Raw genomic sequence first — 56,674 nt, 5'->3', positions numbered from 1 at the left:
GCGTGGCTGCCGCGCGCGTAGGCGTCCTCGGCGTAGTCGTACGCCTCCTCGGCCGCGTGGCGGACGCCGCGCTCGGCGCGGGCGTACTGGTCCTGCGCGGCGCCCTGGGCGCGGCGGGCGCGGGCCTCGACGTCGTCGGCCCCGAGATCGTCGACGGCGTCGCGGACCCGACCACCGAGGTCGCGGGCCGCGTCGGCCACGTGGTCGGCCGCGTCGCGCACGGTGTCCTTGGCCTGGCCGTAGAGGCTCTCGGCCTGTCCGGCGGCCGCGCGGGCGCGGCCCTCGACCGAGTCCCGCCGCGAGCCGGTCAGGTCGCCGAACGCGCCCTGCACCTTGCCGCCGAGTTCCCGGGCCGCGCCCGTGATCCGATCGGTATCGACCATGTCGTTCTCCTCTCGTGTCGGCGACCGCCTCCGCGATCGCGCTCGTGGTGGGGACGCCTCACCGTGAGGCGCCGGGTGACGTCCGTCAGCGCGGGCGGGAGCCCGCGGGCCCGGAGCCGGCCTTCGATCCGGGCGCGTCGCGCTTCTGGCGCCGGCCCTCGGTCTCCGTCCGGGCATCGCCGGTCAGCTTGCCGATGGCCTCCTTCACCGAGCCCTTGAGGTGCTCGGCGGACGGTGTCTTCCTGTCTTCGGTCATGGGCGCCTCGTCATGCGTGAGAAAACCCTTGCCGAGCGGAAGATGTACGCCGGGCGCGCCGGATCAATGGTTTGGTTGTACCAGTATGGCAGTATTCATCCGTCAGAGATGTTCAGGGGAAAGCCGTTCTCGCGCCCCCAGACGACTGCCTCGCTGCGCTTGTGGATGCCGATCTTGCGGTACAGTGCGGCGCCGTGATTGCGCACCGTGTTGCGCGACAGCCCGAGCTTGCGCGCGATTGCGTCGTCGCTGAGCCCCGAGCAGATCAGGTTGAGGATCTGGCGCTCGCGCACGGTCAGGTTCGGCGCCGCCGCGTCACCCGCCTCGCGACCCGGCCGGCGCAGGTTGGCGAGCTTCTCGATCAGGCCGCGGCTGAACCACGACGTGTCGGCCATCACGGTCTCGATCGCGTCGAACAGCTCCCGCTCGGTGTGCTTGCGCTCGGTGATGTCCTGCAGCACCAGCAGCACGAAGGCCGCCTCGTTGATCTCGACCAGCTCGGCCGAGACCAAGCAGTCGAGGTGCGCGCCGCTCTCGTGGCGCAGGCAGACCTCGACGCCGAGCACGTAGCCCTGCCGCTCGAGCGCGGCCTCGACCTGCAGGCGCTGCTTGTCGGCGACCCACAGCCCGGCCTCCGCCAGCGAGCGGCCGACGACGCGGTCCTCGCCCAGGCCGAAGACCCGGCTGAACGCCGCGTTCACGCCCGTGACCTGGAGATCCTGCGCCCGCGCCAGCACGGTCGGCACCGGCGTCATCCGGAACGCCTTGGCGAAGCGCTCCTCGCTCTGGCGCAGCGCGGCCTCGGCCTTCCGGCGCAGCTCCAGGTCCGCGAAGGTGAACAACATGCACGGCTCGTCGCCCATCGCGATCGGCTGCCCGGCGACGATCACGCAGCGGCTTCCGCCGTCGGGCAGGTCGAGGCAGGCCTCCATCTGGGGGATCGTGGCGCCGGCGTTGAGCCGGGCGACGGCGAGGTCGCGGTTGCGGGCGCCGGCCAGGACGTCGAGCTCGTAGACGCTGCGGCCGATCACGGCGTCGCGGYTGTGRCCGGTCATCTCCAGGAAGCCGGCATTGACCTTGACGTGGCGCAGGTCGGACAGGCGCGTGATCACGGCCGGGGCCGGGTTGGCGTTGAAGGTGCGCTCGAAGCGCTCCTCGGCCTCGAACTGGTCGGAGACGTCCTTGAGGATCAGCGCGAGGCAGCTCGGGTTGCCGTCGCGGTCGGTGGCCACGAGGCTGCGCAGCGAGTGGACGAAGTCGAGCTCGGGCCTGTCGGCGCGGCGCACCTCGACCACGACGTCGTGGAAGCGCTCGCCGGCGANGGATCGTGGCGCCGGCGTTGAGCCGGGCGACGGCGAGGTCGCGGTTGCGGGCGCCGGCCAGGACGTCGAGCTCGTAGACGCTGCGGCCGATCACGGCGTCGCGGGTGTGCCCGGTCATCTCCAGGAAGCCGGCATTGACCTTGACGTGGCGCAGGTCGGACAGGCGCGTGATCACGGCCGGGGCCGGGTTGGCGTTGAAGGTGCGCTCGAACCGCTCCTCGGCCTCGAACTGGTCGGAGACGTCCTTGAGGATCAGCGCGAGGCAGCTCGGGTTGCCGTCGCGGTCGGTGGCCACGAGGCTGCGCAGCGAGTGGACGAAGTCGAGCTCGGGCCTGTCGGCGCGGCGCACCTCGACCACGACGTCGTGGAAGCGCTCGCCGGCGATCACGCGCTCGATCGGGTACTGGTTGGGCGTGACGTGGTTGCGGTAGCGCAGGCAGAAGCGGTCGCGGTAGGCCTCGACGGTGGGTCCGAGCTCGTCGAGGCTCTCGGCGCCGTGCATCGCGAGCGCGGCCGCGTTGGCGTACGCGATGGTCTGGTCGGGCTCGACCAGGATCACGCCCTCGCTGAGGCCGGCGATGATCTGCCGGAGCTCGTGCCTGTCGACGCCCGCCGTCACAGCTTCCACACCCCGTCCCGCACGCGCTGCCCGAGCGGCAGCGGGGCACAAACGGGTTGCGCACAAGCCGGTTCCCACACGTAAGTTATTTTCCTGGTATACGCGCACCATCGACGCCGTTGAGATCAACCAGAGATAAGTCTGGAGCCCTGCTGCGAGACGTCTTGTCCGTGCCGACGACGTCTCCAGCCCATCGCCCCCAGCGCTTCACCGTGAAGCCCGCCGACGAAGTGCGCGACCCGGCCGGCGCGCCCGAGTCCGTCACTTCGCATGTCCACGCGCAGCGCGGTCACCGGTTGCGGCAATACTATTCAGAAGTTGAACCGATGGAGATCGGCTCCCGGCTCGTGGGTGCCCTCGACCGCCTGGTCGCGGCCCTGGATGCCGCCGAGGTCGGGCATCGGATTCCGGGCGCCTTCAAGGATGATCTGATCGCCCCGGTGCCGCGCCTGCGCCGCTACGCCCTGTCGCCGACATTCGACGGCCTCGCGGACGACGATCTCGTGCAGCTCACGCTGCTCGAGGCGTGGGAGCACCGCCAGCGCTTCCAGCCCGGCACGAGCCTCGTCGCCTGGCTGTTCACGATCCTGCGCAACGGGTTCATCAACGGGCGGCGCAAGCGACGGCTCGAGGTCTCGGATCTCGACGGCCTGCACGCCGCCACGCTCTCGGAACCGACCGCGCAGGAACACGGCATGGGCCTGAAGGAGGTTCAGGCCGCGACCGACCGCCTCGAACCGGCCTACCGCGAGGCTCGGATCCTCGTGGCCGTCGACGGCCTTCCCCGCGAGGCCGCCGCCGCCTCCGCGATCGGGTGACCGGCGGGAACGGTGAAGAGCCGGGTCAGCCGGGCCCGGGACCGGCTGAGTCAGGACCTGGGTGAGCGCCGATCCGGGCGCCAGGCTGACATCCGGGCCTCGGTGCTCGGACGGGATGCCGGGACGAGACCGGGGGCCAGCCGATCATGCGGACCGGCGATCGGACCGCGCCTGCACGGGCGTCCGCTCGATGGGCAGACGCGCGACCGAGGCTCCCCTGGCGTCGCGCACGACCAGCACCCAGTCCTCCGCGTATCCTTCGTCGGCAAGATCCTCAACCATGTCGCGGATCACGCTGCGGGCATCGTCCAGAGCCTGATCGAGGCTCGTGGCCTCGATGCCGACCTCATCCTTGATGATTTCGTGACCGTGCTCGATATCGAAGTAGAGGCGCCTCGGCACGAGGCGAAGGTCGCGCCGGCCGCCGCTCGTGAGACCGGCGATGCCGAAGATCCGCGCCGGATCCTGGGCGGTTCGCGATGCGCCGACCTTCAAGAGCGCGAGCCCACCGCCAACCAGAACGGCGGTCCCGCTGGCCACACAGGACGCCAATATTACAGTGTATACACCGAACGTTTGCCATCCGAACGCGAGCACAATCGATCCGCCGCACAGGGCAGCCAAGATGACAACAATCGGCATCCCCCGAGCCCTCGATCGCGCGCCGGCTATTCCTCACGGGGTATACGGCAACATTCCACTCCGCAAGGACGGATAGAGAACAGGGACCGATTCCTTCGGCAGGGCCGGCAGCAACGTATCTCGCTTAACTTGAGGTTATAGATTCTCATTAATCCGCGATACCCCGTGAGCAAATATCCCCGTGCGCCCTCAACGATGAATGGTCGGTCAATCGGCACAATGCAAACCGAATGCGACAACCCGTACAGAGCTCAAAATCGGAGATTTTTTACTTTTCGACGGCGCATAATGACTTTAGAGTTCGTGGGAACGACGAGCCATGCCTTCTGACCGGTGGCGGATCCCCTCCCCCACACGGTAGCCACCCAGTCGCCGCCGGGCGCGATGACGCCGTCTCGCTCGATCGCGCCGAGAGAACAGTATCCGCTCCGAACACTGACCGGGTGTCGGGGATGCAGACCGAGAGCCGCCTCGAGAACGCGCTTCCGCTGCGGCGACAAAGGCGGAAGGCTGCACAAGCCCGTGGCCGGCCGCCGCAAAGATCGATCGTGCATTCACAATGTCTTGAGCCTCCGCAGAAGGGCACATCCTCTAACTGCAGGTTGTGTGGGCAGCTGTCGCAATATCCGTGATCGTCGATCGGACACGAACTTCTGAGCGAAACTTTCAAACTCAGCAGAGAGTCGTCCACAGACTGCGCGAACCGAGCCCTCGCGAAGTTTCATGTTTGCCGCGTTCGGTTTACTATCGCTTCGAACATTGGAACGGTGTGACCACGCCAGTCGGCCCGATGGGCTCCGGACCGGCAACGGAGTGAGTAAGTGGACAGCAGCGACGCGGCCCATGCGACGGCACTCGAGCAGGCAGATAACGACCCGCTGATCCGTTTCGCGGCCCTCGAAGCGAAGCTCGACGATCTGGTCGACCGGATCTCGGCGCTGCAAACGCACGTCTACTACGATTCGATAAACTGGAATACCTTCAAATCCCGCTTCGATCGATTTGTTCTCGAATGCGAAGACCGCCAGAGAGATATTCTGGAGGCCTTGATCCGAAAAAGCGAGGTCAAGCCTGCCAACGTACGTGTCGTGACGACGAACGCGCTGGCCGATGATACACCCGATCATCTCTTCCCGAGGGGAACGGCCGCGGACAATACCCGCTCGCCACGCTTCGTCGCGGCCTGCGAAGTCCAGTTCGGCACCCCCCTGCGTCATCTCGATATCGGTTCGGCCGGCGGAGGTCTTGTCTGGGATTTCACGCAGCGCGGGCATTTCTCGATCGGCATCGAAGGCTCCGACTGGTCGCGAAAGGAGCAGCGCGCTGAGTGGCGTACCATTCCGGACCGGCTTTTCACTGCCGATGTCCGCTTCCCGTTCCGCGTTGAGGACGATACCGGCGAGTGTCAGCAGTTTGATCTGGTGACGGCCTGGGAGTTGTTCGAGCACATACCGGAAGCGGACTTGCCCACTCTGCTGCATTCGATTGTCGATCATCTGAGACCCGGCGGGGTCATCGTGGCCTCGATAGCGACCTTCGCTGATCGCGACGAGGCGGGGCACGAGTTCCACGCGACGATCCGCGACCGCGCGTGGTGGGAGAACGTCTTCACGGCGGCGGGACTGATCCCGATCGAAAGTCCGTTCCAGGTCCGGGATTTCCCGCGCGGCTCCGGCAATCCGCGCGCCTGCGACTGGGACGCACATGCCAATCCGGAACTCGGCTTTCATATCGTGGCGAGATGTGGTGCGTCGGGATGATCGAGGGCGGGCGGACATGTCTGGCCTCGCCGCGCGGTCGCGTTGACGCAAGACGAACAGGATACGCGAACGCATATCGCACGAGCACAGCGAGATCGTGCTCGTACTGAGCGCGCATGAGGCGAGCTGCAACGTCCGAAGCGCTCAGACGGTTACCGGATCGCGCCCCGCGGGAGCCACCGACGCGCGAAGCCCTCCGAGTCGGACGGGAGGCGCCGAGCCCCGCGTCGCTCACGGACCGCCTCAGCGGCCGTGCGGAGACCTGCGAAACACCTGGCCCGGCCGGATCGATGCCACCTCGGAATGCGGGGCGGGCTTGCGGCGTCGCTCGCAATGGTAGACCGAGCACGGGCCCTGACGTGCTCGGATTGCCCATGAAGTTCCGACTGCCAATCTCGCCCATCCAGCGCCGCCCGCTGTTTGGCAACCCGCTTCCAGGCTTCGATCCAGCCTACTACCTGGATCGGAACCCCGACGTCCGGGAGGCCGGTCTGGATCCGCTCCAGCACTTCCTCGAGCATGGTTGGAAGGAGGGTCGTGACCCGAGCGCAGGTTTCAGCATCACGGGTTATCTAGCCGCGAACCCGGACGTTGCCGCCTCGGAACAGAACCCGCTTCTTCACTTCCTGCAGAACGGTCTTGCCGAAGGACGGAGCGGCTATACCCGCGGCAAGGCCCCCCTGTTGTTGACGAGACAGGGTCTTCACCAGCCTATGCGGCGCCGCCCTCGCCGGAGCCGCACGATTCCGTACCGCTGCAGGGCTTCATCGACGCGGCCGACCACGCCCGGATCCGCGGCTGGGCGTTCACGCCATCCTCTCCGCATTCACCGACCGTCATCGCCATCGTCGTCAACCAGTCACCCGTCAATACGGTCATCGCCGGCAAATTCCGTCCGGATCTACGCGAGGCTAATATCGGAAACGCGCATCACGGCTTCACATACGCATTCTTTCCGCCGCTGAGGACAGACGTGGAACAGACGATCGTGCTTCGCCGCAGCGTGGATGGTCAGGAAGTGGCCCGAACTGTCCTGCCTCCGAAGAGCCAGATCTGATCGACAAATCCTCGCGGCGCGCGAGGAAGCCGAATTTGGCCGGCCCCGTCACCGCGATCATCGGGACCCGGCATCGGCGTCAATCCTTGCATTCCAGATCGCCGGTAAGCAGAGGCTGGGCGTTGGCGCTCGGCGGCACAGTTCCGTCCATGCTGTAGATGTAGACTGTCGGATCGGCGAAACCGATCCGGCCTTGTACGGATCGGCCAGTCGCCCTGTCGAAGCCTGTCAAGACCGTATCCTTGAACGGCCGGCACGGCAGCGACGCCGTGATGTAGCCCGAACCGCCGGCGACTTTGATATCCAGACGAATGCCGAGGATCTCTCGACCGAACCGGCGGTAGTCGGCGGTGGCCGTGACCCTGGCGGCGGCCGAATCGCTGCGTGCGACGACGGGCGTGTAGACCGTTCGTGCGAGGTTCGTCGTGAAGCCCGTGTTCCCGATGGGCTGGCCGTTGTCGTCGGTGATGTTGACGCCCGCACCGTCCTCCCATTTCGGCGGCGCCTCACCGCTCTCGGTGTTGTACTTGGCCACGACATTGCGGACGCTCGGTCGAGGGCCGCCGCGCGCGACCAAGCCTCCCGTCGCCGAGATCGTACCGAAGCGATTGGCCCGCGCGGCGGACGGGGAGGACCAAGCTCCGGCCTTCAGGTCGACTCCGATACCGGTACGTCCTTCGCGATCGGCGCGGATGAAGATGAACTCATTGGTATCGGCGTTGCCGATCTCGAACCCCGTTCCCTCCTGAGTCAGCGTCAGGACGTTGATCCACTGACTCGAGTTGGTATCGAGCCACGGCGACCCTGGGCCGATGCGCACGCCCTGCGCCCGCAGGCTCGCCCTGCCTTGCTGCGTCACGCGCAATTTCCACTCGTTCTGGGACGTATCGAGGAACGAAGACGCGGCGTTGCCGCAATTCGCGACCGTGATTGAAACGTCTCGCGTTCCGCCAATATCGGAAGGCCGGACGATCAGGACGTCCCCCAGCACGTAATCGGATCCCCCCTCCGTGACGACGATGGCGGATACGGAACCGTCCTTGACCGTGATCGTCGCTCGGGCTCCCTCTCCGGTGCCGCCGCGCGCATTGACCAGGGGAACTCCGGTGTAGGTCCCGCTCCGGCCGCCGGAACCTGGCGTGACCGCGGCCCAGACGGCTCCCGTGAGCGGCCCCTCGGCGAGCGGGCCGCGGGCCTCGTCGACATCGATATCGACGCCGGGACCAGTCGTATCCCGCACCATGACGTCGATCCTGGAATTCTTCAGCCCGCGCACGAACAGTCCGGTCCTCGCGCGCCCATTCCCGTTGAGCGTCAGGTCCGAAATGGCGACGGCGGTCACCGGCGAGTGGGGTGACGTGCTGCGCAGGTCGAGGATCGAAGCTCCAGGTTCACCGACCCATTTCAACTCTGTTCCCGAGATGGAGAAGGCGCCTGCTCCTTGGCCGATGATCTTGATGCGGGACATGTTGGGTGCGCGCAGCGGCGTCGCACAGCGGGCGACGCCGGGAGGCAGGACCAGGGTCCCGCCTCCGCGCGCATCGAGAAAGGCGTACGCGGCGTTGATGGCCGGACAGACATCCGCGGATTCCGTCCAAGCCTTGCCGTCGCCGCGGCCGGCGAAATCCTCGTATGTCGCCAGGATGGCCCTGAACTTGGACACGAGGGGGCTGCTGACCGGGTCCGCCAACTCGCTGAGATTGACGTCGCCGCCGCTCGGCAGCGTCACGGTCGAGGCCGCCTCGGATCGCGCCGCCGGTTCGCCGTGCCCGGTGCCATCCAAGGTCGACCGACGCAGTTCCGATCCGAGGAACGACGGCGCCGTTCCGGCATCAAGGGCCGACGCCTGTGCCGCGCTCAGAACAAAGGAGAGGGCAGCGAGGAGATCGCGGCGCATGGTCAATATCCCGTGTCCCCATCGTTGCCCGACGCCGCGCCGTGCGCGGCGTCGTGAGGTCTGCTCGTCCGACCACCGGCGTTTCCATGATACGATGGCATCGTCGCGCGTCGCGGCCGAGTCCGGATCGTGCTGGATCGAAGGCGACCGACCGGCGCCGCAAGGTCCGCAATCCTTGTCGGGCCAAGCCGCGGTGTGCGCAGAAGATCGCGACAGTCTCGGGCGGCTGCCGAAGCGGCAGGCAGTGCCGAGCACCCGGTGAGCTTCATGCGCCCTCGCGCGGAGGACCGGTGCGACCCGCTGACAGCACGTTGCGGCGCCCGGACGGCCCCGAATCGGCCGCGCCTCTACGGAAGGCCGGGTGCGTGCGTCTGCACATCTTCTCCTGCGCACGCACGAAGGAGGTCACCGTCAGGTGCTGAGCCGGGGAAGGAATGCCTGCCTGAGCAATGCGCTCCCGATCGGGTCGCGAGGGATGCCTGCGAAGGGTCTATGTGCTGACTTGCATGAAGGAGCGCTGGCGCTGATCGCGCGCGGCGCGGCGCGGCGGGACGACGGTCGGGACCAGCCGCGTCGGTCGCGATCTTCTACAGAAGGCCGCTGGAGGCGCCGCCATTGAGCGAACGGCTGGCCCGCGCAACCAGTTTCGCGAAGGCCAGGGCCGCCGCGGAGGCTTGTGTCCGGGAGGGATACGACCGATCCGACTCGGCCACCGTCATCTCGGTCTCGTCGAGCAGCACCCAGGTCCAGAGATGCTGCCCGGTCGCGTGGATCTTGAAGTGCATGGCGAGCTCGCAGGCTGATGCATCGTGCCATCATGCCCGGCAGAAAGCCTCGCCACGTTAAGGGGTTGCGTCGCGCAACATCCCATGACGGGGAGTCCGGGCCTCATCCCCGATATCCACGCTGGCCACAGGCTGCGCAGGCCGTGCGGCGGCGAACGATCGGCGACTGCGGTGCGCTCAGCCGGCAACGCGCTCGGCCTCAATGCATCTTTTGATGAGGACAGCGACGGCGGATGTTCGTCCTAAGGCGTGATTGTCGCCGACCGCATCCGTGGGGCCTGGAAGGCTCCGGGCGAGGAGCCCTCGTGCATGCGTTCGGCCGGAGATGCCGCCTGCCACGTTCATGGATCAGCTCGTTCCCGTCCGTCCCGCCCGCACCCGCACGAAGCCCCATCTGGCCCTTGTCGTCGCGTCGATCATCCTGGCTGCCGGGCTCTGGTTCGTCATCTACGCGTTGTCCGGCCGCATCATCTGGTTCTGGTAGGGCGGGACGTCGGCTCCGGTCACCCGGGACGCAGCCGCCCTGATGGGTGTGCGCAACACCCGGCCGGTCACCACCGAACCCGAGAGCCGCTCTCGGATCGCCGCGATCCGGCGGTAACGGCCTGACCAGGGTTCGTTGCCCCGGAAGTCATGCCGGGCTTCAGCGCGCTCGATGGAGCGGATGTCGAATTCGGAGATGCGAGAATCGTGGCGCCTCGCTTCGCTGGTGCGGAACGACAGCGCGATGACGCGGGGCCGTGCCCGGCCAGCCCGATACGAACTCGTGAGCGGAGACGACACGCGGCCAGCATTTGCTGGCGGCGCTGGCGCACCCTAGGGGACCGCACCGAGCCTGACGTATCAATGCCTCAGGCGGAAGTGGGACCCTCGACCTTATCGAGACGCTCCGCGCGAACACGCGCGCGGCCGAGGCTCTCAAGACCGACAAACCAGCCTGGAAGCGCAACATGATTCGGACTGCGATCCTGTTGACGCACCCGGTGAAGGGGTGAGCGCGCCGGATACTGATCGTGCTCGGGAAGCGAGGGGCCGACGTCTCATGGAGCGCTTGAGCGGTTTCGCTCAAGGCATCGGGATCAGCGGCACGGATGCCCCCCTATCATCGGCCGCGTTATCGCTTCCGATCCATCCGCCGGGGACGGTGACCTGATGGCCAAGGCGCGCACCTGGATGCTGATCGCACTCGGCTAGCGGATGCCAAAGGCCCGATCACCTGGACGCGCCCGGACGGACGTGGACACTCGCTTGAGTTTCCCAGCCGCGCTTGCCTCCGAGTTGTCGACCGCCCATCCAGCGCGGGGTGAGACTGTCTCAACTTCGGCAAATGTATTTTTTCATACATTGTCTTTGCTGGCGATGCCATATCGGACATCGTCCAATATGCGTTGAATGACAGAATTCACTTCATTGGCTAGCCCTAACATACATTATTTTTCACCCTTCCTTAGTTCCTGAATCGGACATTCGGGCAGCATTGAAGAGCGTTTGGGGGCAGCCATGCTGCGCAAGACCAGTGTTCTAATTAAATCAATCATCCCGATCCTGTTGATGGCAATTATGTCCGGAGGATTGATTGTCTATGCCATAGCCGACCTTAACGACATGGCCAAACAAACGCGCGACATCGTCGATGTTCAAGCTGTTCGACTCGAAAGAATTCTCACTGTTCGTGTATATGTGAACGAAGCTGCTGTCCAGGCGCGCAACATCATCTTAGAAACGCGGGAGCAGGAGCTGGCCAAGTTCAAGGATCGCTATTTGGATGCGACAAAAACGGCGTATGAGGCAGTAAAGACACTGATCGACTTGGCCGATACGCCCGATCGCAAGGCGACGAACCAGACGCTCCAAAAGATCTTGGATGAGTTTTTCGCCGCCTTAGACAAATCCAACAGCCTCGGTCTTAAGAACGACAACGAGGCCGCCGCTAAGGTTTTGCTCACGGATGGTGCGGTCGCTCGCCTCAAGCTGAGGGATTTCGTTCAGGGCCGAATCGATCGGCTGACGTCGGAACTGCGGCAGGCGCGAGACAACGCCGACCAGGCAGTGAGGGCGGCCATGACGATCCTGATCAGCGCTGCCGTGATCGGCATTCTTGGAACCATTGCTCTGTCCGCTCTGATCGTGGTCTTCGGTATCACGCGACCGCTGAATAGCCTCGTCGGGGTGCTGCAGCGGATGGCCCGCGGCGAGGTCGACGCCGAGATCCGGGAGGCCGCCCGCGGCGACGAGATCGGCGCCGTCGGCAAGGCGGTCGAGGGCATCAAGGCCATGGTCGCCCGCAAGGCCGCCGAGGAGGCCGAGGTCAAGCGCCGCGCCGACGAAGCCGCCGCCGCCGAGCGCCGCCGCACCATGGTCGAGCTCGCCGACCGCTTCGAGCGCGCGGTCGGCGGCATCGTCGGCCTGGTCTCGTCCTCGGCCACCGAGCTCCAGGCCACCGCCCAGCAGATGACCGCGACGGCCCAGGAGACCGCCGCGCAGTCAACCAGCGTGGCGGCCGCCGCCGAGGAGGCGGCCACCAACGTCAACACGGTCGCGGCCGCGGCCGAGGAGCTCGGCTCGTCGGTGCAGGAGATCGGCCGACAGGTGCAGGGCTCGGCCCAGCTCGCGCAGGCCGCGGTGGGCGAGGCCGGCCAGACCGCCCACCTCGTCCAGGCGCTCAGCCAGAACGCCGCCCGGATCGGCGACATGGTCGGGATGATCTCGGGCATCGCCGGCCAGACCAACCTCTTGGCGCTCAACGCCACGATCGAGGCGGCGCGCGCGGGTGCGGCCGGGCGGGGCTTCGCGGTCGTGGCGACCGAGGTGAAGGCGCTGGCCGAGCAGACCGCCAAGGCGACCGAGGAGATCGCGCGGCAGATCGGCGAGGTGCAGGGCGTGACCATGCAGGCGGTGACGGCGATCGGCGGGATCACCGGCCGGATCCGGGAGATCGACAGCGTGGCGACGTCGATCGCGGCGGCGGTCGAGGAGCAGGGCGCGGCGACCCAGGAGATCGTGCGCAACGTCGCGCAGGCCTCGGCAGGCACCAACGAGGTGACGGGCAACATTGCCGGCGTGGCGCAGGCCTCGGAGGAGACGGGGGCGGCGGCCGGGCAGGTCCTGTCGGCGGCCTCCGAGCTGTCGCGGCAATCCGAGCATCTCGGCGCCGAGGTCGCCCGCTTCCTCGCCACTGTGCGCGCCGCCTGAGGCGGCCATGGCCGAGATCCGCGTCCGCCCGGTCCGACCGCACGGTCCGGATCAATCTGCCCGCCTTCGTGCAGACCTCGCCACGGCGTATGAGCGCGGCACGGATCTCGGCCCCCGATCCGCCCATATCCGGGCTTGTGACGACCGCTTGCTCGGATTGAGCCGCGCCCTGGAACACGCGAACGCGGATCTCAACCTCTCGCTGATTGAGGTCGGTCTCTAGAATCGCGACAGACGTCAAGCTCCGCGCGGCTTCGTCATCGAGGCGGAGAGCCTCGCCAACACGGCACAAAGCTTCGCGAACACCGCGCGGGGCCTCGTCGACACGGCACAGCGGTTTCCTGCCGCCCTTTGACGGGGCCTGCGACTTCGGGCCGGACATAGAACCGGCCCATTATCTGACGGAGGCCGGCATGGGCAGGCTGCTGTTGATCACCGACGACCTGACCCGGACCGGACGCCTCGCGCGATCGCTCGGTCCGACCCGGCACTGCACTGTCCACGACCTTTATGACGACGCCGAGCCGTCGGACCAGCCGGACCTGATCGTCGGCGACGTCGCCCGGCTCTCCTCGGAGGCGACTCAGCGCCTGCGGCGAATGCTGGAGCCGCTGCGCGATGCCGGCGCCCCCTTCCTGTTCCTGACCCACGGCAACGCCGCTCGCGCCGAGTCGCAGGCGCGGCTCCTCGGCCCGACCGATATCCTCCCGGCCGTGTCCGTGCTCGAGCGGCTGCTGGACCGCATCGACCGGCTACAGGAAGTTGGTGGCTCCGTCGCTGCAGCCCGGATGGCGGACGAAGCCCGGCAGTTCTTCGACCTGACCTTCTTCTCCGGCCAGACGGTCACGCCCCAGTGTGCGAGCGTCGGAACGGGGCTCATCGCCCGAGCCGTGCAGCAATGCGGCGTTCGCCACTGGATCCGGGCCGTGCAGCGCTTCGATGAGGCGACGCATCGGCACTGCCTGCTGGTGACCGGCATCGCGGCCGCCTTCGCGACCAAGCTGGGCTTCGCCGATCTCGACGGCTACCGTCTGACCAAGGCCGCGCTGCTGCACGACGTCGGCAAGACCCGGATCTCACCCGCGATCCTGAACAAGCCCGGCCGGCTCACCGACGCGGAGATGAAGGTGATGCGCACGCATGCGGCGCTGGGCTACGACATGTTGGTCGACAGCGGCTTCTCGCGGGAGATGCTGCAGGTCGTGCGCTCACATCACGAGATGCTGGACGGCTCCGGGTACCCGGACGGCCTGCGGGCGCCCGAGATCCCCGATCTAGTCCGGTTGGTGACGATCTGCGACATCTACGGCGCGCTGATCGAGCAGCGTCCCTACCGACCGCCGCTGTCGGGCGGAGCGGCCTACAATATCCTGCGATTGATGGCCGGTCGCCTGGACACCGATCTGATCGACGCCTTCCATCCAGTGATGGTCGCCTTCGATCCGCCGCTGCCAGAGGTGGCTTAGGATCGATGTTCTCAACGATTGCTGGGCGAGCCACACATACGGCTTCGGCTGCATCCACAACGTCGTCGCGCGATGCGGGCCGGGTCAAGGATATTGGCCCGTGTGATCAGGCGGCACTCACCCGTGAGCCGCCAGAAGCAGCAGAGCAACTCGACAACATCCCGTCTGCCAAGATCAGCTCAGGGGACCGGCTGCCCTGGCATCGCGCAGCCACAGGTTATAGGTCCCATTCGCCTTAGGTTCGAAGGCCGTGTGCGGGCGCCGGATGGCCACGACATGCCGCTCGCAATCGTGTGGGAGGCCATCGATGATCCTCCCTCGTCGTCGCGGACACCTCCGATACGCTCATGTTGAGCGGGGAAGGTGTCGGTTGGCGAAAACGAGACGAGAGTTCACGCCCGAGTTCAAACGCGAAGCGGTCGCCCTGCTGGAGAGCAGCGGCCGGCTGTAGATGCAGGTCGCGGCCGAGCTTGGGATCCAGCGCTCGATGCTGAGGCAGTGGCGCGCCACGCTGAACGGGACCTGACCCGGCCCGCAATCTGCTGGATCGACGGGCGCCTCGCCACCAAGCCCAGTGGCGTCCGCGTCCGATCAGGCCGCCGAGATCGCCCGACAGCGGAGGGAGCTCGACCGCAGGCGCATGGAGCGCGACGTATTAAAAAGAAAGCCATCGGCATCTTCGCGGAGATGCTCAAGTGACCTTCGCCTTCGTCGAGCAGCATGCGCGGACCTGGCCGGTGCGTCTCATGTGCCGCGTGCTCGGAGTCTCACCCAGCGGCTTCGACAGTTGGCGGTCATGGCCTGAGAGCGACCGCTCGGCCTCCAATCGCCAACTCCTGGACGACGTCCGGCGCATTCATGCCGCTCACCACCGACGCTATGGTGCCCCACGCGTGCATGCCGCCTTGCGAGCTGAGGGCCGGTCCGTCAGCCGCGGGCGGGCGGCGCCGGCATGGCATCCGTGCGCTGGCGGGGCGTCGGTTCCGGCCCTGTACGACTGACAGCCGTCACGATCTCCCCATCGCGCCCACTCTCCTCGAGCAGGACTTCTCAGCCGCGCGACCCGACGCGGTCTGGCTGGCCGATATCACCGACCTGGCGACCGGCGAGGGCTGGCTGTACTTGGCCACCGTCCTCGATCTGGCCACGCGCAAGATCGTCGGTTGGTCGATGCGCGATCACATGCGCGCCGAGCTGAGCGTAGCGGCATTGATGATGGCCGCCCAGCGGCAGCGGCCGGCCGCCGGGCTCATCTGCCACTCGGATCGCGGCTGCCGGTACGCGGCCGAGGCCTACCGGAGACAGCTCGCCGGTATGGGGGCGGAGCCGTCGATGAGCCGCAGGGCTTGGGGCTCACGATAATGCCCCGCTGGAGAGCTTCTTCCACACGCTCAAGGTCGAGCTCGTCCATCAGCGACGATGGGCGACCCGAGATGGGGCGCGGCGCGATCTGTTCGCCTACATCGAGGGCTACTACGATCGGCAACGCATCCACTCGGCATTGGGCCATTTTACGCCCGAGCAAGCCGAGAGGACCGCGAAATGGTCTTCCTGTGTCCGCGACACCGAGGGAGGATCGCATGGCCGTGACGGGCCATAGGACGCTGGATTTGGTCGAGCGCTACACGCGAGAGGCGCAGCGCGCGGGGCTTGCCGACAGCGCCTGGATACGCTTCGCCGAGGGGCGGCGTGGTCCCACCGCGGAGGCGGGTTCGGGTTCCACTTCCGGTGAACCACTGGCAGATTTGAAGAAAAACGCGCCGGTGGCGCTCCCAAGGGGAATCGAACCCCTGTTTTCGCCGTGAGAGGGCGACGTCCTAGACCGCTAGACGATGGGAGCTTTCCGGCGGCGCGGGGCTGCTATAGCCAGCACCCGGCGGCGGAGCAAGTGCCTTCGTCAGGAAATTCGCCGCCGCGGGAAAATTCGGGAGCCGACAGGGATCGTGGTGGACAATGTGCAGGATGAGCGGGCCGGCATCGTGGCCGAGGGAGGCGTGCGGCTCGATCGGGCTCTGGTGGCGCTGTTCCCGGATCTGTCCCGGGCCCGGCTGCAGGACCTGATCCGCGCCGGGCAGGTTCAGCGGGACGGGAGCCCTGCCCTCGATCCGGCCAGCAAGGTCACCGCCGGCACGCACATCGTGCTCACAGTGCCCCCCGCGGCCGCGGCCGAGCCGGTTGCTGAGGCCGCGGAGCTGCCGATCGTCTACGAGGACGACGACCTGATCGTCATCGACAAGCCGGCCGGCCTGGTGGTCCATCCCGCCCCGGGCCACGAGAGCGGGACCCTGGTCAACGCGCTGATCGCCCATTGCGGCGCCAGCCTGTCGGGGATCGGCGGCGTCCGGCGCCCCGGCATCGTCCACCGCCTCGACAAGGATACAAGCGGCCTGATCGTCGTCGCGAAGAACGACGCGGCGCATCAGGGCCTCACCGCCCAGTTCGCCGATCACGGCCGGTCCGGACCGCTGGAACGCGCCTACGCCGCTGTGGCCTGGGGCCTGCCTCAGCCGCGGGCCGGCACGATCCAGGCCAACCTCGCCCGGTCGCGCTTCCATCGCGAGAAGATCGCGGTCGTCTCCGATGCGAGCGGGCGCCACGCGGTGACCCACTACGCCGTGGCCGAGGCGTATCGTGAGGCCGCGCTGGTGCGCTGTCGGCTGGAGACGGGCCGCACCCATCAGATCCGCGTGCATCTCGCCCACCGCGGACATCCCCTGCTGGGGGACGCAGTCTATGGCGGCGCCTTCCGGACCAAGGCGGCCCGCCTGACGCCTGAGGCCCGCACGGCTCTCGCGGCGCTCGGGCGACAGGCGCTCCACGCGGAGCTGCTCGGGTTCAGCCATCCGCGCACCGGCGCGACACTGCGATTCGAGAGCCCGCTCCCGCCCGACATCACCGCCCTGGTGCAGGCTCTCCGGGCGGAGGCGGACGGCGCGCCGCGCGCGTAACCGGGCCGCCGTGGCGTGCGAAAGGTCACCCCGTACCGCGTCACATCGTGACATGGTACGACCCAAATCGCCGGTGGCGCGTTGTTGACGACGTGGGTGTCATCGACCGCGACCGGCTCCCCGGCGACCCGTACGAGATGGGGGGCCGGCAGGGTCGGCTCAAGAGCGGCCCGAGTGGACGGCACTGTTGTCCGTCGCGTCCGCCCGACAGGGGGACATAAGTCCAGGAGAATGCCATGGCCGGTACGCTGCCCGTGCTCGCCAACGAAGGTGGCCTCTCGCGCTACCTCGACGAAATTCGCAAGTTCCCGATGCTGGAGCCGTCGGAGGAGTTCACGCTGGCGAAAGCCTGGCGGGACGCCGGCGACCGTGAGGCCGCGCATCGGCTCGTGACGTCGCACCTGCGCCTCGTGGCGAAGATCGCCATGGGCTATCGGGGCTACGGGCTGCCGATCGGCGAGGTCGTGTCGGAGGGCAATGTCGGCCTCATGCAGGCGGTCAAGCGCTTCGATCCCGACAAGGGCTTCCGTCTGGCCACCTACGCGATGTGGTGGATCAAGGCGGCGATCCAGGAATACATCCTGCGCTCCTGGTCGCTCGTGAAGATGGGCACGACCGCGAACCAGAAGAAGCTGTTCTTCAACCTGCGCAAGGCGAAGGGCCGGATCTCCGCCCTCGAAGAGGGCGATCTCAAGCCCGACCAAGTGAAGCAGATCGCGACCCGCCTCGGCGTGCCCGAGCAGGACGTGATCGACATGAACCGGCGCCTGTCCGGTGACACGTCGCTCAACGCGCCCCTGCGCGAGGAGGGCGAGGGCGAGTGGCAGGACTGGCTCGTCGACAACAGCCCGAGCCAGGAGACCGTGCTGGCGCGCGAGCAGGAGGGCCAGAACCGCCTCTCCGCGCTCAAGGATGCCCTCGGCGTGCTCAATCCGCGCGAGCGCCGCATCTTCGAGGCGCGGCGCCTCGCCGAGGACCCGATCACCCTGGAGGACCTCTCCGGCGAGTTCGGCGTCTCCCGCGAGCGCGTCCGGCAGATCGAGGTCCGCGCCTTCGAGAAGGTGCAGGAAGCGGTGAAGCGCAACATCGCGAGCCGCGAGCTGCCGCGGACCGGCATCGAGGCCCGCTAACGATACGCCCGGCGCGCGATCCGCGCCGGGTGTTCGCTGCGATCAGGCGCGGATCGCGGTGCCTCCGGCGGTTATTGCCAGGCGTCGAAGGCGCTCTGCATCACCTGAGCTCCCGCGGCGCCCTTCTCGAAGGTCAGCACCGCCCGGCGGCCCGACGTGTAGCGCAGCGCGATGTCGAACCAGTTCCGATGCAGGAGCAGGTCGGTGTTGCGCTCGACGTCGTTCTGCAGCGACGACAGACCGATCAGGAACAGGTTGTCGCGGACGCGGACCGGAAGCCCCGAGACGGGCGAACCGCGGGCGCTCTGCTCGTCCTTGGCCTGGAGCAATCCGACATCCTGAACGGTGCGGGACGCGCCGGTGCTGCCGCTCTGGCTGAAGGCCAAGCTCACCGTATGGGAGGCCGGCAGGGTCGCGTCGAGATTGCGCTGGATGGTCATCACCAGCGTCAGGCCGGCATCCGGAATGGTGACCGTCGCGACGACGGCGTTCTGAACCGGCTGCCCCTGATCGCCGTTCACGGTCTCGAGCCGCCACGTGACCCGCCCCGCGGTCACGGTCGGCTGACCGCCCTCGGCGCCCGACGCCTCCTCGACGAGCTCCGCCCTCTGCGCGACGGCCACGCCGGTCTCGGCGGGCGCGGCCGCATTCCGCGGCGGCGCGCCGCTCTCGACGCGGGTCGGAACCTTCGGCGCCGGCGCCGCGTCGCCGCCGACCCGGTCGCCGAACTTGGTGTCGCCCTCCGGCTGCTGCGCGTCGGCGGTCTCGGCGCCGCTCGACGGCAGGTTCTGCGGCCGGTCGCGGAGCAGGAAGGCCGCGACGGCGATGAGGCCGATCACCACGGCCAACACGCCGCCCACGAAGACGTTGCGCAGCACGCGGGACCGACCGGTCCGCGGCGGCACCACCTCGATCCGCGGACGCTGACGCCCGCCGGCACCGTCGGCGGCGGATTCGGCGTCCGCATCCTCGGCGGCCGGCGCCTCCGCGGCCGACGACTCGGCCACCGGCTGGATCGTGTCGGACGCGGGCGCCGGCGCCGTGCCCGGACGCGGCGGCCCGATCGCGATCGGCGCCTCGCGCGGCCCGGCGTCGGCCTCCGAACCGGTCTCGCGGGCCGCCACCGCGAAGGGCGGCTTCGCGGGCGGAAGGATGGGCGCCGGCATCGGTCCGGCTCCCGGCTCGGGAGGGGACGGTTCCGGGATCTCCGGCTCCGTGGCCGCCGGCACGATCGGCTCGGGTGCGACGGAATCCGGAACGGCCTGGACCGCCGCGGGCTGCTCGGGCGCCCGCACAGCATCGTTGGCGGGCGCCGGAAGGCCGCCGTGATCCACCTCGAGCCGCTCGATCGCGGCGTCGAGCGCCCGGCGCTCGAGATCGATGTCGGCCTCCGACAGCGGCGGGTCGAGGGAGCGCAGCTGGCTGATCAGCGCGTTGCGCGCGCGGTCGTAGACCGCCTTGCGCAGGGCGGGCGTTCGGTCCGGCAGCGCATCGAGCGCGCGGGCCAGAAGCGGGTAGTAATCGGCCATGATACTCTGGTCCGCCCCTTCGGCCGCCGTCCGGCGACGCCGGTCGGAGGCCGGGGACCGAGGTCCGCGCCCGCCCGACAGGTCCGGTCGCGGCCGTCGGCCGGTTTGTCGTATCCCGCCGCGCGAATCAGGGCCCGCGCGCCGGTTGCCTTCGAGACGGCGGGCGGATCGCGAGACGGACCGCCCGGCCACCAGCCCGTTCTAGATCAAGCCCGCGCGGACTGGATACAGGCAGGGCCGCCGAAAACACGCGTCGTCAACGGGATAGCGCGAAGCGTCAATCCTCGAAGGGGTTGTGCATGAGGATCGTGTCGTCCCGCTCGGGCGAGGTCGACAGCAGCGCCACCGGCGCCCCGATCAGCTCCTCGATCCGGCGGACGTACTTGATTGCCTGCGCGGGCAGGTCCGCCCAGGAGCGGGCACCCGCAGTCGTCTCCGACCAGCCCGGGATCACCTCGTAGACCGGCTCGACCCGGGCCTGCGCGGCCTGGCTCGCCGGCAGATGGTCGATCGGCTGGCCGTCCAGCATGTAGCCGGTGCAGACGCGGATCTCCTCGAACCCGTCGAGGATGTCGAGCTTGGTCAGCGCGATGCCGTGGATGCCGGAGGTCCGCACCGTCTGGCGCACCAGCACGGCGTCGAACCAGCCGCAGCGGCGCTTGCGCCCGGTGTTGACGCCGAACTCGCGCCCGCGGCTGCCGATGGTCTCGCCGATCTCGTCGAGCAGCTCGGTCGGGAACGGCCCCTCGCCGACCCGGGTCGTGTACGCCTTGGCGATGCCGAGCACGTAGCCGATCGCCCCCGGGCCGAGGCCCGACCCCGTCGCCGCCTGCGCGGCCACGATGTTGGACGAGGTCACGAACGGGTAGGTGCCGTGGTCGACGTCGAGCAGCGCGCCCTGCGCGCCCTCGAACAGGATGCGCTTGCCGGCCCGGCGCTCCTCGTCGAGCAGCGACCAGACGGTGTCGGCGAAGGGCAGGATCTTCGGCGCGATCGCCTTCAGCTCGGCCAGCAGCGCCTCGGCGTTCACCTCGTCGATCCCGAGGCCGCGCCGCAGAGCGTTGTGGTGGGTGAGCACGCGCTCGATCTTCGCGGGCAGCGCGTCGGGATCCGCGAGGTCGACGACCCGGATCGCCCGGCGGCCGACCTTGTCCTCGTAGGCCGGCCCGATGCCGCGCTTGGTCGTGCCGATCTTGAGGCCGGCATTGGCGGTCTCGCGGAAATGATCCAGCTCGCGGTGGAGCGGCAGGATCAGCGTCGCGTTGTCGGCGATCCTCAGGGAGGACGGCGACACGTCCACGCCCTGCGCCTTGATGCGCTCGATCTCGTCGATCAGGTGCCAGGGATCGACCACGACGCCGTTGCCGATGACCGAGAGCTTGCCGCCGCGGACCACGCCCGACGGCAGCAGCGCCAGCTTGTAGGTCACGCCGTCGATGACGAGCGTGTGGCCGGCATTATGACCGCCCTGGAAACGGACCACGATGTCGGCCTGCTCTGAGAGCCAGTCGACGATCTTGCCCTTGCCCTCGTCGCCCCACTGGGCGCCCACAACGACGACGTTGGCCATGCCTGCCTGCTTACCCGCGACGGAAACCGGGACGGCGCCGCCCACGGGTGCAGGCGGCGCACGTCGTGAGCCGTTTCCGCGATCCGGGCAGCGAAATCAAGCAAGGGGCCGCATGATCGGACCGCATGGCGGCCCGCCGGGCACCGTAGGAGGCGACCTACTTGGCCTCGGTGCCGGGGGCCCGCCCGGGCAGCTCGTGGGGCTTGATCACCGGCATGGTCCCGGACTGATCGGGCTTCACCACGGTGCCGGTCGTGCCGGAATCCGGCGGCTTGATCACCCCGTCGTTCTTCTGGAGCTTGTCGCTCAGCGACTGGTCCTGCGGCGGCGCGTCCGCGTTGGGGCGCACGCGCTCGGGCGGCGTCGGGGCCGGTCCGGTCGTCTGGGCGCGGGCGGGCACCGCCGCCAGCGTTGCCGCCAGGGTCGTCGCGCAGGCGGCGAGCAGGGTCTTGTTCGGCACGAGGGCCTCCCCGGTTCGAGACACGAATTCGGGGAGGAACAGTCGGAGACGGGATCCGTTCCTGTCGTCCTTCGGGGCCGCGGCTCCGTCCTGTGGACGGGAGCCGGCTGGCTCAACCCTGGCGAGCAGCCTCGATGTAGAGCTCGCGCAAGCGCCGGGTCAGGGCACCGGGCCGGCCGTCGCCGATCGCGCGGCCGTCGATCTCGACGACCGGCATCACGAAGGCCGAGGCGCTCGTGTAGAAGGCCTCCTGCGCGGCGTAGACCTCCTCCACCGGGATCAGTCGCTCCTCGATCCGCAGATCGGCTTCCTGGGCGAGGCGCAGCACCGAGGCCCGGGTGATGCCGGGCAGGAGCGCCGTGGAGAGCGGCCGGGTCACGAGCACGCGGTCGCGGCCGATGATGAACGCGGTCGAGGACGAGCCCTCGGTGACCGCGCCGTCCTCCACCATCCAGGCCTCGGCGACGCCGGCCTCGGCCGCCTGCTGCTTGGCGAGCACCTGCGCGAGCAGGGCCACCGACTTGATGTCCCGGCGCTTCCAGCGCAGGTCCTCGACGGTGATCACCCGGGCACCGCTCTCGGCGAGCGGGTTGGCGAGCACGGTCTTGGCCTGCGTGAACATCACCACGGTCGGCTCGGTGCCGGCCTTCGGGAAGGCGAAGTCGCGCTCCGCCACGCCCCGGGTGACCTGCATGTAGACGAGCCCCTCGACGACGCCGTTTCGGGCGACGAGCTCGGTCTGCAGCCGCTCCCAGCCCGCCGCGTCGTGCGGGTTGCGGATGCCGATCTCGCCCAGCGACCGGTCGAGGCGGGCGAGATGCGCGGCGTTGTCGACGAGCTTGCCGTCGATGATCGCCGAGACCTCGTAGATGCCGTCCGCGAACAGGAAGCCGCGATCCATGATCGGCACCCGTGCCTCCTCGTAGGGGAGGAACTGGCCGTTGAGGTAGACGATGCGGGGAGCGGTCACGGAGAGCTGTCCTGTGTTCGTCGCGGGCCCGAGGTCTCAGGCCCGCGCTCGCGGGCCCAAGCAGGAATCGTGCGGGATGCTCAGCGGTCGCCGAAGACCCGCCCGAAGATCGTGTCCACGTGCTTGAAGTGGTAGCCGAGATCGAAGCAGGCCTCGATCTGCTCGGCCGGGAGTGCCGCGGCGACCTCCGGATCCGCCTTGAGCAGCGCCAGGAAATCGCCCTCGCCGCGCCAGACCGGCATCGCGTTGCGCTGGACCAGCCGGTAGGAATCCTCCCGCGACACGCCCGCCTGGGTCAGCGCCAGCAACACGCGCTGCGAGTGGATCAGGCCGCCGAGCCGGTCGAGGTTCTTCTGCATGGTGGCCGGGTAGACCAGCAGCTTCTCCATCACCCCGGTCATGCGCGCGAGGGCGAAGTCGAGCGTGACGGTGGCGTCGGGGCCGATCATCCGCTCGACGGAGGAGTGGGAGATGTCGCGCTCGTGCCAGAGGGCGACGTTCTCCAGCGCCGGAGTGACGTAGCCGCGCACCATCCGGGCGAGGCCGGTGATGTTCTCGGTGAGCACCGGGTTGCGCTTGTGCGGCATGGCCGAAGAGCCCTTCTGGCCCTCGGAGAAGAACTCCTCCGCCTCCAGAACCTCGGTGCGCTGGAGGTGGCGGATCTCGATCGCCAGCCGCTCCAGGGACGAGGCGACGACGCCGAGGGTGGCGAAGAACATCGCGTGCCGGTCGCGCGGGATCACCTGGGTGGAGACCGGCTCGGCGGTCAGGCCCATCTTCTCGGCGACGTACTGCTCCACCCGCGGGTCGATGTTGGCGAAGGTGCCGACCGCGCCGGAGATCGCGCAGGTGGCGACCTCCTCGCGGGCCGCGACGAGGCGGCGGCGGTTGCGCTCGAACTCGGCATAGGCCTGGGCGAGCTTCAAGCCGAAGGTCACCGGCTCGGCGTGGATGCCGTGCGACCGGCCGATGGTGGGGGTGAGCTTGTGCTCGAAGGCCCGCGCCTTCAGGGCGGCGAGGAGCGAGTCGACGTCGGCGATCAGGATGTCGGCGGCGCGCACCAACTGCACGTTGAGGCAGGTGTCGAGCACGTCCGAGGAGGTCATGCCCTGGTGGACGAAGCGCGCCTCGGGGCCGACGATCTCGGCGAGGTGGGTCAGGAAGGCGATGACGTCGTGCTTGGTCACCGCCTCGATCGCGTCGATGCGGGCGACGTCGAAGACCGCGTCCTTGCCCTTGGCCCAGATCGTCTCGGCGGCCTCCTTCGGGACGACGCCGATCTCGGCGAGCGCCGTGGTGGCGTGGGCCTCGATCTCGAACCAGATCCGGAAGCGGCTCTCGGGCGACCAGATCGCCGTCATCGCGGGGCGGCTGTAGCGGGGGATCATGGGAGCCTCGACACGGTCCGGAATGCGTGCGAGGCCGGTAGCATGCGCCGGCCCGGCCGCTCAATGCGCATCGGCCATGTCAAGACGGCAACGGGTGTGGACGCGGGCCGGCCGCGGCTCAGTCGATCCGGACCCAGCCCTGGCCCATCAGGCGTTCCTGCGGGCGGAAGCGGGACTTGTAGTCCATCTTGCGCGAGCCCTCGACCCAGTAGCCGAGATAGAGATACGGCAGGCCGAGCCGGCGGGCCCGGCGGATGTGGTCGAGGATCATGAAGGTCCCGGGAGAGCGCGCGGCCTCCGCCGGATCGTAGAACGAGTAGACCATCGACAGCCCGTCGGAGAGGACGTCCGTCAGGCAGAAGGCGAGCGGCGGGCCGGAGCCGCGGCCGGTGATCGCCGTGTCCGGTCCGTGCCGCCGGTAGGACACGAGGTGCGTGTCGACGTGGCTGTCCTCGACCATCATGGCGTAGTCGAGCACGGTCATGTCGACCATGCCGCCGTCGCCGTGCCGGGCGTCGAGGTAACGGCGGAACAGGGCGTACTGCTCCGAGGCCGGCCGGTTCGGCTCGGGCGTGCCGACCCAGTCGGCGCCGCGCGCCAGGATCCGCCTCTGGCTCGCGCTCGGCTCGAACTCGTCGACCACGACGCGGACCGAGACGCAGGCCCGGCAGGTCTCGCAGGCCGGGCGGTACGCGATGGTCTGCGAGCGCCGGAACCCGCCCTGGGTCAGGATCTCGTTGAGGTCGCGGGCGCGACGACCGACCAGGTGGGTGAAGACCTTCCGCTCCTCCTGCCCCGGCAGATAGGGGCACGGCGACGGGGCGGTGAGGTAGAACTGCGGTGTGTCGCGCGGATGGCTGGTCACGCTTCTCACAGACCCTGCGCCGGGTTCATCCTCTCGGCGCCGGCATGCCAGTGTACAGGCGACCGGCCGAGGCTCAATGGCCCGACCGGTCGCAGCGTCAGATTTTCATCAGCGGAATCGTCGCTCAGCGCGCGTGGACGACGGCCAGGCCGAGGAGCAGGTCGTGCCCGAGGCGCCGGTCGGCGCGCATCAGCCCGAACGCGATGTCGACGCACCAGAGCAGGAAGGTCGAGATCGCCACGTAGAACAGCAGCGCGTGGACCGCGGCCGTGATGACGTCGACCCGCGCGCCGCTCTCGGGCGCGACGGTCCGCAGGCCCATCATCCGCTGACCGATCGTGCTCTGCTTCGACCCGCCGACGGTGATGGCGCTGTAGATGATCCCGCTCGCCGGCAGGACCGCGAACAGGGTCCAGCCGAGGCCGAACGTGACCACGCCGATGACGGTGATCAGCAGCGTCAGCAGGGCCGTGAAGCCGAAGATGAACAGGATATCGAGGAGATAGGCGACCGTCCGGCCGCCGAGGCTCGCCCGCACGAACGGGATCGGCAGCGAGGTGGCGTAGCCGGGCGCTTCGAAGCGCTGCGCGTATCCGGGTTGAGGGTTCTGCATGGTGTCGCGTCCTGCAAGCGAGGCTGCGGACGTGAAGGTGGGTGCGGGCCGCGAGCCCCGCAAGGGGATCCGGAGGCGCGGCCGCTCCTCAGCGCCCGGCCGGGTCACCGGCCGCGGCGTCGGGCGTGTCGAGATAGAAGCGCTTCAGCATGTAGAGCGCCGGGCCCGACAGGGTGCTCGCCTCGGTGGCGAGGGCGACCAGGGTCGTGCCGGCATCGAAACGGCAGGTCAGCCAGTGCTGCCGGTTCCCGTCGGCGTAGTCGACCCGCACCGAGTTCGCCCCCGGCCCCGGCGCCGCGCGCAGCAGCCGGATCCCGCCCTGCGGCGCCACCGCCGGCAGCGCCCGGCGGCAGGTGGCGACGCGATCCCGGCGCAGGGTATCCTGGCAGGCGGCGAGACCGCCGAAGAATCCGACCACGACCGCCGCCCCGAGGAGCCAGCGGTGCCCGCGCTTCACGGATGGCTGCGCAGGCGCTCCGCGACCCGCGGCGCGTGATAGGTGAGGACGCCGTCGGCCCCGGCGCGCTTGAACGCCAGGAGCGCCTCGATCATCGCCCGGTCGCCGTCGAGCCAGCCGTTGCGGGCGGCCGCCTCGATCATCGCGTACTCGCCGGACACCTGATACGCGAAGGTCGGGACCTGGAACTCGTCCCGCACCCGGCGGATGATGTCGAGATACGGCAGTCCCGGCTTCACCATCACCGAATCCGCGCCCTCGTCGAGGTCGAGCCGGACCTCGCGCAGGGCCTCGGCCGAGTTGCCCGGATCCATCTGGTAGGTGCGCTTGTCGCCGACGAGCGCCGCCTTGGTGCCGATCGCGTCGCGGAACGGCCCGTAGAAGGCGCTCGCATATTTCGCCGCGTACGCCATGATCTGAACGTCGAGGAAGCCGGCCTTGTCGAGGCCGGCGCGGATCGCGCCGACGCGCCCGTCCATCATGTCGGACGGGGCGATGATGTCGGTCCCGGCCTCGGCCTGGATCAGGCTCTGCTCGACGAGGACCGCGACGGTCTCGTCGTTGAGGATCGCGCCGTCCTTCATCAGGCCGTCGTGGCCGTGGCTCGTGTAGGGATCGAGGGCCACGTCGGTCATGATCCCGATCTCGGGCACGGCCCGCTTCACGGCGCGCACTGCCCGGCAAACGAGGTTGTTGGCGTTCAACGCCTCCGAGCCGGTCGGGTCGCGCAGCGACACCTCCGTGTAGGGGAAGAACGACACCGCCGGGATGCCGAGCTTCGCGGCGCGCTCCGCGTCGCGGACGATCTCGTCCACCGAGAGGCGCTCGACGCCCGGCATCGAGGCGATCGGCTCGCGGCGCCCCTCGCCCTCGATCACGAACATCGGCCAGATCAGGTCGTCGACCGTCAGGGTGTGCTCGCGGACGAGGCGGCGCGACCAGTCGGCCTTCCGGTTCCGGCGCGGGCGCTGGGTGATCTTCAGACCCTCCACGCGGGCGCCCTCGCGGGCGGCCTCCACGGCGAGGGGGCGCGGCTCTGGCAGGGTGTCTGACATGCGGCTTCGCTACCGTTCGCGCGGACCACGCCGCGGATCGCGCGGCGCTCGTGCGCCGGAGGCGTTCGACTACCACACCGAACTGGCGCAACGAAACCCGACCGTTGACGCAGGACGGCGGAACCGCTTCAACCCGGCGACGCCCCGTCCGATCGATCAGGATCCCGGCCCTTCCCCCATGAACCGGCCCCTCACTTTCGCGAGCCCTCCGTAGTGCCCGGCTACCTTCCGATCCGGCGCAAGGCACCCAGGCCGGGCGGGATCCCCAGCGACCGCATCGAGCGCGCGCAGGGGCCGGCCCCCGGCACGTGGGACACGGTGCTGATCTGGTTCATGCGGCTCACGGCCCTCGTCTGGCTGCTGAAGAGCGTCTTCGCCTGGGCGACCATCCTCGACGTGCTGCCGGGCGTCCGTCCCTTCGAGGCCGAACCCTTCGGCCGGCAGGCCGCGATCGTCTACTTCGCGGTGATCGACGCGGCGGCGGCGATCGGATTGTGGCTGACGAGCGCCTGGGGCGGCGTGATCTGGTTGCTCGCCGTCACGTCGGCGATCACGCTCGCTGTCCTGACACCGCAACTCTTGCCGTTATCGGTGCCGCTGCTCGTATTCGGAGGGTGCGTCGTGACGTTGTACTTCCTGCTGTCCTGGTTGGCGGCGCAGGAAGCACGGTGAACGAACCGTTCTCATCTTCATTCAGTTTGTCTTTACCGCGAAGAGTAAATCGCGAATTCATCCTGTCGCTTAAATCGCCTTTCATTCCCGAGCCCTAGCTTAGCCATCATCAACGGCGCCGCATCGAACGGGTGCCGGTCCATCGGATGGCGAGGCAGAGATGAAGACCCAGAACGCCCGAGTCGCGCAGGTCGAGGCCCCCGAGGAGGCCGCCTCCACGAAGGGGTCCTACCTCGAGGCGCTCCACCTCGTGGAGCGGCTGCATCGCCGGCTCCTCGACGTGATCAAGGACGAGTTCGAGCGCCGCGGCCGCGAGGACGTCAACAGCGTCCAGGCGCTGCTCCTGTACAATATCGGCGACAAGGAGCTGACCGCGAGCGAGCTGCGGACCAAGGGCTACTACCTGGGCTCCAACGTCTCCTACAACGTGAAGAAGCTGGTCGAGGCCGGCTACCTCCACCACGCCCGCTCGAAGACCGACCGGCGCTCCGTCCGGATCAGCCTGACCGACAAGGGCCGTCAGGTCCACGAGATCATCCAGGGGCTCTACGACAAGCACGCCCGGACGATCACGCCGATCGGCGGGATCTCCGAGGAGGATTTCAGCCGCCTGAACCTGGCGCTGACCCGCCTGGAGCGCTTCTGGACCGACCAGATCCGCTACCGCCTCTGAGGCGCGGCCTCAGAGGTTCAGCAGGCCGACGATCCCGGCGATCACCGCGTAGGCGAAGCCGGCGTTGATGGCGACGCCGAACATCCCGATCACGAGACCGCCCAACACGACGAGACCGTCGCGCTCGACCAGGCCGAGCCCGACCAGGCAGACGGCGAGACCGAGGGGGATCTGCCCGACAATGGGCGCGGCCACGATCAGCGCCAGCGCCAGGGCCAGAAGGACGATCCCCATGCCGCGCATGCCGAGCGCGGTCTCGAACACGCTGACGCGGGGGCGCGACCAGCGCTCCAGGCGGCGCAGGATCGGCACCGCGCGGGTGACGGCGCGCCGCACGTCCGACAGGGCGATCGAGCGGCCGAGGAGCATCCGCGGCAGCCACGGCGCCGACATGCCGGCGGCGATCTGGATCGCCACGAGGAGCAGGAGCAGGCCGCAGATCAGCGGGATCGGCGGCGGCATGGGCAGGCAGTTCGGCAGCCCCAGCAGGACTACGAGCAGCGCGAAGGCACGGTCCCGCAGGACCGCGACGATGTCGCCCACGGTGAGGCGCTCGCCCTCCTGGCTCGCCAGCACGGTGAGGACGTCCGACGTTCGTGCACCGGAGGTCAAGGATCTGCCAACCTTCGCTTTCCCGCGGCGGCTCTAGCCGAGAACATCTGGCACGCCAAGCACGGCAGATTCGCGACAGCGCGGCGGCGCTTGTCGGGCGGGCGCGGGGCCCGGGACGCGCGAGATCCGGGCAAGCATTGCTCAAGTCATCGCGGTCACGCGGCGCGATTTTCCGCCACGCGATCGCTCGGCTGAGGCAAATCCCCAGCAAATCCGCAGACCAGCGCGGGGACGGCGATGCGTCGTGGTTAACTTTGTCTTAGGATGATCCTTCGATGCCGGAGGATCGACCGTGCAGAGGCAGCGCCACCGTTCGAGAATCGCCGGCCTCGCGCCCCTGATCTGCACGGGCCTCGCCGTGATCGCGGGTCATGCCGGCGCGGCCGCCGCCAGCGAGATCGACACGCTCCTGTTCGGCAGTCTCGACGCGGGCGGCGACACCTTCCTGACCGTCGGGGCGAAGGCCGGCCTGACGTCTCTCGCGCAGGAGGGGTTCGCCGCGCTGGCGAGCGTCGGCGGCGGGCGGCGGGCGGAGCACGGCGCGGACAATGCCCGCACGCGCTACACCGTCGCCGCGGCGGCGCTCGGCGGTTACCAGTGGTTCTTCGACTGGGGCGTGGTCGCCGCCTATGCCGGGCCCGAAATCGCGCGGGAGATGCTGGTCGCGGGGCCGCAGCTCGACGTCCGACCGACGCGCCTCGGCCTGCGGCTGCACGGCGAGGTCTGGGCGCGTCCGACCGAGGCGACGCTGCTCCAGGCGAGCGCGGTCGCGGGATCGGCCCGCGACAGCCTGTGGGCGCGCCTCGCCTGGGGCTATCGCCTCTGGGAAACCTATCTCGGCCCCGAGGCCGCGCTCTACGCGGACGGGACCGGCTACGCGAAGTGGAGCCTCGGCCTGCACGGGACCGACTTCGCCCTCGGGGGATACAGCTTCCGGGCCTCGGCGGGCCTCCAGTCCGAGACCGGCCGGGGCCGGGCCTGTCCCTACGTGACCCTGTCGGTCTGGTCCCCTCTCTGATCGGCGCCCGGCCGGGCCTCGAGGGCGTCGAGGAAGGCGGCCGCGTCGCGGCGGATCTCGGCGCGGCGCCTGTCGCCCAGGCCCCGAAGCGTCCGGTACGGCATGGCCATCCGCTGATTGCCCGCCAGCCGGTCCTCGTTCTCGATGAGGAAGTTCCAGTAGAGATAGTTGAACGGGCAGGCGTCCGGCCCGGCCTTGACCTTCACGTCGTAGGCGCAGGACGCGCAGTAGTCGGACATCCGGTCGATATAGGCGCCGGAGGCCGCGTACGGCTTGGAGCCCATGACACCGCCGTCGGCCCACAGCACCATGCCGTGAACGTTGGGCAGCTCGACCCACTCGTAGGCGTCCGCGAAGACGATCAGGTACCATTCCTCGACCTGCGCCGGGTCGAGGCCCGCGACGAGGGCGAAGTTCCCGGTCACCATCAGGCGCTGGATGTGGTGCGCGTAGGCGTGGGCGCGCGTCTCCGCGACGACCTGGGCGACGCAGTTCAGCGCCGTCTCCCCCGACCAGTAGAACCACGGCAAGTCGCGGCCCGCGCCGAGGGCGTTGGTGTCCCGGTAGCCTGGCATCCGCGCCCAGTAGAGGCCGCGCACGTATTCCCGCCAGCCGAGGATCTGCCGGATGAAGCCCTCGACGCAGTGGAGCGGCGCCGCGCCGTCGCGATAGGCGCGCTCGGCGGCCCGGCACACCTCCTCGGCGGTGAGCAGGCCCGCGTTGAGGGCGGGCGATAGGAGCGCGTGGTACAGGAAGGGCGCCCCGGTCTTCATCGCGTCCTGGTAGTCGCCGAAGGTCGGCAGCGCGTCCGCCAGGAAGTGCCGCAGCGCCGCGAGGGCGTCCGCCCGCGTCACCGGCCAGGAGAAGCCGGTGAGATCGCCGAAATGGTCGCCGAACTCCGCCTCCACGAGGGCGATGACCGCGCGCGTCACGGAATCGGGCTGGAAGCCGATCCGGTCGGGCGGACGATGCCCCCTGGGCAGGCGCTTGCGGTTCTCGGGATCGTAGTTCCAGCGGCCGCCCGCGGGCTCGCCGCCGTCCATCAGGAGGCCGGTCCGGCGCCGCATGCCGCGGTAGAAAGTCTCCATCCGCAGGTGATGCCGGCCCTCGGCCCACTGGGCGAAGTCCTCGCGCGGGCACAGGAAGCGGTTGTCGGCGCGGATCTCGACCGGGACCGCCAGCGTCTCCCGCCAGTCCTGCATCATCTCCCAGACGCGCCACTCGCCCGGCTCGGTCACCACGACCCGCTCCGGCCGGTGGCGTGCGACCGCACGCTCCAGTTCGCCGGTGAAGCTGCCCGTGTTGCCCGCATCGGTCAGGCGCACGTAGTCGACGGCGACGCCCTCCGCTTCCAGCTCGGCCGCGAAGTGGCGCATGGCGGCGAACAGGAAGGCGATCTTCTGCTTGTGATGGCGGACATACGTCGCCTCGTCCCGGACCTCGACCATCAGGACGACGTCGCAGCCGGCATCGAGGTCGACGAGGCTCGAGACCCGGCGGGTCAGCTGGTCGCCGAGGACGAAGCGGAGCGTTCCGGTCGGTGCGGCGGCGCCGCGGCGTCTCCCGGCCATCGCCTCAACCCGCGGAGCGCGGGACGGAGGCGCCGCCGGCCGCGGCAGGGGCGGCGGGATCGGTCCCGCCGCAGACGATCACCCGACCCACGCTGCTCCCCCTGCTACCGCCATCGGCCCAATCAAGGTAAGGCCGGGGACGCCACCGGGCAGGCGGCGGATCCGCGCCCTCCACGTGCACAAGGTCGCAGGCGGCAAGCATGAAGTTCGCGTTCGCCGGCATCGACTTCCTCGGCGGGGTCTTCGAGGGATTGCTGGACGCCGGCTGGACGCCGGTGAAGCTGTTCACGCGCCCCTGCGACGGCGTCTATGACCACAACGAGGTGATCGTCGCCCGCGCCCGATCCCTGCGGCTGCCGATTCAGCTCTCGCGGATCCGCGAGCGGGACATCGAGGCTCTGCAGGCCGAGCACGGCCGGGACTGGGCGCTGGTGGTGGCGGGCTATCCGTGGCTCATCAAGGGCTGGAAGGGCCGCGCCGCCTACGGCCTCAACCTCCACCCCTCGCCGCTGCCGACGGGCCGCGGCCCCTACCCGCTGTTCCGGGCCGTCCTCGACCGCTACGAGACCTGGGGCGTCACCGCCCACGTCCTGGCTGACGGCTTCGACACCGGCGATATCCTGGCGCAGGAGATCTTCGCCCTGAGCCCCCGCGAGAGCCACGAGACGCTGCTCGCCAAGTGCCAGATGGCGGCGCGCCGCCTCGCCGCCGGCCCCCTCGGCCGCGACCTGCCCAACCGCTGGAAGCGCTCCGAACCGCAGGGCGACGGTTCCTACTGGCCCCGGGCCACCGATGCCGACCGGACGCTCGACTTCCGGCAGGACATCGAGACGGTCCTGCGCCGGGTCCGGGCCTTCGGCACGGTCGAGACGATCGCGCGGCTCGGAGATGCCCGGGTCTTCGTGGCGGAGGCCCAGGGCTGGCAGGAGCGCCACGCGCACACGCCCGGGGCTGTGGTGCACCGCCACCGTCGCCACGTCGTGGTGGCGGCCCTCGACGGATACGTTCAGCTGACCCGCTGGTCGCCCGTCCCCCTGGCGGAGGCCGGGCAGATCGGCCGCTGACCGGCCGCTGACTGGCCGCTGACTGGCCGCTGACTGGAACTGAAGCGCGGACCCTGATGTTTCCGGCGGCCCAGGCACTCACGCCGGGGCCTCACGGGAGTCCGACATGTCGACCCGCGCCAGCGTCGCCGCAGCCCTCGGATTCGCGGCGCTGTTCACCGGCTCCGCCTTCGCGCAGGCGGTGATCGTGACTCCCGACGAGTTCGGCCCCGACGACGACGTGGTGGTGCGCGACTATATCGTGCGCCGGCCGGTGGGTCCGGGCCCGATCATCGGATCGATCCCGCTGCGTCCCGGCAGCATCGTGCCGCCCGACGTACGGCTGGCCCCCTTCACGGATGCCCCGAACCCGCGCCTGCGCCGCTTCGGTTACTTCGTGGCGCCCGGCGACAAGGTCGTCGTCGTCGACCCCGAGACCCGCGCGGTGGTGCGCATCCTCGACCGCTGACCTCGGGCCGCGCAGCTCACCAGTCGCTGAGCGCCGCGCGCTTCCACCGGTCGGGCGCGACGCAGCGGTACTCGTAGGCCTCGTCCCAGGCATGTTCCCCCGGGCTGCACGGCGCCCGGCTGCTCGCGGGCGGCCGCGGCAGGCTCTCGCGGACGGAGGCGGCGTCGATCTGCCCGCTATCGCTCACGCGCACGACCGGCCCGGCCCCCGTGCCGTAGACAAGATCGCGCCCGTCGAAGCCGAGGCTGCGGGAGAAGCCGCCCTCGCGGTCGCCGTCGAGCCCGATCGCCTGCCCGGCCGCGAGCAGCATCGGGACGCCGGTGAACCGCGCGGCGGCGGCATCGATCCCGATGCCGTAGGTGCCCTCCCCCTGAAACGAGATGGCCCGGTCGGTGATGGAGCCGGTGAGGTTGCCCATCAGGATCCCGTAGCCGGTATGGGCACCCGGCACGCCGCCGGTGGAGATCTGCAGGCCGACCCGCTGGCGGTTGCGGTCCGTGGTCGGCGACTGCGCCGAGACGTCGATCTCGGCGCCGATGCAGGAGGCGACGGGATCGGCCTCGTCGGTCATGTCGACACAGTTGAAGTTCCCGGCCCAGGAGGGTCCGACCGGTCCCAGTCCGTTGGATTCCTTGAAGATCGTGCCGTTGACGGCGACGTTCTGCGCCCCCGTGCTGGCGAGCGCGCGGTTGTGCAGCTCGCCGGTGATCGTCCACTCGTAGCCGGCATTGTGCGGGCCGGTGGAGCCGAGCGCCCACAGCGCCTTGTAGGTGTGAGTGGCCTCGCCCGATCCCTCCGGCACGTGCCGGTCGACCCGCAGGGTCGAGACCGGATCGAAGCCCTGCGGCCGGTTCCAGAGGAAGATGTGGCCGCCATCCAGGCCGGGCACACCGGTCCCCTGCACGTTGCGGGAGAAGTTCGGCGGCCACGACACGGGTGCGGAAGCCCGATCGGTCGAAGGTGCGACCGTCGGCGGCTGTCCGGGCGCCTCGGCCACCGCGGTCGTCGGCAAGCCGAGCGTCAAGCTCGCCAAGAGGGCCGTGCCAGGGCGGATGCGCATGATCGTCTCCGGATGTCCTCGCGGCGCGGCCTCGCACGGGAGCGCACTGGCAGAGGCTGCGGGCAGAACCAGATAGGCTTCAGGATCGCAACGGCGACATCGGCCCGGATGGCCGCGGACGCGACCCCGATCACGCCGTCGGAGCGAGCCGATGAACACCCTGCGATTCCTGCGCACATGGTTCCTGGTGTCGATCCCGCTCGGCCTGCTGATCGGCAGGTTCATCAAGGCCGGCAAGGGGCCGCAGAGAGAAGATCGGCAGTGATTACCGGAGATCGGATCGATAGACCGGATGCGACTTGTTTCGCCTGCCGCTTGAAGCCGATCATCAATAACATGTTAGCAAATCCGGCGCATTTTTACTGATATCGCGCCATACCGGCCGACCTGGGCAGGAACCTCGGCCGTGTCCCGCAACGCCAGCCCCCCCGCCGTCTTCGTTGACCGCCGCGCGGCCGAGCGAAAACCCACCGCCCTCCTGGCCTTCGCCCAGCATCGGGACGGCTCCCGCTATCCCTGCCAGGTCAAGAACATCTCCGATCGCGGCGCGATGCTGGAATTTCTCGGCTCGCAGGCGGTGCAGCTGGAGGATGTGTTCGACCTCGTGCTGGCGAGCGCCGACATGCGTTACGCGGTCCAGCTCGTCTGGCGCAGGGAGCGGATGGTCGGAGTTCTGTTCTGCGGCGACGCGGCGTGAGACCGGCGCCCGGCGGGCTCAGACCGCCAGCGTCGCCATCAGCGTGAGCCCGACGGCCGGCAGCGCCAGCGCCAGAACCGCGAGAGTGTCGAGCGGCGCGGGGCGGCTCGCCGCGAGCCAGCGGCGCTCGGCGAACTTCTCGGCCGCGAACCCCGCCAGAACGAGGCCGCAGCCGATGAACGTGACAAGCGCGGACATGGACCGGCCCTTTATCGCAACGCCGCGCGGAGTGATGCGCCTGACGGAAGTACCCGCGGCGCGGCTATAAGGTTTCACCGCCGGCCCGGTGCACGGGCGAAAAAGCCGTGGTGGGGCGCCGCTCCGACGGGCGTCGCGCGCCACACGCGTCGCCGTCGCCGGGGTCGCGGGTCGCGGGTCGCCGCGGCGACGTGGTGGCGGAAGGCAGTGAACGGCAGCAAAGGGGTTGCAATCCCGCGCGGATCCGACGAGGCGGGAGCCCAGCGTCGACAGAGGAACGCGTCGCGGGCGGCAGGAGGCCGGGATCTTTGAAGACGGGCGGCAACGGCGTGGCCGTGGGGCACGATGGCTGGCTGTACTGGGTCGGACGGGCCCGCGAAGTCGAAGCTTTCTACGGCGACACCCCGACCTCGCGGCGGATCCTGAAGCGCTGGACGCGGCTGATCGGGCAGCGGGCGCGCCGCCTCGACAGGCTCGGGATCCGGCACGTGCACACCGTCATCCCCGACAAGCTCGCGATCTATCCGGACCTGCTCGGCCGGCCCTTCCCGGGGCTCGACGACCCGCCCGGGATCCGGCTCGCCCGGCTCGTCGCCGGCGACAGCGGCGCCGCGATGGTCGACCTGCAGACACCGCTCCTGGCGGCGCGGACCGAGGAGCCCGTCTACCTGCGGACCGACACACACTGGACCTACCGGGGCTATCTGACCGCGTACCGGGCGCTCTGCGCGGCCCTGGACGCGCCGGTGGCCGCGCACGTCTTCGCCGGGACCAGCGTGAGCGAGCGCTTCACCTTCGATCTCGGCGAGAAGCTCGTTCCACCGGTCGACGAGGACTACGTCGCCTACGACTTCACGCGCCGGGCGGCGCGGACCGACGCAAACGCACTGGTCGCGGTGCGGGAATCGGGGCGGGCCGTGCGTCCGCGCGGATTGTTCGTCGGATCCCGCGTCGTCCTGGAGAACGAGGACGCACCGGATCCGCGGCGCGTGGTGCTGTTCGGCGATTCCTACATCTACAGCCCGGGCGCGCGCCTCACCGCGATGCTGGCCGAGACCTTCGGGGAGGTGCACGCGATCTGGTCGGCCAATATTGACTGGGCCTATGTCGAGGCCGTGCGGCCGGACGTCGTGATCTTCGAGATCGCCGAGCGGTTCCTGCGCCAGGTCCCGTCCGACCGGATCCGCATCGACCGCTTCGCGGCGGTGCGCGCGCGGCGGGCCGTGCGTCCGACGATCCGCGAGCAGATCCGGCGCTGGCTGCGCTGAGCCGCCCCGCACGGCGCGCGGTCGCTTCGAACGGCGAGGGCCCCGCCGCGGTGGCGGCGGGGCCCTGCTCCGTCAGGCTGTTCCGTCGGGCTGTGCGGCGTCTCAGTAGCCGCGGCCGTAATAGCCCGGGCCCCGGTCGAAGGCGCCCGCGGCGGCGGCGCCGGCGGCCGCACCCGCGATGCCCAGGCCGATCGCGGCCCCGGTCGACAGACCGCGGTGACGGCGGTAGCCGAAATCCCGCCGCGGGCCGTACCCGCGATCGTAGCCCCGGCCGTAGCCGTAGCCGTGATGGCCGCCGTAGCCGTAGCCCTGCGCCTGGGCGCCCGTGGCGCCGAGCGCGCCGAGGGAGAGGGTGACGGCGGAGATGAGAGCGAGCTTGCGCATCGGTGACTCCTTCGCAGTTGCGTTGGGAGCCCAACCCGAAGCGCAACCAGGGGTTCCGATTTTCGTGTGGGCGGGGCGCCCAGCCGCCGACCAGTCGCGGGTCTGCGGAGCGGCGATCAGGCCGGGCGCCGCGTTTCAGGAGCGAGGGTCGAGGAGGTGGTGAGCGCGCTGGGACTCGAACCCAGGACCTACAGATTAAAAGTCCGTTGCTCTACCAGCTGAGCTACGCGCTCGCGTCCCGGGCCGCGCGGGGCGGCCCGTCGGGGACGGCGCGTCCGCAATAGGTGAGCGGGCCCGGGGGGTCAACACGAGCGAGGTGGACAACCCTCAGGCCGCGTCGCCGCGGGTCCGCTCAACGATGTCCCGCGCCTCGTCGAAGGCCGCGTCCGCGTCGAGCTCCGTTGTGTCGAGCCGGACGGCGTCGTCGGCCATGCGGAGGGGCGCGGCGCTGCGGGAGGCGTCCCGGGCGTCGCGGGCCTCGATGTCGGCCAGGATCGCCGCGAAGGTCGCCGCCTCGCCGCGGCCGGCCAGCTCCCGGTGGCGGCGGCGGGCGCGCTCCTCGGAGGACGCCGTGATGACCAGCTTCACCGAGGCCTCGGGGCAGACCACCGTGCCGATGTCGCGCCCGTCGAGTACGGCCCCCTGCGGATCGGCCGCGAAGCGGCGCTGCCACGCGAGCAGGCCGGCGCGGACCTCGGGCACCGACGAGACGCGGGAGGCCGCCTCGCCCATGGCCCGGTCGCGCAGGCGCGGGTCGTCGAGCCGGCCGGCGTCGAGGGCCAGGGCCGCCCGCGCCGCCGCCGCGGAATCGTCCAGCGACAGGCCGGCATCGAGCAGGGCCAGCGCCACGGCCCGGTAGAGGAGCCCGGTGTCGAGATGCGGCAGGCCGTAATGGTCGGCCAGACGCTTGGCGAGGGTGCCCTTGCCGGACGCGGCCGGTCCGTCGATCGCGATGACGAGCGGCATGGAGGTCACGCCTCGATCCGGCCGCCGAGGGCCTGCATGGTCGGGAGGAAGCTCGGGAAGCTCGTGGCGATCATCGCGCCGTCATCCACCGTGACCGGGCTGCGCGCCGCGAGGCCCATCACCAGGAACGCCATGGCGATGCGGTGGTCGAGATGGGTCGCGACCGTCCCGCCGCCCCGCGCCGCCGCGCCGTCGCCCTCGACCACGAGGTCGTCGCCCTCGACCGTGTGGCGGACGCCGTTGGCGGCGAGCCCGGCCGCCACGGCGGCGAGGCGGTCCGATTCCTTGACCCGCAGCTCGTGGAGGCCGTTCATCCGGGTCCGGCCCTCGGCGAAGCTCGCCGCCACCGCCAGCACCGGGTACTCGTCGATCATCGCGGGCGCCCGCTCGGCCGGGACATCGACGCCGGTCAGGCGGCTCGCGCGCACGCGCAGGTCGGCCACGGTCTCGCCGCCCTCCTCCCGCTCGGCCACGCGCTCGATCTGCGCGCCCATCTCCAGGAGCGTCGTGATCAGCCCGATGCGCAGCGGGTTCATCATCACGCCCTCGATCACCACGTCGGAGCCGGGCACGATCAGCGCCGCCACCAGCGGGAACGCCGCCGAGGACGGGTCGGCCGGCACCACCACGTCGGTGCCGCGCAGGGTCGGCTGCCCCGTCAGCGCGACCCTGCGGCCGTGGCCGTCCGGCCCGTGCGGCGCGACGCTGACCGCGGCGCCGAACAGGCGCAGCATCCGCTCGGTGTGATCGCGGGTCGCGGCCGCCTCGATCACGGTCGTGACGCCGGGGGCGTTGAGGCCGGCGAGCAGCACCGCGGACTTGATCTGCGCCGAGGCTGCCGGGGTCTCGTAGGTGATCGGGATCGCCTCCTTGGGACCCCGCAGGGTCAGCGGCACCCGCCCGCCCTCGGCCTCGGCGAGGACCTGCGTGCCCATGCGGGTCAGCGGGTCGAGGATGCGGCGCATCGGCCGCGACCGCAGGGAGGCGTCGCCGTCGAAGGTCGCGGTGACCGGCTGCCCGCCGACCACGCCCATCATGAGGCGAGAACCGGTGCCGGCATTGCCGAAATCGAGCACCTCGGCCGGATCGCCGAGGCCGCCGATGCCGACGCCCCGGACCCGCCAGCTCCCGGCCCCGAGCCGCTCGACGCCCGCGCCGAGGGCCTTCGCGGCGGCGGCGGTGCGCAGGACGTCGTCGCCCTCCAGCAGGCCTTCGACCCGCGTCTCGCCCTGGCTGAGCAGGCCGAGGATCATGGCCCGATGCGAGATCGACTTGTCGCCGGGCGGGCGCAGGCGCCCGCGCAGCGGGGCGCCCGGCGCGGCGGTGAGGGGCTGAGGACTCGAATCGTGCGACACGGGACGTCCGTTCGGGCTCTGAGAAGTGGGTCTGGATCCGGCGCGTCGCGCGGCCCTGCCGCGGCGCTGCAATCGGACGGTGACATCGCCGCGCGGTTAACACGGGCACCGCCCGGCGTCATCCATCCCCATCCATCCGTATCCGTCCGTGACCCGCGCCGATCCGCGGGAGCGCGCCGCCCGGAAACGCCCCCGCACGGGCTCGATTGACAGGGGCCGCCACCGCGACTAACGGGGCCCCTCCCCCGAGACAGTACTGACGACGAGGTGTCCGCCCGTGGCCCGACCGGAACTTGGCTTGAAGCGCCAGTGCATGAGCTGCGGCGCGAAGTTCTACGACCTCGCCCGCGATCCCGCCGTCTGCCCGAAATGCGGGGCGGTCTACCAGGCCGTGGCGACCTCGAGCCGGGCAGCGCCTCCGGCGCTGTCGCGGAGCGCGGCCACCAACGACGATGAGGACGAGACGGACGAGAAGGGGCCGGAGCTGGTCTCCCTCGACGAGGTCGAAGCCGCCGAGGACGACGCGGATCCGACGCCCGAGGACGAGTCGGTCGAGGACGGGGATTCCAGCGACGACGACACCTTCCTCGAGGAGGAGGACAGCGGCGACGACGACGTCTCCGACCTGATCGACGGCGATATCGAGAACGACGAAGAGGGCTGAGGCGGTCTCCGCCTCCCCCACCAAAAACCCCCGGCGACAGCGAAAAAAGGGGGTTGAGTCCGCGGTGCGAGCCGCCTATAGAACCGGCCTCGCCGGACGCAAGTCGGACGGTGAGACGCCGCGGGACCCAACCGCGGTGGATGACGAAAGTGGGGCCTTAGCTCAGCTGGGAGAGCGCTTCCATGGCATGGAAGAGGTCATCGGTTCGATCCCGTTAGGCTCCACCATCCTACTCTCGCGCGACGCGGACCCGTGAGGGACGTCGACCGCAACACAATTTGGGGCCTTAGCTCAGCTGGGAGAGCGCTTCCATGGCATGGAAGAGGTCATCGGTTCGATCCCGTTAGGCTCCACCACTCATCTCCCGCGCGACGCGGCCGATCCCGGCCTCCGCCCGGAGATCCAGTATCCCGGATTTTGACTTCAAGAGCGGGCGCAGGCGTCCTCGACGCGCCGTCATCGCCCATGACGGCTCAGCGGGTCAGGTGCCCGAGCGGCAGGGCGGTCGTGTACTTCACCTGTCCCAGGGCGAAGCTCGAGCGGATATTGGCCACACCGGGGATCCGCGTGAGGTGATCGAGGACGAGCTTCTGGTACTGGCCCAGATCCTCGACCACGACCCGCAGCATGTAGTCGGCCTCGCCGCTCATCAGGTAGCATTCCATCACCTCCGGGCGGCTGCGCACCGCCTCGTCGAACGCCCGGAGCGCGGCCTGGGTCTGCTTCTCCAGCGAGACGTGGACGAACACGTTGACTGCGAGCCCCAGGCTCAGCGGGTCGACCACCGCCACGCATCCGCGGATGACCCCCGCCTCCTTCAGGTCGTTGACGCGGCGCCAGCACGGCGAGGTCGACAGGCCCACCCGCTCGGCGAGATCCGCGATGCTGATCTCGCTGTCCTGCTGCAGGCATTCGAGGATGCGCAGGCTCGCGGCGTCGAGCGGGGCCGGGCGTGCGGGCATGGGTTCGGTCTCCGGACGAGCGGCGGCGTGGAGCGGCGCGGCACCGGCCGGACCGAGCCGTGCGCGGCATGTTTTTCCGCCTATCGCCGGCCAACCGGAATATCAATCCGCCGGATGCAGTCTCGGAGCAAAGGTTCGGTAAGTCCGGCCGCCCGGATGCTCGTATGATCGGGTCGACCAGGGAGGCCGCGCCGATGAACGCCATACCGCCGAAAGCCACGATCGCGCGGTCCGCCGAGGTGGACCACGACCCGACCGAGACCCAGGACTGGCTCGCCGCGCTGGAATCCGTCTTCCGCACCGAGGGCGCGGCCCGGGCCCGCTTCCTCCTCGACCGCCTGGAGCGGCGCTCGAAGGAGATCGGCATCCTCGACGAGGCACTCCCCTACTCGCCCTACCGGAACACGATCGCGCTGGAGAAGCAGCCGCGCTACCCGGGCGACCTCGACATCGAGGAGCGCCTGACCTCGATCATGCGCTGGAACGCCCTCGCCATGGTGGTGCGCGCGAACATGGCCTACGGCGAGCTCGGCGGCCACGTGGCCAGCTACGCCTCGGCGGCGGAGCTGTTCGAGGTCGGGTTCAACCACTTCTTCAAGGGCGGCGCGGACGGCGATCTCGTCTACTTCCAGCCGCATTCGGCGCCGGGCGTCTACGCCCGGGCCTTCCTCGAGGGGCGGCTCTCCGAGGAGCAGCTGAAGCATTACCGCCAGGAGATCGCCGGCGATGGCCTGTGCTCCTACCCGCATCCCTGGCTGATGCCGGATTTCTGGCAGGTCCCCACCGGCTCCATGGGCATCGGCCCGATCCACGCCGTCTACCAGGCGCGGTTCATGCGCTACCTCGGCAACCGCGGCCTCGCCGACACCGCCGGGCGGCACGTCTGGGGCGTGTTCGGCGACGGCGAGATGGACGAGCCCGAATCGATCGGCGGCCTCGCCCTGGCGGCGCGCGAGAACCTCGACAACCTGACCTTCGTCATCAACTGCAACCTGCAGCGGCTCGACGGGCCGGTGCGCGGCAACGGCCAGATCATCCAGGAGCTGGAGAGCCTGTTCCGCGGCGCCGGCTGGAACGTCATCAAGGTGCTGTGGGGCTCGGAGTGGGACGGGATCTTCGCCCGCGACACCAACCACGCCCTGCTGCGCCGCTTCGCCGAGACGGTCGACGGCAAGTACCAGACCCTGGGCGCCAAGGACGGCGCCTACAACCTCGCCCACTTCTTCGGCGAGGATCCGGAGGTGCGCGAGCTCGTCGCCCACATGTCGGACGCCGACGTCGACCGGCTGAAGCGCGGCGGCCACGACTTCCGCAAGCTCTACGCGGCCTTCGCGGCCGCCAAGGCCACCAAGGGCCGGCCCACGGTGATCCTGGCCAAGACCAAGAAGGGCTACGGCATGGGCGGCGCGGGCGAATCGCGCATGACCGCCCACCAGGCCAAGAAGCTCGACGTCGACGCGCTGCGCGCCTTCCGCGACCGGTTCGCCCTGCCGCTGTCGGATGCCCAGGTCGAGGGTCTGGCCTTCTACAAGCCGGCCGAGGACGGCGCCGAGATGCGCTACCTGCGCGAGCGCCGCGAGACGCTCGGCGGCGTCCTGCCGGCCCGCCGCCGCACGGCGCCGACCGTCGCGGTTCCGGCGCTCTCGACCTACGCGGGCTTCGCGCTCGAGGCCGGCGGCAAGGAGATGTCGACGACCACGGCGGTGGTGCGCCTGTTCGGCAACCTCCTGAAGCACAAGGATCTCGGGCCGCGGATCGTGCCGATCGTCGCCGACGAGGCGCGGACCTTCGGCATGGCCAACCTGTTCCGGCAGGTCGGGATCTACGCGCCGGACGGCCAGCTCTACGAGCCGGAGGATGCCGGCTCGATGCTCTACTACCGCGAGGCCCGGGACGGGCAGCTCCTGGAAGAGGGCATCACCGAGGCCGGGGCGATCTCGTCCTGGACGGCGGCGGCCACGGCCTACAGCGTCCACGGCCTGTCGATGCTGCCGTTCTACATCTACTACTCGATGTTCGGCTTCCAGCGGGTCGGCGACCTGATCTGGGCGGCGGCCGACCAGCGCGCCCGCGGCTTCCTGATCGGCGCCACGGCGGGCCGCACGACGCTCGGCGGCGAGGGCCTGCAGCACCAGGACGGGTCGAGCCACATGCAGGCGGCCGCGATCCCGAACTGCCGGGCCTACGATCCGGCCTTCGCGTACGAGATGGCGGTGATCGTCGACCGGGGCGCCCGGGCGATGATGGAGGAGGGCGAGGACGCCTTCTACTACCTGACGGCGATGAACGAGAACTACGCCCAGCCCTCCATGCCCGCCGGGGCGGAGGCCGGCATCCTGAGAGGCATGTACCGCCTGTCGGGACCGGAAGGCGGGGCGGCCGCGGTGCGCCTTCTCGGCTCCGGCGCGATCCTGCCGGAGGTGATCGCGGCCGCGGCGCTGCTCGCGGAGGATTTCGGCGTCTCCGCCGAGGTGTTCAGCGTGACGAGCTTCAGCGAGCTCGCCCGCGACGCCCGCGAGGCCGAGCGGCAGGCGATGCTCAACCCGGAGGCCGAGGCGCCGGTCAGCCACGTGGCGGCGCTGCTGCCGGGCACCGCGCCCGTCGTCGCGGCGAGCGACTACGTCCGGGCCTACCCGCAGCTGATCGCCTCCTACGTCGGCGCGCGCTTCGTCGCCCTCGGCACCGACGGGTTCGGGCGCAGCGACACGCGCAGCGCGCTCCGCCGGTTCTTCGAGGTCGACCGGCAGCACGTGGTCATCGCCGCCCTGCACGCCCTGGCCGAGGCCGGCACAGTGCCGCGCACCACGGTGGCGGACGCGATCCGCCGCTACGGCATCGCGGCGGACGCGCCCGCGCCCTGGACGATCTGAGGCCGGGCGCCCCGTCGAGGGGCGCCATCCGCCCCACCCCCTCTCCGAACGCCCGACCTACGGAATTCGCCCGCATGAGCGCCGCGCTGCAGATCGCCCTTCCGGATATCGGCGACTACCGGGACGTGCCGGTCATCGAGCTTCTGGTGAAGCCCGGCGACCGCCTCGCGGTGGACGACCTGATCCTCAGCATCGAGTCCGACAAGGCCACCATGGAGGTCCCCTCCCCGGTCGCCGGAATCGTGCGCGAGTTGCTGGTCTCGGTGGGGTCGAAGGTGTCGGAAGGAACGCCGATCCTGACAATGGAACCCGCGGAGGGCAGCGGGGCCGCACCGGCGCCGGACGCAACTCCCGCTGCCGCGGCGGCGTCGTCCCCCGAGGGGAGCGCGGGTGCCCTCTCCCGACCGGCAGAGGGACAGGGTGAGGGATCAGGGTTTTCCGGGGACGGCGCACCCCTCACCCCGACCCTCCCCCGCACGGGAGAGGGAGCCGGTCGCGCCTCGCCGGAGCCGATCCAGGCCGAGCCGATCCGGGCGACGAGCGGCGACGTCCATGCCAGCCCGTCCGTCCGCCAGCTCGCCCGCGAGCTCGGCGTGAGCCTCGACGGCGTGCCGGCCACTGGGCCCAAGGGCCGGATCCTGCGCGAGGACGTGCACGCCTTCGTCAAGGCGGCCCTCAACGCGCCGGCCCGGGCGCCCGCCGCCGCGCCCGGGATCGGCGCCGGCCTGCCGCCCTGGCCGGAGGTGGACTTCGCCAAGTACGGGCCGGTCCGGCGCGAGCCGCTCTCGCGCATCCAGAGCCTCTCGGGGGCCAATCTCAGCCGCAACTGGCTGACGATCCCGCACGTGACCAATTTCGACCGGGCCGACGTCACCGAGATCGAGTTGTTCCGGGTCGGCCTGAACACGGAGACGCGGACGCCGCCCGCGCGCGTCACCATGGTGGCCTTCCTGATCAAGGCGGCGGCCTCGGCGCTGCGCGCCTACCCGCGGTTCAACTCCTCGCTCGAGGGCGGCGACCTCGTCCTGAAGGACTACGTCCATGTCGGCTTCGCGGTGGACACGCCGAAGGGCCTGATGGTGCCGGTGGTGCGCGACTGCGACCGCAAGGGGCTGATCGAGATCGCCACCGAGATGGCGGCGATGGCCGAGAGGGCCCGGGCCGGGACCCTCCCCGGCTCCGACATGCAGGGCGGCTGCTTCTCGGTGTCGTCGCTCGGCGGCATCGGCGGCGACGGCTTCACCCCGATCATCAACGCCCCCGAGGTCGCCATCCTGGGCGCGGCGCGCTCGCGCACCGAGGCGGTCTGGGACGGCAAGGCCTTCCAGCCGCGCCTGATCCTGCCGCTCAGCCTGTCCTGGGACCACCGCGTCGTGGACGGCGTCGCCGCCGCCCGCTTCCTCGGCCACGTGGCGTCGGTCCTCTCGGACCTGCGCCGCGCCCTCCTGTGACCGCCGCCATGACCGAGACCCTCGACATCCGCGTTCCCGATCTCGGGGACTACGCCGACGTGCCCGTGATCGAGATCCCGGTGGCGCCCGGCCAGCCGGTCGCCAAGGACGAGACCCTGCTGGTGGTCGAATCCGACAAGGCGACGCTCGACATCCCCTCCCCGGCGGCGGGCCGCCTCGCGGAGATGCTGGTCGGCCTCGGCGACACCGTCTCGGCTGGCACCCTCGTCGCCCGCCTCGCGGTCGAGGCGCCCGGCGCGCGCGCCGAGCCGGCCCCCGCGCCGGCCCTCGCCCCACCGCCCCAGAAGCCGCAGGCGGGCGCGAGCTGCGACCTCCTCGTGATCGGCGGCGGACCGGGCGGCTACTCGGCCGCGTTCCGGGCCGCCGATCTCGGGCAGCGCGTCATCCTGGTCGAGCGCCACGCGACCCTCGGCGGCGTCTGCCTCAACGTGGGCTGCATTCCCTCGAAGGCGCTGCTCCACGTGGCCGCGGTGACCGAGGAGGCCGTCCGGCTGGCCGCGCACGGGATCAGCTTCGGCGCGCCGACGATCGACCTGGAGAAGCTGCGGACCTTCAAGGCCGGCACCGTCCGGCGCCTGACCGACGGGCTCGCCCAGATGGCGCGCCAGCGGAAGGTCGAGGTGATTCGTGGAACCGCGCGCTTCACCGGGCCCGACACGGTCTCGGTGACGCTGCACGACGGCGGCACGCGCGACGTCACCTTCACGGGCGCCGTCGTGGCGGCGGGCTCGGCGCCGGTGGCCCTGCCGATGCTCCCGGACGATCCGCGGATCGTGAATTCCACCGGGGCGCTGGAACTGCCCGCCGTGCCGCGCCGGCTCCTGGTGATCGGCGGCGGCATCATCGGCCTGGAGATGGCAACGGTCTACAGCGCACTCGGCGCGCGGGTCGACGTGGTCGAGCGCCTGCCCGGCCTGCTCGAGGGCGTCGACCGGGATCTCGTCAGCGTCTGGACGAAGCGCAACGCTCACCGTTTCGACCGCGTCCTAACGGGGGTCGAGGTCGTCTCCGCCGAGGCGAAACCGGACGGGATCGCCGTGACCTTCTCGGGGGAGGCCGAGCCCGGAACCTACGACCTCGTGCTCCAGGCCGCCGGCCGCCGGCCCAACGGGGCGACGCTCGGTCTCGACGCGGCCGGCGTTGTGCTGGACGGCGGCTTCGTGCAGGTGGACGCCCAGATGCGCACGAACGTGCCGCACATCTTCGCCATCGGCGATTGCGTCGGCCAGCCGATGCTCGCCCACAAGGCGGTGCATCAGGGCCACGTCGCCGCCGAGGCCGCTGCCGGCCACAAGGCCGGCTTCGATGCCGCCGTGATCCCCTCGGTCGCCTACACCGACCCGGAGATCGCCTGGGCCGGCCTCACCGAGACGGCCGCGAAGGCGGCCGGGCGGGCCGTCGAGGTGGCGCGCTTCCCCTGGGCCGCTTCGGGCCGGGCCATCGCCAACGGCGCCGATTACGGCCTGACCAAGCTGCTGTTCGACGCGCAGACCCGGCGCATCGTCGGCGGCGCCATCGTCGGCCCGAGCGCGGGCGACATGATCGGCGAGATCGCGCTGGCGATCGAGATGGGCGCCGACGCCACCGATATCGGCCGGACGATCCATCCCCACCCGACCCTCGGCGAGACGATCGGCCTCGCGGCGGAGGCCGGCCTCGGCCTCTGCACCGACCTGCCGCCGGTCGGGCGTCGCTAGGCGCGTCGTCGGCACCGTGACGGTCGGCGGGCGGGCGGCTCGACGGATCGGCGCGTCTTGTATAGATCTCGGCCCGCATCGCCGACCGGGCCGGGAAGCGGCCCGGTCGGCACGTTCTGCCGGGCCTCGGCGCCGCGGCCTCTGGCGAAGATCTGGTGTTTCAGCTGGGAGGAGATGGTCCGACATGCTGTGGCGCACCGGAAAGTCTTTCCGCCATGCCGTCCGCATCTTACCATTACTGGCGCGGGACAGGCCGACCCGCGACGAACCGCGGCCCGGGAAGCGCGCACGGCCGCTCCGGGCGCCGCGCGTGGCGCTCGCGGTGCTGCTTGGACCGATCGTGGTGAGCGGGCCGCGCAGCTGGGCGCTCGACGCCGGCTTGGCACCGAAGCCTGCCGACGCGCCGGTCGCGGCCGACGAAGCGCAGGTCCTCATCGCCTCGCTGCGGAGCCGCATCCTCGCGGCGCACAGCGCGACGTTCGCCCTCGAGAGCTGGTGCGCCGACCACAGGCTCGCCGGAGATCCGCACCTCGTGGCGGAGCGCGTCCCCGTGGCCGACAAGCCCCTCACCGCGGCGCAGCGCGCGCGCCTGGCGATCGGCCCGGACGAGCCCGTCCGCTATCGGCGGGTGCGTCTCGCCTGCGGGGATCGCGTCCTGTCCGAAGCGGACAACTGGTACGTTCCGGCCCGCCTGACCCCGGAGATGAACGCGACGCTGGACAGCACCCGCACGCCCTTCGGCCGCGTCGTGCGTCCCCTCGCCCCCGTGCGCAACACCGTCGAGGTGCGCGCGCCGGTCCAGAGGGCCGCCCCCGGACCGAACGATCCGCTCTTCGAGATCGACGCCGTGCTGTCGACCGGTGCCGGGCAACCGTTCTGCGAGGTCGTCGAGACCTATCTGGGCGGTGCGCTGCCGCCTGCATCGCGGTAAGAACCCGGCCGCGTTCTCGGTTCGGAGGAATGGAATGGGTTCGAGGTTTCGCCGCACGGTTCTGGCTCTGCTCGCGACGGGCGCGGCGTGCGGACCGGTCCTCGCGGCCGATCCGGCCGGCGTGTGGCTGACGGAGACCGGCAGCTCCCGCGTCCGCATCGCGCCGTGCGGCGGCGGCTATTGCGGGACGATCATCAGCGCCCCCGGGAAGGGCCTGGACGCGAAGAACCCCGATCCGGCCCTGCGCGGCCGCAGCGTCGTCGGCGTCCAGATCCTCGACGCGCGACAGCCCGAAGGCGGCGGTTTCTCGGGCTCCCTCTACAACCCGAACGACGGCAAGACGTATTCGGGCTCGCTGAAGCTCACGGGTCCCGATGCGCTCGAGGTGTCCGGCTGCGTCATGAGCGTCTTCTGCAAGCGGCAGACCTGGACCCGCGTGAAGTAGCGCTCTGCCACGCGCTCCATTCGGCGTCGGTCCCGCGTCGGAACAGCGCGGGATCGATCGCGCGCGCCTGAAGTTGCCCCGGTCTGAAACCGACAAGGATCCTCATGACCCGGACACTTCTCGCCAGCCTCCTCGCCCTCGCCACCGTCGCGCCGGCCAGCGCCCAGGTCGAGGCCCGGCCGGTCGCCCCGGCTCCCGGCGCGCCGGGCGTCGTGAGCCAGCAGAGCGACGCCACCGGGAACGAGGCCGCGGTGACCTATTCCCCGACCGGGCGCCCGGCCGACACGATCTCCAACAACTCGGCGGCGGCCGGCAATGCCAACCAGCCGTCGCGGGTCGCGCCGCAGGGCGGTGGCGGCGGCGGCAATCGGTAATCTGCGCCCGCTCGGTCGCTCCGGTCGACCGGGCCCGATGTTTCGTGACAGGAACAGCGCGGGGTTGCGGGGCGACGCCGGAACGGGCGTGCGCCCCGGCCGGTATCGGCCACGACGAACCCGCGAGACCTGCAGGAGCCGCACCGTCGCCGGTGCGGCCGTTCCGCGTGCCGGTGCGTCTCAGGCAGCCTCGGTGAGGGCCTGGGCGACGGCGTCGAGGGCGGCCTCGGCGCCGGCGCCGTTCGGTCCGCCCGCCTGCGCCATGTCGCGGCGGCCTCCGCCACCCTTCCCGCCGAGCGCCCCGGCGCCGGCCCGCACGAGCCCGACGGCGTCGTAGCGCTCGGTCAGGTCGTCGGTGACGCCGACCACCAGCCCCGCCTTGCCGTCCGGCCCGACGCCGACCACCGCCACGACGCCGGAGCCCAGGCGCTTCTTCTCCTCGTCGACGATCGGCTTGAGGTCGCGCATGTCGAGCCCCTCGATGACCGAGCGGCGGAAGGCCACCCCGCCGATCTCGGTCTGCTGCGCGCCCGAGCCCGGGCCGCCCTCGCCGCCCATCGCGAGCTTGCGGCGGGTCTCGGCCAGCTCGCGCTCCAGGCGCCGCCTGTCCTCCATCAGCGCGGTCAGGCGATCGGGCGCCTCGGAGACCGGCGCCTTCAGGATACCGGCGAGCGCCGCCAGCGTCCGGGCCTCCTCGGCCCGGTGGCGGCGCGCCGCGTCGGCCGTCAGCGCCTCGATCCGGCGCACGCCCGCGCCCACCGCGCTCTCCGCCACGATGGTGATCGCCCCGATATCGCCGGTGCGCGCGGCATGGGTGCCGCCGCAGAGCTCAACGGAGAAGTTCCTGGAGCGGCCCTTCTCCGCCGCGCCGTCGACCGGCAGCCCCATCGAGACCACCCGCACCTCGTCGCCGTACTTCTCGCCGAACAGAGCGCGGGCGCCCGACGCGATCGCGTCGTCCACCGCCATCAGCTTCGTGACGACGGGGGCGTTCTGCAGCAGCACCGCGTTGGCGATGTCCTCGACGCGGGTGAGCTCGTCGGCCTCGATCGGCTTCGGATGGCTGATATCGAAGCGCAGCCGCTCGGGGCTGACCAGAGAGCCCTTCTGGGCGACGTGGTCGCCCAGCACCTGCCGCAGGGCCTCGTGGAGCAGGTGGGTGGCCGAGTGGTTGGCCCGGATCGCCTTGCGCCGGACGGTGTCGACCTTGAGCTCGACCGGCTGGTCGAGGACCAACGTCCCCTCCTCCACGGTGACGTGGTGGACGAACAGGTCGCCGAGCTTCTTCTGGGTGTCGGTGACCCGGGCCCGCACGCCCGGCGCCAGGATCAAGCCGGTATCGCCGACCTGGCCACCCGATTCCCCGTAGAACGGCGTCTGATTGACGAGGACGAGCCCGGTCTGGCCCGCCTCGAGGGTCTTCACCTCGGCGCCGTCGCGCAGGAGCGCCGTCACGATGCCCTCGGCGGTCTCGGTCTCGTAGCCCAGGAACTCGGTGGCGCCGACGCGCTCGCGCAGGCCGAACCACACGGTCTCGGTGGCCGCCTCGCCCGAGCCCTTCCAGGCCTCGCGGGCCGCCTGCTTCTGGCGCTGCATCGCGACCGCGAAGGCGTCCGTGTCCACGCCGATGCCGCGGGCCTTGAGGGCATCCTGTGTCAGGTCGAGGGGGAAGCCGTAGGTGTCGTAGAGCGTGAAGGCGGTGTCGCCGGAGAGCTTGTCGCCTTCCTTGAGCTCACGGCTCTCGGCGTCGAGGATCGACAGACCCCGCTCCAGGGTGCGGCGGAAGCGGGTCTCCTCCAGCTTCAGGGTCTCGGCGATCAGGCTCTCGGCCCGCATCAGCTCGGGGTATGCCTGGCCCATCTCGCGGACCAGCGTCGGCACGAGGCGGAACATGGTCGGCTCGCGGGCGCCCAGGATCTCGGCGTGGCGCATGGCGCGGCGCATGATCCGGCGCAGCACGTAGCCGCGGCCCTCGTTGCCCGGCAGCACGCCGTCGGCCACCAGGAACGACGCCGCGCGCAGGTGGTCGGCGATCACCCGGTAGGAGGCCACCGTCGCGGGCTCCGGCGCCCGCGAGACCGCGTGGGCCACGGCATCGATCAGGGCGCGGAACAGGTCGGTGTCGTAGTTCGAGTGGACGCCCTGGAGGATCGCGGCCATGCGCTCCAGGCCCATGCCGGTGTCGATCGACGGCCGCGGCAGCGGGTTGCGCACGCTCGGCTCCAGCTGCTCGTACTGCATGAACACGAGGTTCCAGAACTCGAGGAAGCGGTCGCCGTCCTCGTCCGGCGAGCCGGGCGGGCCGCCCTGGAGCGCCGGGCCCTGGTCGATGAAGATCTCCGAGCAGGGGCCGCACGGGCCGGTATCGCCCATCTGCCAGAAATTGTCGGAGGTCCCGATCCGGATGATCTTCTCGTCCGGGAAGCCGGCGATCTTCTTCCACAGGCCGGCGGCCTCGTCGTCGTCGGCGTAGACGGTGACGAGGAGCTTGTCAGGCTTGAGGCCGAACTCCTTGGTGATCAGCGTCCAGGCCAGCTCGATCGCGCGGTCCTTGAAGTAGTCTCCGAACGAGAAGTTGCCGAGCATCTCGAAGAACGTGTGGTGGCGCGCCGTGTACCCGACATTGTCGAGGTCGTTGTGCTTGCCGCCGGCCCGCACGCATTTCTGCGCGGTCGCCGCCCGGTCGTAGGCGCGCTTCTCGATGCCCGTGAAGACGTTCTTGAACTGCACCATGCCGGCATTCGTGAACATCAGCGTCGGGTCGTTCTTCGGCACGAGGCTCGAGGACGGCACGACCTCGTGTCCCGCCTTGGCGAAGTAGTCGAGGAAGGTCGACCGGATCTCGTTGACGCCGCTCATCGGGGCTGACTCTGGCAGGACGGACGGGAAAGGGCGGCCGCGCGTCATCCGCCCGGCGCCCGCATGGCGCCCTCTTAAGGAGGGATGCCGCGGGAGTCACGGGCGGCCTGCCCCGAAATCTCCTCGGGACGCCCCAACTCGGCCACAAGCACGGCCGTGTTGTCGCCACATCTGTCAAGCGATGGTGAGTCCGTAGCGCCACGACGGCGTGTGGAGAGTCGGGATAACGATGCAGGGCCGCACGGTCGGATCGCCGAGGACCATCACGGGCAAGCAGGGCCATTTCGGCTCGGGCCGCGCCGACGTGATCGCCGCACAGCCCATGCTGGGCCGTGCCCATGGCAGCCGCCCCGCGCTGTTCCGCTCGCTGCTCACCGTGTCGATGATCGCCGGCGGCCTCAGCGCCGCGCTGATCGGGTCGGGCGTGGACCTCGCCAAGGTCGGCCTGTCGCCGGCCGTGTCCGTCGCGGAGGCCGCCACCGAGATCCCGATGCCGCGCCCGCGCATCCACACCGTCGCCCTGACGACGCCGCTCGAGCAGACGCCGCTGCGCGCCGCCGCCAGCTTCGCCCCGGTGCACGACCTCGATACCGACCTCGGCTCCAACACGGTCGACCGGGTGTCGTACGACTTCCTGCTCTCCGAGAGCGCCGTCGGCGACCCGAACGACATCCTCGAATTCGGCCCGATGAAGATCCGGCGCCACCTCGTGCAGACGATCGTCCGGGCGGCCCAGGCCGTCCAGACCGATCCGGTGCTCCTGATGGCGGTGGCCGACAAGGAGTCGAGCTTCGTCACGGCGGTCCAGGCCAAGACCTCCTCGGCGACCGGCCTCTACCAGTTCATCGAGCGGACCTGGCTCGGCGTGGTGCGCGACTTCGGTGCCAAGTACGGGCTGGAGAAGGAAGCCGCGCTGATCACGTCCGACGCCAACGACCGGCCGGTGATCACCGATCCGGCGGAACGCGCCCGGGTCCTCGAGCTGCGCCGCGACCCGTACCTCTCGGCCCTCATGGCCGGCGAGATGCTGAAGCGCGACGCGGCCCGCATCGCCCTGCGCATCGGCCGCGAACTCACGCTCGGCGAGGTCTACCTCGCCCACTTCCTGGGACCGGACGACGCGAGCGAGTTCCTCGCCAACGTCGTGAACAAGCCGGCCGCCGCCGCCGCGGCCCTGCTGCCGGGCCCGGCCCGGGCCAACCGCTCGATCTTCTTCGCCGCCGGGCGCTTCGTCGGGCGCGGCCGCCACCGCAAGCCCCTGAGCCTGTCGGTCGCGCAGGTCCACGAGAAGTTCGAGGCGATGATGAGCACCCGCGGGACGCGCTATCAGAACGTCCGCGAAGTCTCCGGGATCATGGCGTATGCCGACGCCGAGGCCGGCCTCGCCACGCAGTAACGGCTCTGTGACGCCGGGCGGGTTTCCCGAAGCCCGGCGCAACCAGCGGCGGATTGCCGACTTTCCTCCTCATGCGCCGCGTCCTCGGGCGGCGCGAAAGTCGACTTCGGGGGAGTTCTTGAAAAAGCACCAGACGAGCGCACCCCTGCCGCTCACCGATACGCTGTCACCGGGTCTCCCGCTCGACCAGATCGGTCAGACACTGGCGTCGTTCTACGATGATCTCGTAACCGAGGGCGTGCCCGAGCATCTCGCCGCCCTTGTCCGCCGGGTCCGCCAGAGCGAGAGCGACGAGGCCGCCCGGAGCCGGCCGAGCGTCGTGGCGGCCGAGGCCGATCCGGCCCGCCTCGCCCTCGTCGTCGAGGACGATCCCGAGATCCGTTCGCTGGCCGAGACCCTGCTGGAGGAGACCGAGCTCGACGTGGTTGGCTGTGACAGCGCCGAGGCCGCCCTGTCGGTCCTCCAGGCGCGCGGCGGCGACGTCGCGCTGGTCTTCGCCGATGTCCGGCTGGCCGGACAGATGGACGGCCTCCAGCTCGCCCGCGCAGTATCGACCCTGTGGCCGCGGGCCCGCCTGGTGATCACCTCCGGTCACGGCCTGGCGCGGCCCGAGCTTCCGCCCGAGGCCGTGTTCATCGCCAAGCCCTGGCGCCCCCTCGACGTGCTGGTCGAGGCCGAGCGCGCCGCCGCCGATCCGGCTCCGCCGGTGGTCTGAGGCCGTTCCGCCGCTTTCCCCCCGCCCGCTCTCCGGACTTGCGCGGCCGGGCCCGGCGCGGCGGAGGCCGCGCGATCGGCCGGCGCTTCCGCGGGGGCTCACCGGACATTGGGCCCGGCCCTTGCATCGCCGATGACGGTGTCGGCGCGAGCCCGGAGCCAGCGAAGTTGCCGATCCTCTCCGTCCGTCACCGAACGGTCTACCGGTACCGGCGCCCGGTCGCCTTCGGCGAGCACCGGATCATGTTCAGGCCGCGGGACAGCTACGACCAGCGGCTGATCGCGGCGACCCTCGACATCACGCCCGAGCCGGCCGCCCTGCGCTGGCTGTTCGACGTGTTCGGCAACTGCGTGGCGGTGGCGACGTTCGACACCCGGGCCGAATCCCTGACCTTCGCCTGCGGCATCACCCTCGACCACACGCCGGAGCACGCGCCGGTCTTCCCGCTCGCGCCGCACGCGACCCACTACCCGTTCGGGTACGGCGCCGAGGACATGCCCGACCTCGCCCGCTCGATCGAGCGACAATGGCCGGACCCGCGCCACGAGGTCGATGCCTGGGCGCGGAGCTTCCTGCCGCCGCAGGGCCGGGTCCCGACGCAGGAGCTGCTGGCAGCCATGACGCGCAGCGTGCGGGCGAACTTCACCTATCTCGCCCGCTCCGAGAAGGGCGTGCAGGACCCGCTGACGACGCTGCGCACGAAGCTCGGATCGTGCCGGGACTTCGCGGTTCTGATGATGGAGGGCGTCCGGGCGCTCGGCATGGCCGCCCGCTTCGTCTCCGGATACCTCTACAACCCGCGCAACGACCGCGCGCGCCACGTCGGCGGCGGGTCCACCCACGCGTGGTTGCAGGTCTACCTGCCGGGTGCCGGCTGGGTCGAGTTCGACCCGACCAACGGCATCGTGGGCAACCGCGACCTGATCCGCGTGGCGGTGAGCCGCGACCCGGCCCAGGCCGTGCCGCTGCACGGCTCGTTCTTCGGCCTCGCCAGCGACGATCTCGGCATGCGCGTCGACGTCGACGTGGTGGAACTGCCCGCGGACGGGCCGGCGGCCCGAACCGTGCAGGGGCCGGAGACGTCCCTGGCGCGTTGAGCTTCCTCGAGCACCCGGACCCGGAACGAGCGCGTGGCGACCCCGCGCGGAAGGCGACAGAGCAAGGTAGCCGCGATGAAGATCAGGACCGGTTTCGATATCGCCTTCACGCTGTCGCAGCCGACGCCGATGATCCTGATGCTCAGCGTCCACCCCGCGCGGCTCGGCGACCTGCTGACCCCGCAGGCGATCGGGTTCGACCCGCCGCTTCAGGCGCGCGAGTACCGGGACAGCTTCGACAACATCTGCCACCGCATCGTCGCGCCGCCCGGGCAGCTGACCATTGCGGCGGATTTCACGGTTCAGGATTCGGGTCAGCCCGACCCGGTCGTGCCGGAGGCCCGCCAGATCCCGGTCCAGGATCTGCCCGACGACGTCCTGATCTTCCTGCTGGGCTCGCGCTACTGCGACACCGACAAGCTCTCGCAGACCGCGTGGTCGCTGTTCGGCGGCACGCCGGAGGGATGGGCCCGCGTCCAGGCGATCGTCGACTACACGCACGAGCGGATCCGCTTCGACTATCAGCGCGCCGACGCCACCCGCAGCGCGCACGACGCCTTCATGCAGCGCGAGGGCGTGTGCCGGGACTTCGCGCATCTGGCGATCACCCTGTGCCGGTGCATGAACATCCCGGCGCGCTACGCCACCGGCTACCTCGGCGATATCGGCGTGCCGAAGGACCCGGCACCGATGGACTTCTCGGCGTGGTTCGAGGTCTTCCTCGACGGACCCGAGGGCCCGCGCTGGTACACGTTCGACGCCCGGCACAACCGGCCCCGCATCGGCCGCATCGTCATGGCCCGCGGGCGCGACGCCACCGACTGCGCCATCTCGACCAATTTCGGCTACGCCCACCTCGCGCGGTTCGACGTCCACACGGACGAGGTCACCTGAGCCGCGCCCGCCTTCCTGGGCGCGCGCACCGCACGGCTCAGCTGGCCCGCGTATTCCGCCGGGCAGCAAATTCCGGGCGGGTGTATGGAACTGTCTGCCTATGCTCACGCTTGTAATGGCAAAGGTTATTGCACAGGTAGGCCACTCATGAAGACCACGGTCACCGCACTCGCCGCGCTCCTGGGCGCGTCTGTTCTTGCCGCAACGCCCGTCCTCGCCGCTTCCTCGTACGATCCCTTCGGCTCGGACGGCGCCGACGAGTACTACTCCGATCAGGGACAGTACGGTTACCAAGGCACGTACGCCCCCGGCTACGGCCAGGGCGTGCAGGCCGCTCCGCAGGCGCAGGTGCAGCCGATCCCCCGCGAGATCGTCGCGTTCAACGGAGCCTACGCCCCCGGCACGATCGTGGTCTCAACCGCCGAACGGCGCCTGTACTACGTTCTCGGCAACGGCGAGGCGATCCGCTACGGCGTCGGCGTCGGCCGCCCGGGCTTCAGCTGGAGCGGCACCAACAAGATCACCGCCAAGCGCGAGTGGCCGTCGTGGACGCCCCCCAAGGCGATGATCGCCCGTCGCCCCGACCTGCCGCGCTACATGGCGGGCGGCATCGAGAACCCGCTCGGCGCCCGGGCCATGTATATCGGCAGCACCGAGTACCGCATCCACGGCTCCAACGAGCCGGACACGATCGGTCAGGCGGTCTCGTCGGGCTGCATCCGGATGACCAACGAGGACGTCACCGACCTGTACGAGCGCGTGAAGGTCGGCGCCAAGGTCGTCGTCCTGAACTGAGGGCGCGGCGCGGTCACCCTCGCGCCCGGTCCTGCCTGGTCCGCACGGGCCTCGTCACCCGACCGGGGACGCGGCCCGTCGCGTTCAGGGGACGACGCGGCCGACGGCCGTCTGCGGCGGGCTGAAGGAAGCGATCGGGAGGTCGCAGAAGCAGCGCACGCCGAGGGGCCGCGGCCCCGGTAGCGGACAGGAGAACGGCTTCGGGCCGGTGATCCCCTGCTGGACGGCGTCGCAATTATAGCCGACGGGCGCGCGCTGGGCCCGGCGCGGGACCGGCCGGTATCCGCCGTCGTAGCCCGGATCGTCGTAGTACTGGGCCCAGGCCGCGCTGCTCG

At 70.2% G+C, this 56,674-nt stretch carries 51 protein-coding genes, 4 tRNA genes and 3 pseudogenes (1 of these 58 running past the window's edge); 30 read left to right on the top strand and 28 right to left on the bottom strand.

All coding sequences use genetic code 11. The features are described 5' to 3' along the window. The 4 genes and pseudogenes from MOTC310_RS13940 to MOTC310_RS32795 form a co-directional block, all read right to left on the bottom strand. A partial coding sequence (locus MOTC310_RS13940; RefSeq protein WP_331302170.1) for a CsbD family protein occupies positions 1-383 on the bottom strand: 383 nt, incomplete at its 3' end. 85 nt (positions 384-468) lie between these two features. Next, a complete protein-coding gene (locus MOTC310_RS13935; RefSeq protein ID WP_331302169.1) occupies positions 469-639 on the bottom strand; it encodes a CsbD family protein in 171 nt (56 codons plus the stop codon). A 95-nt stretch (positions 640-734) separates the two neighbouring features. Then, a pseudogene (locus MOTC310_RS13930) lies at positions 735-1,967 on the bottom strand (helix-turn-helix transcriptional regulator); the annotation flags it as partial. 514 nt (positions 1,968-2,481) lie between these two features. Next, a pseudogene (locus MOTC310_RS32795) lies at positions 2,482-2,691 on the bottom strand (hypothetical protein); the annotation flags it as partial. Between the two features lie 59 nt (positions 2,692-2,750). Here MOTC310_RS32795 and MOTC310_RS13920 point away from each other — a divergent pair. Further along, positions 2,751-3,398, top strand: a complete 648-nt coding sequence (locus MOTC310_RS13920) for a sigma factor (protein ID WP_331302168.1) — start codon at positions 2,751-2,753, stop codon at positions 3,396-3,398. Positions 3,399-3,542: 144 nt separating this feature from the next. Here the strand turns inward: MOTC310_RS13920 and MOTC310_RS13915 are convergent, their stop codons facing one another. Continuing rightward, entirely contained in the window at positions 3,543-4,040 is a 498-nt protein-coding gene (locus tag MOTC310_RS13915; protein ID WP_331302167.1) for a DUF6894 family protein, read from the bottom strand. 821 nt (positions 4,041-4,861) lie between these two features. Here MOTC310_RS13915 and MOTC310_RS13910 point away from each other — a divergent pair. Further along, positions 4,862-5,800, top strand: coding sequence for a class I SAM-dependent methyltransferase (locus MOTC310_RS13910; RefSeq protein WP_331302166.1), 939 nt, complete (start codon positions 4,862-4,864; stop codon positions 5,798-5,800). A gap of 1,136 nt (positions 5,801-6,936) precedes the next feature. Here the strand turns inward: MOTC310_RS13910 and MOTC310_RS13905 are convergent. Next, positions 6,937-8,754, bottom strand: coding sequence for a hypothetical protein (locus tag MOTC310_RS13905; protein ID WP_331302165.1), 1,818 nt, complete (start codon positions 8,752-8,754; stop codon positions 6,937-6,939). A gap of 587 nt (positions 8,755-9,341) precedes the next feature. Continuing rightward, positions 9,342-9,539, bottom strand: coding sequence for a hypothetical protein (locus tag MOTC310_RS13900; protein WP_331302164.1), 198 nt, complete (start codon positions 9,537-9,539; stop codon positions 9,342-9,344). Between the two features lie 343 nt (positions 9,540-9,882). Between MOTC310_RS13900 and MOTC310_RS13895 the strand changes: the two genes are divergently transcribed. The 5 genes and pseudogenes from MOTC310_RS13895 (at position 9,883) to MOTC310_RS13875 (ending at position 15,797) form a co-directional block, all read left to right on the top strand. Next, positions 9,883-10,023 carry a hypothetical protein gene (locus tag MOTC310_RS13895; protein ID WP_331302163.1) on the top strand — a complete coding sequence of 47 codons (141 nt, stop codon included), beginning with the start codon at positions 9,883-9,885 and terminating at the stop codon, positions 10,021-10,023. Between the two features lie 1,016 nt (positions 10,024-11,039). Further along, positions 11,040-12,731, top strand: a complete 1,692-nt coding sequence (locus MOTC310_RS13890; RefSeq protein ID WP_331302162.1) for a methyl-accepting chemotaxis protein — start codon at positions 11,040-11,042, stop codon at positions 12,729-12,731. A gap of 7 nt (positions 12,732-12,738) precedes the next feature. Then, a complete protein-coding gene (locus MOTC310_RS13885) occupies positions 12,739-12,954 on the top strand; it encodes a hypothetical protein (RefSeq protein ID WP_331302161.1) in 216 nt (71 codons plus the stop codon). Positions 12,955-13,144: 190 nt separating this feature from the next. Then, positions 13,145-14,197, top strand: coding sequence for an HD-GYP domain-containing protein (locus MOTC310_RS13880; protein WP_331302160.1), 1,053 nt, complete (start codon positions 13,145-13,147; stop codon positions 14,195-14,197). A gap of 370 nt (positions 14,198-14,567) precedes the next feature. Then, positions 14,568-15,797, top strand: a pseudogene (locus MOTC310_RS13875) (IS3 family transposase). A 164-nt stretch (positions 15,798-15,961) separates the two neighbouring features. Here MOTC310_RS13875 and MOTC310_RS13870 read toward each other — a convergent pair. Next, positions 15,962-16,037: transfer RNA gene (locus tag MOTC310_RS13870), tRNA-Glu, on the bottom strand. A 103-nt stretch (positions 16,038-16,140) separates the two neighbouring features. Between MOTC310_RS13870 and MOTC310_RS13865 the strand changes: the two genes are divergently transcribed. Further along, entirely contained in the window at positions 16,141-17,145 is a 1,005-nt protein-coding gene (locus MOTC310_RS13865; RefSeq protein WP_331302159.1) for an RluA family pseudouridine synthase, read from the top strand. A gap of 236 nt (positions 17,146-17,381) precedes the next feature. Beyond that, a complete protein-coding gene (gene rpoH / locus MOTC310_RS13860) occupies positions 17,382-18,275 on the top strand; it encodes an RNA polymerase sigma factor RpoH (protein WP_331293322.1) in 894 nt (297 codons plus the stop codon). Positions 18,276-18,346: 71 nt separating this feature from the next. Here the strand turns inward: rpoH and MOTC310_RS13855 are convergent, their stop codons facing one another. The 9 genes from MOTC310_RS13855 to hemB form a co-directional block, all read right to left on the bottom strand. Next, positions 18,347-19,804 carry a histidine kinase gene (locus tag MOTC310_RS13855; protein ID WP_331302158.1) on the bottom strand — a complete coding sequence of 486 codons (1,458 nt, stop codon included), beginning with the start codon at positions 19,802-19,804 and terminating at the stop codon, positions 18,347-18,349. 277 nt (positions 19,805-20,081) lie between these two features. Next, on the bottom strand, positions 20,082-21,374 hold the full coding sequence (locus MOTC310_RS13850; protein WP_331302157.1) for an adenylosuccinate synthase: 1,293 nt from the start codon (positions 21,372-21,374) through the stop codon (positions 20,082-20,084). A 157-nt stretch (positions 21,375-21,531) separates the two neighbouring features. Continuing rightward, a complete protein-coding gene (locus MOTC310_RS13845) occupies positions 21,532-21,834 on the bottom strand; it encodes a hypothetical protein (protein ID WP_331302156.1) in 303 nt (100 codons plus the stop codon). A 112-nt stretch (positions 21,835-21,946) separates the two neighbouring features. Then, the gene (locus MOTC310_RS13840; RefSeq protein ID WP_331293325.1) at positions 21,947-22,804 is read right to left on the bottom strand and encodes a D-amino-acid transaminase; all 858 of its coding nucleotides are present in this window, start codon (positions 22,802-22,804) and stop codon (positions 21,947-21,949) included. Between the two features lie 80 nt (positions 22,805-22,884). Continuing rightward, positions 22,885-24,192 (bottom strand): adenylosuccinate lyase, encoded by a 1,308-nt coding sequence (purB, locus tag MOTC310_RS13835; protein WP_331302155.1) that lies wholly within the window; start codon positions 24,190-24,192, stop codon positions 22,885-22,887. A 118-nt stretch (positions 24,193-24,310) separates the two neighbouring features. After that, a complete protein-coding gene (locus tag MOTC310_RS13830; protein ID WP_273561831.1) occupies positions 24,311-25,057 on the bottom strand; it encodes an arginyltransferase in 747 nt (248 codons plus the stop codon). Between the two features lie 124 nt (positions 25,058-25,181). Beyond that, the gene (locus MOTC310_RS13825; protein ID WP_331293327.1) at positions 25,182-25,670 is read right to left on the bottom strand and encodes an RDD family protein; all 489 of its coding nucleotides are present in this window, start codon (positions 25,668-25,670) and stop codon (positions 25,182-25,184) included. 88 nt (positions 25,671-25,758) lie between these two features. Further along, positions 25,759-26,127 (bottom strand): hypothetical protein, encoded by a 369-nt coding sequence (locus MOTC310_RS13820; protein WP_331293328.1) that lies wholly within the window; start codon positions 26,125-26,127, stop codon positions 25,759-25,761. After that, complete coding sequence (gene hemB, locus MOTC310_RS13815) at positions 26,124-27,182, bottom strand: porphobilinogen synthase (RefSeq protein WP_331293329.1); 1,059 nt, start codon at positions 27,180-27,182, stop codon at positions 26,124-26,126. The genes MOTC310_RS13820 and hemB overlap by 4 nt, the downstream gene beginning before the upstream one ends. Positions 27,183-27,395: 213 nt before the next feature. On the opposite strand from hemB, the gene MOTC310_RS13810 reads away from it, so the two are divergent. Next, complete coding sequence (locus MOTC310_RS13810) at positions 27,396-27,854, top strand: DUF6163 family protein (RefSeq protein WP_419539897.1); 459 nt, start codon at positions 27,396-27,398, stop codon at positions 27,852-27,854. A 160-nt stretch (positions 27,855-28,014) separates the two neighbouring features. Continuing rightward, the gene (gene ldtR, locus MOTC310_RS13805; protein WP_331293330.1) at positions 28,015-28,527 is read left to right on the top strand and encodes a transcriptional regulator LdtR; all 513 of its coding nucleotides are present in this window, start codon (positions 28,015-28,017) and stop codon (positions 28,525-28,527) included. Between the two features lie 9 nt (positions 28,528-28,536). Here ldtR and MOTC310_RS13800 read toward each other — a convergent pair whose 3' ends face one another. Continuing rightward, positions 28,537-29,139, bottom strand: coding sequence for an exopolysaccharide biosynthesis protein (locus tag MOTC310_RS13800; RefSeq protein WP_331293331.1), 603 nt, complete (start codon positions 29,137-29,139; stop codon positions 28,537-28,539). Positions 29,140-29,431: 292 nt separating this feature from the next. On the opposite strand from MOTC310_RS13800, the gene bcsS reads away from it, so the two are divergent. Continuing rightward, a complete protein-coding gene (gene bcsS / locus MOTC310_RS13795) occupies positions 29,432-30,157 on the top strand; it encodes a cellulose biosynthesis protein BcsS (protein WP_331302154.1) in 726 nt (241 codons plus the stop codon). On the opposite strand, the gene MOTC310_RS13790 is transcribed toward bcsS, so the two are convergent. Further along, on the bottom strand, positions 30,124-31,728 hold the full coding sequence (locus MOTC310_RS13790; protein ID WP_331302153.1) for a cryptochrome/photolyase family protein: 1,605 nt from the start codon (positions 31,726-31,728) through the stop codon (positions 30,124-30,126). The genes bcsS and MOTC310_RS13790 overlap by 34 nt on opposite strands. 200 nt (positions 31,729-31,928) lie before the next feature. Between MOTC310_RS13790 and MOTC310_RS13785 the strand changes: the two genes are divergently transcribed. Together MOTC310_RS13785 and MOTC310_RS13780 are read left to right on the top strand one after the other, a co-directional pair. Beyond that, complete coding sequence (locus MOTC310_RS13785) at positions 31,929-32,792, top strand: formyltransferase family protein (protein WP_331302152.1); 864 nt, start codon at positions 31,929-31,931, stop codon at positions 32,790-32,792. A 106-nt stretch (positions 32,793-32,898) separates the two neighbouring features. After that, positions 32,899-33,240 carry a hypothetical protein gene (locus MOTC310_RS13780; protein ID WP_331302151.1) on the top strand — a complete coding sequence of 114 codons (342 nt, stop codon included), beginning with the start codon at positions 32,899-32,901 and terminating at the stop codon, positions 33,238-33,240. A 16-nt stretch (positions 33,241-33,256) separates the two neighbouring features. Here MOTC310_RS13780 and MOTC310_RS13775 read toward each other — a convergent pair whose 3' ends face one another. Continuing rightward, the gene (locus tag MOTC310_RS13775; RefSeq protein WP_331302150.1) at positions 33,257-34,300 is read right to left on the bottom strand and encodes a hypothetical protein; all 1,044 of its coding nucleotides are present in this window, start codon (positions 34,298-34,300) and stop codon (positions 33,257-33,259) included. A gap of 406 nt (positions 34,301-34,706) precedes the next feature. On the opposite strand from MOTC310_RS13775, the gene MOTC310_RS13770 reads away from it, so the two are divergent. Then, positions 34,707-34,997 carry a PilZ domain-containing protein gene (locus MOTC310_RS13770; protein ID WP_331302149.1) on the top strand — a complete coding sequence of 97 codons (291 nt, stop codon included), beginning with the start codon at positions 34,707-34,709 and terminating at the stop codon, positions 34,995-34,997. Positions 34,998-35,015: 18 nt separating this feature from the next. On the opposite strand, the gene MOTC310_RS13765 is transcribed toward MOTC310_RS13770, so the two are convergent. Further along, on the bottom strand, positions 35,016-35,195 hold the full coding sequence (locus MOTC310_RS13765) for a hypothetical protein (protein WP_331293338.1): 180 nt from the start codon (positions 35,193-35,195) through the stop codon (positions 35,016-35,018). 308 nt (positions 35,196-35,503) lie between these two features. Here MOTC310_RS13765 and MOTC310_RS13760 point away from each other — a divergent pair, with 308 nt between their 5' ends. Next, a complete protein-coding gene (locus tag MOTC310_RS13760) occupies positions 35,504-36,463 on the top strand; it encodes an alginate O-acetyltransferase AlgX-related protein (RefSeq protein WP_331302148.1) in 960 nt (319 codons plus the stop codon). A gap of 102 nt (positions 36,464-36,565) precedes the next feature. On the opposite strand, the gene MOTC310_RS13755 is transcribed toward MOTC310_RS13760, so the two are convergent. The 4 genes from MOTC310_RS13755 to aroA all read right to left on the bottom strand — a co-directional run bounded on the left by MOTC310_RS13755 (position 36,566) and on the right by aroA (position 39,168). Further along, a complete protein-coding gene (locus MOTC310_RS13755) occupies positions 36,566-36,847 on the bottom strand; it encodes a hypothetical protein (protein WP_331302147.1) in 282 nt (93 codons plus the stop codon). Positions 36,848-37,004: 157 nt separating this feature from the next. Then, positions 37,005-37,080 (bottom strand) — tRNA-Lys (locus tag MOTC310_RS13750). A 94-nt stretch (positions 37,081-37,174) separates the two neighbouring features. After that, positions 37,175-37,813, bottom strand: coding sequence for a (d)CMP kinase (cmk, locus tag MOTC310_RS13745; RefSeq protein WP_331302234.1), 639 nt, complete (start codon positions 37,811-37,813; stop codon positions 37,175-37,177). Between the two features lie 5 nt (positions 37,814-37,818). Further along, positions 37,819-39,168: a 3-phosphoshikimate 1-carboxyvinyltransferase gene (gene aroA, locus MOTC310_RS13740; RefSeq protein ID WP_331302146.1), complete on the bottom strand. Its 1,350-nt coding sequence runs from the start codon at positions 39,166-39,168 to the stop codon at positions 37,819-37,821. A gap of 277 nt (positions 39,169-39,445) precedes the next feature. On the opposite strand from aroA, the gene MOTC310_RS13735 reads away from it, so the two are divergent. The 3 genes from MOTC310_RS13735 (at position 39,446) to MOTC310_RS13725 (ending at position 40,188) form a co-directional block, all read left to right on the top strand. Further along, complete coding sequence (locus tag MOTC310_RS13735; RefSeq protein WP_331293353.1) at positions 39,446-39,832, top strand: TIGR02300 family protein; 387 nt, start codon at positions 39,446-39,448, stop codon at positions 39,830-39,832. Positions 39,833-39,983: 151 nt separating this feature from the next. Next, positions 39,984-40,059, top strand: a tRNA-Ala gene (locus tag MOTC310_RS13730). A gap of 53 nt (positions 40,060-40,112) precedes the next feature. Continuing rightward, positions 40,113-40,188: transfer RNA gene (locus tag MOTC310_RS13725), tRNA-Ala, on the top strand. A gap of 117 nt (positions 40,189-40,305) precedes the next feature. On the opposite strand, the gene MOTC310_RS13720 is transcribed toward MOTC310_RS13725, so the two are convergent. Then, positions 40,306-40,794, bottom strand: coding sequence for an Lrp/AsnC family transcriptional regulator (locus MOTC310_RS13720; RefSeq protein ID WP_331293354.1), 489 nt, complete (start codon positions 40,792-40,794; stop codon positions 40,306-40,308). 194 nt (positions 40,795-40,988) lie between these two features. Between MOTC310_RS13720 and mdeB the strand changes: the two genes are divergently transcribed. From mdeB to MOTC310_RS13690, 6 genes are all read left to right on the top strand, one after another. Further along, positions 40,989-43,664, top strand: a complete 2,676-nt coding sequence (gene mdeB, locus MOTC310_RS13715; protein WP_331302145.1) for an alpha-ketoglutarate dehydrogenase — start codon at positions 40,989-40,991, stop codon at positions 43,662-43,664. Between the two features lie 74 nt (positions 43,665-43,738). After that, positions 43,739-45,115 (top strand): 2-oxo acid dehydrogenase subunit E2, encoded by a 1,377-nt coding sequence (locus MOTC310_RS13710; RefSeq protein ID WP_331302144.1) that lies wholly within the window; start codon positions 43,739-43,741, stop codon positions 45,113-45,115. An 8-nt stretch (positions 45,116-45,123) separates the two neighbouring features. Then, on the top strand, positions 45,124-46,833 hold the full coding sequence (lpdA, locus tag MOTC310_RS13705; RefSeq protein WP_331302143.1) for a dihydrolipoyl dehydrogenase: 1,710 nt from the start codon (positions 45,124-45,126) through the stop codon (positions 46,831-46,833). Between the two features lie 322 nt (positions 46,834-47,155). Beyond that, complete coding sequence (locus MOTC310_RS13700) at positions 47,156-47,764, top strand: hypothetical protein (protein ID WP_331302233.1); 609 nt, start codon at positions 47,156-47,158, stop codon at positions 47,762-47,764. 34 nt (positions 47,765-47,798) lie between these two features. After that, entirely contained in the window at positions 47,799-48,209 is a 411-nt protein-coding gene (locus MOTC310_RS13695) for a DUF2147 domain-containing protein (RefSeq protein WP_331293358.1), read from the top strand. A 104-nt stretch (positions 48,210-48,313) separates the two neighbouring features. Next, positions 48,314-48,583, top strand: coding sequence for a hypothetical protein (locus tag MOTC310_RS13690; protein ID WP_331293359.1), 270 nt, complete (start codon positions 48,314-48,316; stop codon positions 48,581-48,583). 180 nt (positions 48,584-48,763) lie between these two features. On the opposite strand, the gene alaS is transcribed toward MOTC310_RS13690, so the two are convergent. Beyond that, positions 48,764-51,442 (bottom strand): alanine--tRNA ligase, encoded by a 2,679-nt coding sequence (alaS, locus tag MOTC310_RS13685; RefSeq protein ID WP_331302142.1) that lies wholly within the window; start codon positions 51,440-51,442, stop codon positions 48,764-48,766. A 229-nt stretch (positions 51,443-51,671) separates the two neighbouring features. Here alaS and MOTC310_RS13680 point away from each other — a divergent pair, with 229 nt between their 5' ends. The 5 genes from MOTC310_RS13680 to MOTC310_RS13660 all read left to right on the top strand — a co-directional run bounded on the left by MOTC310_RS13680 (position 51,672) and on the right by MOTC310_RS13660 (position 56,339). After that, a complete protein-coding gene (locus MOTC310_RS13680) occupies positions 51,672-52,838 on the top strand; it encodes a transglycosylase SLT domain-containing protein (protein ID WP_331302141.1) in 1,167 nt (388 codons plus the stop codon). A 118-nt stretch (positions 52,839-52,956) separates the two neighbouring features. Further along, positions 52,957-53,553 (top strand): response regulator, encoded by a 597-nt coding sequence (locus tag MOTC310_RS13675; RefSeq protein WP_331302140.1) that lies wholly within the window; start codon positions 52,957-52,959, stop codon positions 53,551-53,553. Positions 53,554-53,720: 167 nt separating this feature from the next. Continuing rightward, positions 53,721-54,650 carry a transglutaminase family protein gene (locus MOTC310_RS13670; RefSeq protein ID WP_331302139.1) on the top strand — a complete coding sequence of 310 codons (930 nt, stop codon included), beginning with the start codon at positions 53,721-53,723 and terminating at the stop codon, positions 54,648-54,650. 75 nt (positions 54,651-54,725) lie between these two features. Further along, complete coding sequence (locus MOTC310_RS13665; protein WP_331302138.1) at positions 54,726-55,544, top strand: transglutaminase-like domain-containing protein; 819 nt, start codon at positions 54,726-54,728, stop codon at positions 55,542-55,544. Positions 55,545-55,691: 147 nt separating this feature from the next. After that, positions 55,692-56,339, top strand: coding sequence for a L,D-transpeptidase (locus MOTC310_RS13660; RefSeq protein ID WP_331293365.1), 648 nt, complete (start codon positions 55,692-55,694; stop codon positions 56,337-56,339). 84 nt (positions 56,340-56,423) lie between these two features. On the opposite strand, the gene MOTC310_RS13655 is transcribed toward MOTC310_RS13660, so the two are convergent. Next, a protein-coding gene (locus tag MOTC310_RS13655; RefSeq protein ID WP_331293366.1) for a hypothetical protein crosses the window boundary here: on the bottom strand, positions 56,424-56,674 show its 3' portion. Its footprint extends 85 nt past the window's final position; only the last 251 of its 336 coding nucleotides appear in the window; its start codon lies off the right edge, out of view — the gene reads right to left on this strand; it ends in the stop codon at positions 56,424-56,426.

Origin of the sequence: Methylobacterium oryzae (genome assembly GCF_036441375.1) — a bacterium.
Classification (GTDB): domain Bacteria; phylum Pseudomonadota; class Alphaproteobacteria; order Rhizobiales; family Beijerinckiaceae; genus Methylobacterium; species Methylobacterium oryzae_A.
Note: the sequence above shows the minus strand (reverse complement) of the source record. Positions and strands in the feature narration are given on the sequence as shown.

Bases quoted from the DNA above. Each gene is read 5' to 3' on its own strand.
- MOTC310_RS13680 (WP_331302141.1), top strand. From the start codon at position 51,672: ATGCAGGGCCGCACGGTCGGATCGCCGAGGACCATCACGGGCAAGCAG.
- MOTC310_RS13895 (WP_331302163.1), top strand. From the start codon at position 9,883: ATGGATCAGCTCGTTCCCGTCCGTCCCGCCCGCACCCGCACGAAGCCC.
- MOTC310_RS13775 (WP_331302150.1), bottom strand. From the start codon at position 34,300: ATGCGCATCCGCCCTGGCACGGCCCTCTTGGCGAGCTTGACGCTCGGC.
- MOTC310_RS13900 (WP_331302164.1), bottom strand. From the start codon at position 9,539: ATGCACTTCAAGATCCACGCGACCGGGCAGCATCTCTGGACCTGGGTG.
- MOTC310_RS13785 (WP_331302152.1), top strand. From the start codon at position 31,929: ATGAAGTTCGCGTTCGCCGGCATCGACTTCCTCGGCGGGGTCTTCGAG.
- MOTC310_RS13890 (WP_331302162.1), top strand. From the start codon at position 11,040: ATGCTGCGCAAGACCAGTGTTCTAATTAAATCAATCATCCCGATCCTG.
- MOTC310_RS13710 (WP_331302144.1), top strand. From the start codon at position 43,739: ATGAGCGCCGCGCTGCAGATCGCCCTTCCGGATATCGGCGACTACCGG.
- MOTC310_RS13850 (WP_331302157.1), bottom strand. From the start codon at position 21,374: ATGGCCAACGTCGTCGTTGTGGGCGCCCAGTGGGGCGACGAGGGCAAG.
- purB (WP_331302155.1), bottom strand. From the start codon at position 24,192: ATGATCCCCCGCTACAGCCGCCCCGCGATGACGGCGATCTGGTCGCCC.
- MOTC310_RS13825 (WP_331293327.1), bottom strand. From the start codon at position 25,670: ATGCAGAACCCTCAACCCGGATACGCGCAGCGCTTCGAAGCGCCCGGC.
- MOTC310_RS13765 (WP_331293338.1), bottom strand. From the start codon at position 35,195: ATGTCCGCGCTTGTCACGTTCATCGGCTGCGGCCTCGTTCTGGCGGGG.
- MOTC310_RS13915 (WP_331302167.1), bottom strand. From the start codon at position 4,040: ATGCCGATTGTTGTCATCTTGGCTGCCCTGTGCGGCGGATCGATTGTG.
- mdeB (WP_331302145.1), top strand. From the start codon at position 40,989: ATGAACGCCATACCGCCGAAAGCCACGATCGCGCGGTCCGCCGAGGTG.
- lpdA (WP_331302143.1), top strand. From the start codon at position 45,124: ATGACCGAGACCCTCGACATCCGCGTTCCCGATCTCGGGGACTACGCC.
- MOTC310_RS13695 (WP_331293358.1), top strand. From the start codon at position 47,799: ATGGGTTCGAGGTTTCGCCGCACGGTTCTGGCTCTGCTCGCGACGGGC.
- MOTC310_RS13880 (WP_331302160.1), top strand. From the start codon at position 13,145: ATGGGCAGGCTGCTGTTGATCACCGACGACCTGACCCGGACCGGACGC.
- ldtR (WP_331293330.1), top strand. From the start codon at position 28,015: ATGAAGACCCAGAACGCCCGAGTCGCGCAGGTCGAGGCCCCCGAGGAG.
- MOTC310_RS13935 (WP_331302169.1), bottom strand. From the start codon at position 639: ATGACCGAAGACAGGAAGACACCGTCCGCCGAGCACCTCAAGGGCTCG.
- MOTC310_RS13755 (WP_331302147.1), bottom strand. From the start codon at position 36,847: ATGCGCAAGCTCGCTCTCATCTCCGCCGTCACCCTCTCCCTCGGCGCG.
- MOTC310_RS13885 (WP_331302161.1), top strand. From the start codon at position 12,739: ATGGCCGAGATCCGCGTCCGCCCGGTCCGACCGCACGGTCCGGATCAA.
- MOTC310_RS13690 (WP_331293359.1), top strand. From the start codon at position 48,314: ATGACCCGGACACTTCTCGCCAGCCTCCTCGCCCTCGCCACCGTCGCG.
- MOTC310_RS13855 (WP_331302158.1), bottom strand. From the start codon at position 19,804: ATGGCCGATTACTACCCGCTTCTGGCCCGCGCGCTCGATGCGCTGCCG.
- cmk (WP_331302234.1), bottom strand. From the start codon at position 37,813: ATGCCGCTCGTCATCGCGATCGACGGACCGGCCGCGTCCGGCAAGGGC.
- MOTC310_RS13720 (WP_331293354.1), bottom strand. From the start codon at position 40,794: ATGCCCGCACGCCCGGCCCCGCTCGACGCCGCGAGCCTGCGCATCCTC.
- rpoH (WP_331293322.1), top strand. From the start codon at position 17,382: ATGGCCGGTACGCTGCCCGTGCTCGCCAACGAAGGTGGCCTCTCGCGC.
- alaS (WP_331302142.1), bottom strand. From the start codon at position 51,442: ATGAGCGGCGTCAACGAGATCCGGTCGACCTTCCTCGACTACTTCGCC.
- hemB (WP_331293329.1), bottom strand. From the start codon at position 27,182: ATGTCAGACACCCTGCCAGAGCCGCGCCCCCTCGCCGTGGAGGCCGCC.
- MOTC310_RS13660 (WP_331293365.1), top strand. From the start codon at position 55,692: ATGAAGACCACGGTCACCGCACTCGCCGCGCTCCTGGGCGCGTCTGTT.
- MOTC310_RS13790 (WP_331302153.1), bottom strand. From the start codon at position 31,728: ATGGCCGGGAGACGCCGCGGCGCCGCCGCACCGACCGGAACGCTCCGC.
- MOTC310_RS13905 (WP_331302165.1), bottom strand. From the start codon at position 8,754: ATGCGCCGCGATCTCCTCGCTGCCCTCTCCTTTGTTCTGAGCGCGGCA.
- MOTC310_RS13665 (WP_331302138.1), top strand. From the start codon at position 54,726: ATGAAGATCAGGACCGGTTTCGATATCGCCTTCACGCTGTCGCAGCCG.
- MOTC310_RS13780 (WP_331302151.1), top strand. From the start codon at position 32,899: ATGTCGACCCGCGCCAGCGTCGCCGCAGCCCTCGGATTCGCGGCGCTG.